This is a genomic window from Actinomadura keratinilytica (assembly GCF_039539665.1).
GTDB lineage: Bacteria > Actinomycetota > Actinomycetes > Streptosporangiales > Streptosporangiaceae > Spirillospora > Spirillospora keratinilytica.
Map to the genome: position 1 here is coordinate 1 of NZ_BAABDO010000034.1, position 55,873 is coordinate 55,873.

Genomic DNA, 55,873 nt, shown 5'->3' on the forward strand with positions numbered 1-55,873 from the left:
GGCGCCGCGACCGATGCCGCGGCCGCCGAGGTCGCGACCGCCGCCGGCACGCCGGGCGTGAGCGCCGCGGCGAGCGCGCCGCCGAGCGCCGCCGCCATGCCGAATCTGACGAACGAGTGAGCAGACAATTCCACTTCCAGCCGAGGACGCGGGAAACATGGGCGCCACACTCCGGCCATTCGGGTCGCCGGTCGCGGGGTGCGTTTCCACTAGCCTGAAACGGGTTGCCGGCTCGGACGCACCACCGGAATCCGGGCGGCCGGTGAACAATCGCCGGGTCTGTCGCCCGCGGTCATACCCACCTTCCACGCCGGGGCGGCCGTATTGGCATCTTGTTGGCCGACTGATTGCCGGGCCCGGAGGAGAGGATGACGCCGGGGACCGATTCCCGGCCGCGGCGCGGAGGGACGCGGAGTGGACGGCTTCGAACGCGATCGGCTGAGCCGCTTCGGCTGGGCGCGCAAACCGCCGAACCGAATGTCGATCGAAGAACTCGAACAAGCCCTGACATTCCTGGAATCCTGCGACATGATGGACGATCCGCTGGCCCATGCGCTCGCCGCCGAGCTGGCCGCGCGCATGGCCGCCCGCGTCCTGTGGAACGGCAACGGGCGCCCGACCGCCCTGAGCTGACGGCCCCGCGGGTGGAGCGGCCGGTCCCGGCCTGTGCGGATGAGTCCGGGTGTGCGCATGACCGACCCGTCGGCCGGATCGGCAGCGGGATGCGCGATTGCCGCGCCGGAATATCGGTGACGGCATAAGCCGGAATTGCAGGAGATCGGCGCGCCGCGCCCGCCGCGGTGCGGCGTTATGTCTGGTGCCGGAAGAGACGCCGTGCTCATCCGGCTTGCCGTCCCGGCGCCGGTTGCGGCAATTTCCGGGGGTTTTCGAAAAGGTGTGCCGCCGCGGTCCGCGCGGGGGGCGAAAAGGATGTGCCGGGCATTCGGCGCCTTGATCAAGGGAACGGTTGATCTTGTTAAAGAAATCAGGTGGCCAGGTGTACTTCGCCGCTCCGGTGTCATCCTGAGTCACGGGCCCGCCGAAACGAAACGGGCGCCGGCCGGGCGGTGTTCGCAACACCTTTTCCCCGGCCTCATTCGTTGTTCTCGGAAGTCACTCGCCGGTGAGTTCTTGTCTTTGAAGGGGTGCGCGAGATGGGAGCCCAGGGGCTGAGTGCGAAGACCGCTCCGCAGCGGACCGGGCGGACCGCCCCCGCGACGTCGGCGCTTTCCACCGAGGAAATCGAAGCCGATATCGCCGCCCTTCCGGCCGTTTCCCGATCCGCCCGGGGCGGACGGCGCGGAAGTGTCTTCTTCTCATTCTGCCTGCCCGCGGTGGACGGGGCCGCGATGACGCTCGCGGCCCTGGCCGCGGGGGCCGCGCGGCCCGTCGCGGTATTCGGTGCGGCCGCCCTGGCGATCGCGTCGTGCGGCCTTTCCGGCGCGCTCTACCAGTGCCGCCGGGCGCTTTCCCTGGTGGACGACCTGCGGGCGATGATGATCCCCGCGCTCGTCGCCGGGATGGTGGCCGCACTGGCTTTTCTCAGCAGCCCGTGGACGCCTTTTCCCGACACCTGCGCGCTCGGCCTGCGGGTCGCCTTCCTGTTCTGCGCGACGGCGCTGGCGGCCCGGGCCCTGTGCTACGCGGCGGTGCGGGCATGGCGCAAGAAGCGGATCACCGCGCCGTCCGCCCTCGTCATAGGAAGCGGCCCGTTCACCGGCCACGTGCTCGACGTGCTGCAGCGACACGCCGAGTTCGGCCTGCGGCCCGTGGGGCAGCTCGTGTGCTACGGATCGGTGCCGCAGGCGGACGGGCACCCCCGCGTCCTCGGCGGCCTGCTCGACCTGCGCCGCGTCATCGGGGCGCACGGTGTCACCACCGCGGTCATCGTCGCCGAGGAGGTGCCGCGCCGCCACATCGAGGTCGTGGCGAGGGTCTGCGGGGCGCTGGGCTGCGAGGTGCTCCTCGTGCCCTCGACCGTGGAACTCATCTCAGGTGCCGGGGCGCGCGCTGAGCATCTGCGCGGCATCCCCTGCGTGGCGATCCCGCACCGCCCCCACGGGCTCCCCTCGTGGTCGGCCAAGCGCGCCTTCGACGTCCTCGTCGCCGCCCTCGCCCTCGCCGCCGTCTGGCCGCTCATGGCCGCCTGCGCGATCGCGGTGCGCGTCGAGGGCGGCCCCGGGGTGCTGTTCCGGCAGCGCCGGGTCGGCGCCGGGGGCCGGACCTTCATGGTCCTGAAGTTCCGCACGCTCAAGCCCGCCGACGAGAAGGAGTCCGACACCCGCTGGAGCGTCGACGGCGACGACCGCATGGGGCCGGTCGGGCGGTTCCTGCGGCGCTCCTCCTTGGACGAGCTGCCGCAGCTGTGGAACGTGCTGCGGGGCGACATGAGCCTCGTCGGGCCGCGCCCCGAGCGCCCCCACTTCGTCAAGCGGTTCTCCGACGAGTACACCGGCTACGCCATGCGGCACAGGGTGCCCGCCGGCATCACCGGCTGGTCCCAGATCCACGGGCTCCGCGGCGACACCTCGATCGAACTGCGCGCCAGGTACGACAACCACTACATCGACAACTGGTCCTTCTGGGGCGACCTGAAGATCCTGCTGCTGACCCTGCAGGCCGTGGTGAAGGCGCCGTGATGAGGACGGCGCTCGTTCCGCCCGCGCTCATCGCCGCCACGGTGGTGTGCGTGTGCCTGCCCCGGGGGCCGGCCGACCTGGACGCGGCGGTGCAGGTGACACCGGCCGACGTGGCCAGCGCCGCGCTCGTCGCGGTGGCCGTCCTCGCGGTGGTGCTGGGACGGCGCAGGCTGCCCCCGCGCGCGCTCGTCGCCTTCGGTCCGCTGATCGCCGCGCTGGGCGTGACGACGGTCCTGTCCACCGACGTCGAGGTGAGCCTGGTGGGGGCGGCCCGGTTCCTGCAGGTCTTCGCGCTGGTCCCGCTGGCGGTGATGCTGGCCGTCCGGGAGCGCCGCCATCTGGTGCTGGTGTGCGGGGCCGTGCTGGCCGCCGGGCTGTTCGAGGCGGTGTACGGGATCGTCCAGGTGGCCACGGGCAACGGCGCCTCCTTCGGGGGGCGCGGCGTGCGGGCCGTCGGGACGTTCGGCGCGATGGACATCATGGCCCTGGCGACCATCGTCGGCTACGGGCTCGTCATCGCCCTGGCGTTCCTGCTGACGTCACCGTCCGCACGGCGGTCCGATGCGTCGTCCAGACGGAGGGCCGGGGCGCTCACCGCCTTCCTGTGGTGCGCGTTCGGCGTCCTGGCGGTGGCGCAGGCCCTGGCGCTGAGCCGGGGCCACTGGATCGCGGTGGGGGCCGCCCTGACGGTGATGGTGCTGCTCTACAGCCGCATGCTGGCGCTGCGCGTCGCGGTCTGCGCGGGCGCCGTCGCGGTCGTCATGGTCGGCGGACTGGGGATCGCGTCGGGCACGCTCGTGGAACGCGCCCGGTCCATCACCGAGACGACCAGCACCCCCGACCAGTCGGTGATCGACCGCTACAGCCTGTGGAGCACGGCCGCCGGCATCTGGCAGGACCACCCCGCGTCGGGGGTGGGGGTCAAGAACTTCGCCGCCTACCGCGACACCTACGCGCCGCTCCAGCTGTCGGCGGCCAGCGACACCGCCGACTCGGTCAACGGCTTCGTCCGCCAGCCGCTGCTGTCACCGCACAACGAGTACCTGCTCATCCTCAGCGAGCAGGGGCTGCTGGGGTTCGCCGGGTTCGCGGTGCTGGTGGCGACCCTGCTGTGGGGGCTGCTGCGTCCGCCGGGCGGCTCCCTCAAGCGCGCGCGCCGAGACCCGCTGTGGCTGGTCGCGGCCGGGTTCATGACGGCGCTGCTGGTCGATTTCCTGTACGGAGACCTGGGAGGGCCCACGTCCGTGCTGACTTCGGTGATGATCGGGCTGACCGCCGTGATCGCCCTCGGCCCGCCGTGGGCGGACGGCGCCGCCGGGCCCGGGGGAGCGGGAGCCGCACGTCCCGGCGGGCCGACGGCCGGGGCCGCGCCGCGAGACGGCCGCCGCGCGTCTGGAGGCGCCGATGACGGCCGTTGAAGCCGCACCCGTACGCAGGGTGTCCATTGGGCGCGCCACGGCCCTCTCCGGCCTTCTCATCGGCGCGGGGACGCTGCTGGGGTTCCTGCGCGACCTGACCCTGGCGCACCACTTCGGGGCCACCAGCGGCACCGACGCGTTCCTGGTCGGCTGGACGATCCCCGAGACGGTGTCGCCGCTGCTGATCGAGGACGCCATGGCGCTGGCGGTGACGCCCGCCATCAGCTACGCCCTGCACCGGCACGGCGGCGTGCGGCCGCTGGTGGCCTCCGCGCTGTCCCGCCTCGCCGCCCTGCTGGCCCTGACCGCCCTGCTGACCGCCGTGGCGGCGCCGTACCTGGTCGCCGTGCTCGCCCCCGGCCTGGATGACCCCACCGACGCGATCCGCTGCGTGCGGTTCACGTCGCTGACCATCCTGACGTTCGGCATCGCCGGGTTCATGGCCGCGACCCTGCGCGCCTACCACTGCTTCGGCCCGCCCGCGGCTATCTACGCCGCCTACAACGTGGGCATCCTGGCGATGATCGGGGCCTTCCACGGCCCGCTCGGCGTCACCAGCGCGGCCCTGGGCGTCGCGATCGGCAGCCTCCTCATGGTCGCGGTGGTGACGCCGACCTTCGCGCGCTGCCTGACGCCGGCCCGCACCTCCGCCCGGACGGGGCGGGGCGGGGCCGACGGCCAGGCGGCCATCGTGGGGCTGGCCGCTCTCGCGCCCATCGTCATCTGGAGCCTGACCCGCCAGGCGCAGACGCTGGTCGAGCGGTTCCTGGGGTCGTCCCTGGCCGAAGGCTCGATCTCCTACCTCAACTACGCCCAGAAGGTGGCGCAGGTGCCGGCGATGCTGGCGCTGCTGCTGGTGACGGTGACGTTCCCCCGGCTGGCACGGGCGTCGGCCGACGGCGACGTGGGGCAGGTCCGCCGGCGCATGGAGACCGACGTGGTCGGGGTGGGCGCCATGGTGCTGTGCTCGACGGCGTTCCTGGTGGCGTTCGCGCCGTCGGTCATCTCGATCCTGTTCCAGCACGGCCGCTTCACCGAGTCCGACACCGACACCACCGCGCTCGTCATGCGCGTCTACTCGCTGGGCCTGCTGGGGCAGGCGATGGTCGCCGTGGCCGGACGAGGGTTCTTCGCCCACCGCACGCCCCGCTGGTACCCGGTCCTGTGCGTCGCCGTCGGGCTGGTGGTCACCGCGGTCGTGGGCGTTGCGACCCTGGGCGTGTTCGGGGTGGCCGGCCTCGCGGCGGCCAACGCCCTGGGGATCAGCGTGGCGGCCGTGCTGCTGTTCGTGGGCATGCGAACGCGCGTGGTACCGCTGTCCCTGCGCCGCACCGGGAAGGACTTCGTCACGCTGCTGTTCGCGACCGCGCCCGCCACAGCCGTCGGGTACCTCCTGCAGGAGGGGCTCGCGGAGCGCATGCCCCCCGTCCTCCTGCTCGTGCTGGGGGGCGTCGTCCTGCTCGCGGTCTTCGGTACGGCGCTGCTGGTGGCGTGCGCGTACCGGGGGTTCACCAATTCGGCGCGGGGGGCGGCCACAGGAGAAGGAACGAGCCCGTTGGAGTTCTACTTCCCCTTCGTCGTTCGGGCCACCAGTCGTGTCGTCAGTCGTCTTGATCGAGGGGGAGTCCGGTGATCCAAGGGCAGCCGGTGGGGCGAGAGCAGCAGGTGGGACAGCAGCCGGTGCGGCCGCGCCGGTCCGGGGAGCAGCAGCCGCAGGAGCGGCAGCCGGCGGAGCGGCAGCCGGAGGAGCAACGGCGGCCGGCGGACGGACCGCGCACGCGAATGCCGTGGATTCTGATGTACCACTCGGTGGGCCGCACCGACGACGACCCGCACCTGATCACCGTGTCACCGGCGCAGTTCACGCGTCAGATGCGCTGGCTCAAGTCGCGGGGCCTGCGCGGGGTGAGCATGCGCGAGCTGCGGCGCGCCGAGAACGGCGGGAGACTGCGGGGCCTGGTGGGCCTGACGTTCGACGACGGCTACGCCGACTTCGCGGTACGGGCCGTCCCCACGTTGCTGCGGTTCGGGTTCACCGCGACCGTGTTCGTGGTCGCCGAACGCATCGGTTCCTACAACACCTGGGACGAGGGGCCGTGCAAGCCGTTGATGACAGCGGACCAGATCTGCCAGGTGCGCGCCATGGGCATGGAGGTCGCTTCACACGGGCTGCGGCACGTCTCCCTCCCGGACACCGACGACGACGAGCTGTGCACCGAGCTGCGCCGCAGCCGCGCACTCCTCGAAGAGGTCATCGAGGAACCGGTGACCGGATTCGCCTACCCCTACGGCCACGTCGGCCCCCGTGAGATCGACGCGGTACGCGCCGCCGGCTACGACTACGGGTGCGCCATCTGGTCCGACACCTACGACGTGCACGCCCTGGCCCGCACCTACATCGGCGAACGTGACGGCGGTCTGCGCATGCGGGTGAAGGTCGTGCGGCACCAGCTGCGGTGGAGGACGCGGATATGACCCGGGTCCTGCACATCATCACCGGGCTCGGACGCGGCGGCGCCGAGCGGCAGCTGCTGGACGTGGTGCGGCACACGGCCGGGCTGGTCGACCACGAGGTCGCGGTGCTGACGCCGCCCGGCCCCGTCGCCGCCGCACTGCGGGACCACGGCGTGCCCGTGCACGAGGTCGGCATGCGCGGCAACCGGGACCTGGCCGCCCTGCCCAGGCTCGTACGGCTCATCCGCGCCGGAGGCTACGACGTCGTCCACACCCACCTCTACCGGGCGTGCGTGTTCGGACGCATCGCCGCGCGCATGGCGGGAGTGCGGACGATCGTCGCCACAGAGCACTCCCTGGGGCACGGCCACATCGAGGGCCGCGCCACCACGGCCGCGGTGCGGATGCTGTACACCGCCACCGAACGCCTGGGCACGCTCACCGTCGCGGTGTCCCCGACCGTGGCCGAACGCCTGTGCGGCTGGGGCGTGCCCCCCGACCGCATCACGGTGATCCCGAACGGCCTCGACGCGGATGCGTTCGCGTTCCACGCCGAGCGGCGCGCACGCGTCCGCGCACGGCTCGGCCTCGACCCGGACGCCTTCGTCTTCGGCGCTGTGGGGCGGCTCGTCCCGACCAAACGCTTCGACCTGCTCATCCGGGCGTTCGCGTATCTGGACGATGGGCTGCTGCTGATCGTGGGGGACGGCCCGCAGCGCGCGGCGCTCCAACGCCTCGCCGACGGCTGCGGCGCGGCAGGGCGGACGATGTTCGCGGGGGACACGGGCCACGTGCCCGACATGCTCTCCGCCATGGACGTGCTGGCCGCGCCCTCCGAGCAGGAGACGTTCGGCCTCTCCGTCATCGAGGGCCTCGCCGCCGGACTCCCGGTCCTGTACACGGCCTGCCCCGCCCTGGACGACCTGCCGTCCGGGATGGTCCCGCCCCAGGCCAGGCACGTGCCCACCGGGCTGGGGGCCTGGCGGGCGGCACTGGCCCTGTGCCTGAGCCAAGGCCCCACGCGATGGCCCCCACCCGAAGCCGTGCAGCACTACGACATCCGCGTCCACGCGAAGGCGCTTGCCGAACTGTATGAGACCCACCGCCACCGCCCGGGCAACAGGGCCCAGGCGGCGGGGGCGCCGCGACAGTACGAAAGGGCGGAGAATGCCGGACTCTAAGTCCATCGACCGCGAACGGCCCGAACCCAAGCCGTCCCGGCTGAAGGCGCCCCTGGCGCTGGTGGCGCGGAGGAGGACACCGCGCCCGGACGGCGAACGCTCGCGGCGGCCCTGGCCGAAGCGGTCCGGGCAGCGGTCGGGCGTATGGCGGTTCGCCCGCCACCTGGTGTCGCGGGCGGCGCTGTTCGTGCTCGTCGTGCTGCTGGGAACCCTGGGCGGCCTCGTCCACGCGCTGGTCAAGACCCCGGTCTACAAGGCGACCTCCCACGTCATCGTGGTGACCGAGCAGAAGGGCTCCGACCAGCTCGCCGTCAACTTCGCCCAGGCGTACGGCAGGCTCGCCGTCCAGCGGCAGACCCTCGCGTGGGCCGTCAGCCCCGCGGTCCCCCGGGGGGCGAACCCGACCAAGCACGTCCAGGCGTCCACCTCGCCCGACACGCCCCTCATCCAGCTCACCGGCTCGGCGCACACCGCCGACGCCGCCGTCGCCTACGCCAACGCAGCCGCCGACGCCCTGGTCCGCTACAGCGCGGTCCGCTCCCAGGAGACCGGCGTCCACGCCGCCCTCATGGGCGCGGCGGACCGCCCCACCGCGCCCGCCTCGCCCAACCTCCTGCTGAGCCTGGCGATCGGAACGGCCACCGGCATCCTCCTGGCCGGGCTGCTGGGCACCGTCGCCTCCGGCATACGGGGGCAGTTCCGCGAGTACCGGCGCCTGCACCCCGAGCAGTTCCGGCAGCCCGCCGAACCGGCCGAGACGCGTACCGAGCCCGCCCGGCAACGCGCCCACCCGCGACGACGCAATGGGCGGGCCCAGGGCAAAGGGGCCGTGCCCAAGAAACTGGCCGCGCGCTGACACGCGCCATCACGCCGAATTCCACTGTGCTTCGGGGGCAGCCACATGACCAGCCAGCAAGAACCGATCCGCGTTCTGCACGTGTCCCAGCCGACGGACGGCGGCGTCGCCGGCTACGTCACGCAGGCGTGCCGTGACCAGACGCGCCGCGGCTGGGAGGTCGCCGTGGCATGCCCCGTAGAGGGGACGCTGCCGGGCAACCTGCGCGCCCACGGCGTCCCGCACATCCCGTGGAACGCCGGGCGCGCACCGGGCCCGAAGACCCTGGCCGAGTCCCGGCAGCTGCACGCCATCATCGGACGCTACCGCCCGCACATCGTGCACCTGCACTCGTCCAAAGCCGGACTGGCCGGCCGCATGCACACGACGCACGGCACCCCCCTCATCTTCCAGCCGCACGGGTGGTCGTGGCTGGCGGCGCGCGGTGCGCAGCGCACGGCCAGCATCAGATGGGAACGGTTCGCGGCCCGACGCGCCAAGGCGGTCGTGTGCGTGGGCGAGGGCGAACTGCAGCAGGGACGCCAAGCCGGGGTGGACGCGCCCTACGCGCTCGTGCGCAACGGCGTCGACCTGCGCCGCTTCCAGCAGGCCGACGCGTCCGCACGGGGCGCGGCACGCCGCCTCCTGGACGTCCCCACGGACAGGCCGCTGGCGGTCTGCATAGGCCGCATCACCCGGCAGAAGGGCCAGGACGTCCTGACCGCCGCGTGGCCCCGCGTCAGGCAACGCTGCCCCGACGCACAGCTGGTGATGGTCGGCGACGGCGACATGCTGCGCCGCGTGCGCGCCTACGCCATCCACGGCATACGGTTCGTCCCACCGGTCGCCGACCCCCGCCCCTGGCTGGTCGCCGCCGACGTGGTGACGATGCCGTCGCGCTGGGAGGGACTGCCGCTCGCCGCGCTGGAGGCACTGGCCGTCGGCCGCCCCCTGGTCGGCACGGACATCCCAGGGCTCACCGAGGTCGTCACCCCCGACGTGGGGGCGCTCGTGCCCCCCGAAGACCCGGCGGCGCTGGCCGCGGAGGTCGCGCGCAGGCTGCTGTCCCCGGAACTGGCCGAGATCGAGGGGAAGGCGGCCGCCCGGCGCGCCGCCGACTTCGACGCCGCGCGGACCTTCGCCCAGCTGGCCGCCATCACCCAGGACCTCGCCACCGCCGCGTACCCGGTGGCAGGCGCGCCCGGGACCGCCTGCGGGCACGGACCCGTCGCTCAGCCGGTGGCCCGCCCCGCCTCCGCCAGTCCTCTGGCGGAGGCGGGGCCGGGCGTGGGTGCGGACTGATGGGTGCGTGCTGATGGATGCGGGACGGACGACCTCAGGGCGACCGCGGCACGTTCGGCGACGCGGTCGGCGATGCCGCCCGGAACGAGCCCAGCAGGTCGGAGGCGCGGCCGAACAGCGAACGGTAGACCTCCGACGACCGCGGGTTGTCGGCGCAGCGCCACACCCCGTGCGGGCAGTAGTCGGAGATCGTCTGGTACTCCGCCCCGTGCCGGGTCATCCAGTCGAACATGTCCCGGATGTAGTCCGGGTTATCGGAATTGCGGAACAGTCCCCATTCGGGGAAGGAGATCTTCTTGCCGTGCGCGCGGGCGAAGTCGACATGGGCCTGCAGGCCGTAGGGCTCCTTGACGAACTCGTCGAAGTCCTTGCCGACGGGCTGGTCGTAGACGTCCATGCCGATGATGTCCACCACGTCGTCACCCGGATAGCACTCGGGCCACGCGATCGCGTCCATGCCCCGGCTGGGCGTGAAGTCGAACTGGAAACGCGCCCCCTTCACCGAGCGCATGGCCGCGACGATGCGCCGCCAGTAGATCTTCCACATCTCCGGGTTCGGCGCGCACCGGCCGGTGTAGGTGATGCCGTTCATCTCCCACCCCAGCACGATGATGGTGTCCGGCGCCCCGGCGTCGACGAGCCGTTCGGCGAGCCGGATGAAATGCATGTCGAACGCGCCCGTCGCCCCGCCCCGCAGCAGCGCCGAGACGACGTCGTCGGGCAGCGGCAGCTCGTTGGGCGCCAGCATGGGGACGTTCACCACGAGCTTGCGCCGCGGATCGGCCGCGCGCCATTCCCCCCACGACCTGACCAGATTTCCGGGTCCCTCGATTCCCTTCCAGGTTTCCCCGGGCAGATACGTGTGCCCCACGGTGACCGGTGCGTTGAGCCATTGCTCGAATTCGGCGAGCCGTTCCACCCCGGCGGCGCCCGATCCGACGAACGCGCCCAGGGGAACGGCATGGCCCCGCGCGGCGGGCGTGCCTCCCGGAGCGGCCGGGTTCGCCGGACGGGGCGAACTGCTCGCGACGGTCGAGGCCCGCGCGGAATGCGGGCCCTTCGGTACGGCCGAACTCCCCGGAGCGGCCGGATCCAGCGCCACCGAAGCCCCGGTGCGAACGGCCGAATCGCCTATCTGACAACGCATCCCCACCATCGTCACGGCCCACACCGCGGCGGCCATCGCCGCGGCCAGCAGGCCCCGGCCGAGCCGCCGCCGGAAGCGGCGGTCGCGGGAACGCGGGAAAGGGCCGTCGTCATGGCGGGCTGTCCCGAAACTCATAGCTGGGTTATGCCCTTTGTCTCCCCGCCACGGGCAATGAGATCACCAAGCCTTCGTCGGACGGCTTTTCTGGGAGTGAATATGGGGCTGAATGTCAACTGTCCGGTTCCCGGCATTATGGGGCGGTATTTTGGGGGGCGGTGCCGATGAGCCGCCGCGAACCCGTCGCCGCCGAGTTCGACACCGGATTGCCCGTCCTGGTGCTGCGCACCGACGCCAACATCTTCCACCACGGCACCATGGGCGTGATCCGCTCGCTCGGCCGCGCCGGCGTGCCGGTGCACGCCGTCCTGGAGAGCGGTGCCGCACCCGCCGCCGCCTCCCGCCACCTGCGGCAACGGCACCGCTTCGGCCCGTCCGCACCCGACGGCGCCCCGGCCGCGCTGGTCGCCCACCTGAACCGGATCGGGCGGCGGATCGGCCGGCCCGCGCTGCTGGTCCCCATGGACGACGGCGGCGCGATATTCATCGCCGAGAACTCCGCCGCGCTCGCCGAACGGTTCGTCTTCCCCCGGCAGGAACCGCGGCTGCCCCGGACGCTGGCGAACAAGTCCGCGGTGGCCGCAAGATGCGCCGAGGCCGGCGTCGCCTACCCGGAGATCCGCCTTCCGCTGTCCGGTCAGGACGTCGACGAGGCGATCAAACAATGGGGCCTGCCGGTCATCGCGAAATGGGCGAAACCCTGGCGGCTCGGTCCGGGGCAGCGCAGCACCACCGTTCTCCGCACGCCCGAAGACGCGCACGCGCTCTTCGCCGAGGCCGCGGCCCGGCCCGCCGCCGGACCGCTGATCCTGCAGCGCGCGATCGTCTCGCCGCGGGCGGTCGACTGGTTCTTCCACGGATACTTCGACGACGCCTCCCGGTGCCTTTTCGCGGGAACCGGACGCAAACGGCTTTCGTGCCCGCCGGAGGCCGGGCACACCGTGGTCGGGGAATGGCTGCCCAACCCCGAACTGGAGGAGATCGGGCGCACCCTGGGACGCGTCCTCGGCTACCGCGGCGTGCTCGACCTGGATTTCCGCCTGGTGCCCGAGTCCGGCACCTATTACCTGCTCGACTTCAACCCGCGGCTCGGCGCCCAGTTCCGGCTGTTCACCGACCGGCGCGGCCTGGACCTGGTGCGCGTCATGCACCTGGACCTGTCCGGCCGCCCGGTCCCGTCCGTCCAGCCCGCCTACGGCCGCACCATGCTGGTCGAGAACCACTACCTGCGGCCGTCGGTGCTGCTGGCCGCGGCCGGAATGCCCAGAATGCGGCTGCTGCGCACGGCGGAGGAATACGCCTGGCTCGCCGCAGATGATCTCAAGCCGTTCCTTCTCATGGGGGCGCAAAGCGTCATCCGGGCGGCGGAAAAATTCGCCGCGCCGAGGCTTTCCGGGGCACGGCGGGGTAGGAGCGCGGCGTCCGAGGGAACGCAACGGACGGTCAGCGCCTGACCCGCCGGCAGTAGGCAAGGAAAACGGGGGAACACATGTACGACTCGGTCATCGACGTGCTCGTCGTCGGCGCCGGTCCCTATGGCCTGTCCGTGGGAGCCTACGCGCGTCATGCGGGGCTGCGAGTGCGCGTCATCGGCACGCCCATGGACTTCTGGCGCAACCACATGCCGGCGGGGATGTATCTGAAGTCCGAACCGTTCGCCTCCAGCCTGGGCAGTCCCGTCCCCGGCCTGACTTTCCGCGAGTACAACGGCGGCTGGCCGGAGGGGCTCCCCATCCCCCTCCACACCTTCGTCAGCTACGGCCAGTGGTTCGCCGAGCAGGCCGCCCCCGATCCCGAGCCGTCGCAGGTGCTCCGCGTCGAGGGAGACCCCGGCCGCGTCTACACGGTCACGCTGTCCACCGGAGAGGAGGTCCGCACCCGCGCCGTGGTGATGGCCGTGGGCGTCGGCCCGTTCGCCCACGTGCCCCGCCGGCTGGCGCCGCTGCCCACCACCCTGGTCACGCACAGCGTCGTCCACCGCGAGTTCGACCGGTTCGCGGGGAAGGAGGTCGTCGTCGTGGGGGCGGGGCAGTCCGCCCTGGAGACGGCCGTGCTGCTCGCCGACTGCGGCGCCCGCCCCGTCGTGCTGGCGCGCACGCCGCAACTGGCGTGGAACTCCCTGCCCGGCAGGACCGGCAGCCCCCTGCAGACACTGCTGCGCGGCCCGCAGTCGGGCCTGGGACGCGGCTGGCGCACCTGGGTGTGGTCGGAGCGCCCGCAGACCGTCCGGTACCTGCCCGCGCGCGCCCGGCAGCACATCGTCAAGAACACCCTGGGCCCGGCCGGGGCCTGGTGGCTGCGCGACCGCCTGGACAGCCGCGTGGGGCGGATGCTGGGTCGCCACGTGGTGGACGCGGCCCCGCACGGCGACCGGGTGCGCCTGATCGTCGAGGACCGGCGCGGCGACCGCACCGATGTGCGCGCCGACCACGTCATCGCCGCCACCGGCTATGTGCCCGACGTCGACCGGATCTCCGCCCTGCCCCCGGAGCTGCGGCGCAGGCTGCGGCGCACCCTCGCGTCCCCGGCCCTGGACGCCCACTTCCAGTCGTCGCTGCCCGGCCTGTACTTCGCGGGCCTGACCGCCGCCGCCACGTTCGGCCCGGTCATGCGGTTCGTCCACGGCGCCGACTTCGCCGCCCGCCGCATCGTCGGCCACCTGGCCGAGACGATCGGCGCGGGCACCGTCCGGCCGGACATGGCCGCCGCTCCCCGCGACGCCACCATGCTCCGCTGACCGCCGCGCCGGGGCCCGGGCTCCTGCGCGGCGGCCCCGGCGCGCCTCGCCGGTACGAAATACCTGTCGTACTCTCCACAATTTTGTGGACCGTCATGCCGGTGTCGGATAACCGCGGCGGTCGAACGTGGACCGCGTCTGCAGAATCGTGCGGAGCAATGCCCGGACGGGGTTGTAGTGTCGAGGCATGCGAGCCAGTCGAGACCAGCTTCGGCAGACATGGGAGCGAGCACGTGACGATCTTCATAAGAGGCTCCGGCTGACACCGATGCAATCGGCCGACCGCAGGGCCCTGGCGCGCGCCTTCGACGTCTACCACGCCACCCTGGTGGCCTGGCTGACCTGCGAGTATCCCACGCTGCGAGATATGTCGGACATTTCTGGTCTGACGCATGCGGAGTGGAAACCCTCACCGGGCGGCGTCGCGTCGTGACCAACCTTACCCCACACCGCACCGCGTTCTCGTCCACTCGACGCAATCACCCGCCGAGCCCCTTCTCGAAAACCACGTCCGCCGCGACGGGCGTGCCGCTCCCGGCTTCTCCGGCGCCATAAGAATATGGCGCCCGCCGCCACAGCGAATTGCGCGTCACCCACCGCGCCCGACGGGGATCCGGGCACCCCGGCCCCACCCTCAGCCGGCCGACCGGCCCCACAAGGGCCCCGGCACCCCCCACCCGCCAAGCCCCCCGACGGCAGTGAACCTCCGAGGCGATCCCGGTCGAAGCCACCGCTTCGAGACGGGGGATCAAACCGGACCGGCCGCCCAGGACGCACCTCCTCCCAGGCCCACTCGCCCCCGCCGCCGGATGGCCGTGCCGTCCGCTTCGACCTTCACTCGGGCGGAAGGTCTCCCCCGCGCAGCCAGCGCGCCCGGATGGCATACGGGGCCGCGACCGGCGGGGGCGCCCTCCGCGACCAACGCACCCCCAGGACCGTCGCCCTCGGCACGCGCCCACGCCCCGGTCTCGGGGCCGTGCTACTGCCCCGCGAGTTCCTTCAACGCGTCCAGGCTGGGGGCCTCCTGCTCCTGAGCGTCGGCCTTGATGGCACCGCCGCGCGGGTCTTCTGGCGCGCCCTTCCACTTGCGCAGCGCCTGAAGCGGGGTCAGCCCCTCGTCGGCCGCCTCCCGCAGCCGGGGAACCCAGATACCACCGGCGTTGAAGCCGTCACTGCCGGCATCCGCACGCTTCATGTAGTAGGCGGCATCGTCGGCGACCGAGGCCCACAGGTACCCCAGCACCACATCGCCCCGCGTCACCGGCAGATACCTGACCGCCGCCACGGTCACCGCCGGGAAGTCGGTGTCGGGCAACTTCCACGGCGTCAGCGGCCCCCACCCCCTCGACCGGTCGATGGGCGTCCCATCCGTCCAAGTGGTCATTTCGTGCTGGTCGGAAAAGTCCTTGAGCGGATCGACATAACCGGGGTTGACCCGCCGTTCCGAACTCTCCAGACTCGGCGCCTCCTGCTCGGGGGCATCGGCCGCGATCCGACCCCCCTCCGGATCCTCCGGCGCACCCTTCCACCTGCATAGCGCCTCCACGGGGGTAATCCCCTCTCTCGCTGCCGCCCTCAGGCGCCTCGACCAGACGAGACGGGCGCGAAAAGCCGCCTCAGGACCGTCCAACCGACGGACGAAACTCGCGGCGTTATCGTGCACGGCGCCCCACAGGCAACCAATCTCCTCCCCCTGGAGAGGGACCACGAAATAGCGCACAGACCCCGAAGGTCGGATCCGATAGCCGGTCAAACACCGGCCAACCGGCCATCAGCTCTCACCCTTTCACTTGGTGCATTGCCGAGTGGACTGGTCTGCACCTTATGTATCCTCCTCGTCGCCCCTGTTCAGCAGCATGCCACCGGGGGGCGGCAGCAACCGGCTCAGACGGCGCCGTGGCGAGGCCGCGCGGTATGGCATCTACGGCACTTCGCGATAGGCGTCCCTAGTCGCGCGAGGCGCCTTCCGGCCAGATGACCTGCACGGGCAGGTTCCGGTCACGTGCGGCTTGGACCACGTCGGCGGTTCCGCCGAAACCCCTCGCGGGCTTCCCGTCCCACACGGCCCAGAGGCGATCCGCCAAGCCCAGCATGAACTCGCTGGCCGCCATGTGGGCCTCGCTCGTCGACTCGACATAGGGCAGCCGGTGAACCTCATCCGCGGCGGCCAGCAGTCGGTCATAGACCGGATAGTGCTCTTGGGGAAGGCCGTCCCGGTACTCGGACGCGGGGACGACGGCGATGAGCGCGCCCCCGTGGTCGAGGACGGCCTGGGCGAAAAGCGCGTCGGCGCCATCGGCCAGGCAGGAGATTCCGATCACTGCCCCGAGTTGCTCGTCCAGCGCCTCGTGCAGCGCACGTGAGACGAGGGCCTCGGTCTCGGGTGGCAGCAGGCGATGCCCGGTGATGGCGATGCGCATGGGGTCCTCACGCAAGGGTCGTCCTAAGCCGATCATCGAAGCGGACGATGGCCGGGCTGAGCGCTCCGCCGTATCGGTAGCGGAATCGGCGGGCCTGCTGGAGGACGCGCTCGGACTGGTAGCTGATCCCGATGTCCAGCGCTCCAAGAGCAAGAGAGAACGCCTGCTCTACTTCACCGCGCTGACACATCGCGGTTGCAACCTCCAAGCTCGTCAGAGCGGCCTGCTTCGGTGCGGGCTGATTTGTCGGCAAGGAGTCGGCGAACGCCTGCATCGCCTCCTTGCCGTGCCCGAGCCGTACGGCGACCGAAGCGCGCGTTCTCGCCAACTTCGCCGAGTCGAACGGGTACACCCAAGGCCACGGGGGCGGCCCGTCTGCTTCGGCGATGGCACGCTCGGCCCGTCGAAGAGCCTGGGTCGCTTCTTCTTCGTCCGGGCGCGGGCCGGAGGCGTGGGCCAGAGCCTCCAGCGATGCCAACCAGGCCGTGGGAGTCCCTCTGCCGGGCGTCTTGTCGAGGTATCCGCGCGCTTCATTGATCATCGCCAGGCCGAGGAGCGGATCGGACGCGGCCTCGATCTCGAAGGCAGCCAGGCTGCCCGTCATGTAGGCGGCGAGCAGGTCGTTGTCGGCAGCCCGCGCGGCGGCGATCGCCTGTCGGTAGTAGGAGCGGGCGCTGCCGAGATCCAACATGTCCATGGACAGCCACGCGGCGAATCCGGCCGCCTCGCTGACGGCGGCGGCAACAGGGGCGGAGTGCGGGCCAGCGCCCTGATACGCCTTCACCGCCATCTCCAGGTGCGCTCGCACGCCGTCGATGAGGTCGCGCGATCGGAAGGTCGCATCAAGACGACGCTGCTGCCCGGTGATCGTGGTCAGCGTCTGGGCCGTGCTCTCGTTGGTGACCTTGGTGGTGTTCGGAAGCGGCAGGACGGCAAGGAAGGCCATCGCGCCGAACTGTCTGCGATTCGTGGGAATGCCCTCCTTCTTTCCTTCGTCGGGATCGCCGAGTCGAAGAAGTTCTACGGGGATGCCGAGGCGCCGCACGATGACGCGAACCTGTTGGAGGGTCAGGGACGTTTCCCCGCGGATCACCTTCGACGCCCAACTCTGGGTGTAACCGACTGCCTCCGCGAGGTCGGTTTGACTCCATCCCCGGGCCTTCCGGATCTCCTCCATGAGGGTCGGTATGTCGCAGACGGCGAGCGCCTGGGCGACAACCGGATGAGACCAGAACTCAGGTGGCTCCACCGAATCTACGTTAAGCCAATGCGGCCCGAGTGTGGCCTAGTCCGAGCCGGAATGGCGGTGCAGGAATCCCAGTAGCGACCGTCATACGACCTTCCTGCGCAGTCGGCGACGCGTGACGATCGGTGACACTCCGTGTTGGCCTGCGCTTATGGAGCCGTCGTGATCGTTATCGCTCGGTCCGCTCTTGCCGTCTCGGACCTCGTAGTCCGGTCGGCTCCCAACCACCCTGCGTCCGGTCGGTGAACCGTGGGACGCCACGAGCAGCGACCTGGAGGGCGCGTGCCCGCACCGCCTCCGCCTGAGCTGGTACAGCAGTGCACCCCGGACACGGTGATCCCGCAGCGAGAGCGGGTGACGTATCTGTCGCACCTGGCGACCCGGCTCGGCATGTCAATGGGGCTGACGACGGGCATCGGGGTCATCGACCACGAGCCCGTGCTGAACGTGATCCCGCTCGTGTGGCAGGGGCAGCCGCGCCGGAAGGCCATGACGGTCGGGTGCCGCTACGACAGGCGGACGGGCGCGTGGTGGTTCTACCGATACGACACCGGTGAAGCCATCGCCCCCGCGAACGAACTGGTCATCGCAGCGCACACGATCACCGCGACCATTGAGGAGACACCGACATGACCCCCCGTGAGTTCAAACCGACGCCCGGCTACCCGCGCAGGCACCTCGGCCAGGTGGCCCGAGTGAACGGCATCGACGGCGGCTCGTGGATCACGGCGCGAGCGGCCAGGCTGATCACCGGACTCGACATCAAGACCCTGGCGCACTGGGAAACGCTGCGCGTGATCTCGGTGACCCAGGACGGCCCCGGTTCGCCGCGGCTCTACCTGCGCCCCGAGATGGACGTGCTCGCCGGCCTGCGCTCCGGCGGTGTCCCGCCCACCCTGCGACAGGTGCGCCAGTACCTGTCCCAGCGCGAGGAGCAGCACATGCGAGGAGGTTCCCAGTGACACAGCCCCCGACGCACCCGGGACCGATGGGTTATGAGGCCCGCCCGGCCACCATGGCGGCACTGGTCACCGCCCTCGTGCAAGACCGGCTGTTCGAGCACGGTGTCAAGTACGCCCGCATCGGGCTGATGGCCGCACAGGTAGAGGAGATGGTCGCCCCCGAGCTGGAGGACACGAACCCACGTCCCGCCGACGAGGCCCTACGCCTCGCACTCGATGTCGTGGAAAAGGCATGGGACACCGCCATGGACTTCCACGGCATGTACCGCGCGTCGATCGACCAGTGCCTCCGCAAGGTCCGCGACGAGGTGGAGGAGGCCATGCGCGAACACATCCGCATCAGACGGCAGGCACCCGAGGGTGTGCGTGGTCCGCTGCCTCTCAGAGGCTGCCGACCGGCTTACGCCCGAATGCGCGTGTCGGGCGCCGACCCCATCCCACGCCGCGAGGACTCGCCCTGATGCATGTCCGATGGATCGCGGTAGATCCGCGGCAGCGCGCTGACCACGGCGATCCTTGCCCGCCGGTGACATCCGCAGCCTGTGGGTGCGGCGGCGTCTCATGCGCCGTGCGAGGGGGCGCGTGCGTGGGCTGATCGCTCTTCCGCTGAGCGGCGCTTGTCGGGGAGAGGTGGAGCGGCTGCTGCGGGCTGGGGGAGTGGGCGCGGGGGTGGCGGGTGCTCGTCTTTATCAGTCATGTGCGTGATGGGTGGATATCTGCGCGGGGATTTTTTCGCTGGGGGAGTGTCACTTTGCGTTGGTAGAAACTTCGTGTCGGCAGGCTGGGTCGTGCTGGCGCCCCCAAGGCGACGGGAGCGTTGTCCGTTGCGACGCTCGGCGCCTTTCCCGACAGACGGAGGAGAAGCAAGATGTTCAAGAAGACCTTCGCGGCCGCGAGCCTGGTCGCTAGCGCGGTCGGCGGGGCTCTGCTCCTGTCTTCACCCGCCGACGCCGACGGGCGGGACAAGGGGCCGCGGAACGTCGTCAACGTGTACAACTACAACATGAACTCGAACACGAACACCAACAACAACAATCTGGCCACGCTGAACATCCCCGACCCGCTGGCGTTGTTGCTGGGCTGACGACTCCTGGCGTAGCGCGGAGTTGCGATTCTGACGGCCCTGGCCGGCGGTTGAGCCAAGGTCAGCGAGAGCCGGTCGACTGCCTGACCCAGGGATGCCGGAACGCCTAGCGTTCCGGCATCCCTTGTTTTGTGTCCGTGCGCGATCAGGGGGGGGCGGAATGAGCGGCCGGCTGCCGCCGTCGCGCTTTCGTCGTGCGGCCTGCCGACAGTTCAGGACCGGGTTGTTTCTCCCGGTGGCCGCCGGGAGATGCGGGTCGGTCGGGCCGTGGGAGGCGGACGGGGGACGACCATATTGGAGAACGGCGCCTTTTTCCGAGTTGTTTCGGCGGCTCGATGCGGCCGGGCTGCTCCCGCGGACGGGGTGATAACGGGGATTGGCCGGAGTATGTCCAGTTTGCTGGGGATCGAGGTGATCTCCGCAGGCTTCATGTCCTCAATTTATGATTCACTCTGACCGGTTTTTCGTGCTCTTGCTTCGCACTTTGCATTGCGGGCCATACTCTTGATCGCGACGGTGGACATCGGTGCTCTCCAAATCGTGAGTCCACGAAAGAAGAGAGCGTCCCCATCAAACAACTTGTCCACGACAGGTGAAGGAGAAGCGCGATGCTGAAGAAGGCGGCTGCTACGGCTGGCCTGGCGATCGGTGCGGCGGCGGGGGCCCTGCTCCTGAGCTCGCCCGCTCACGCTGGTGTTCGGGGCGAGGACCCGGACGTCAACGCTCAGCAGCAGAAGCAGGCGGTGAGCGTCACCGCCAACAACGTCAACAAGAACACCCTGGCCAACACCAACACCATCCGGAACAAGGCCAGCCTCCTGGACCTGCTCACCGGGTTCTGAGAATAGGCGAGACGTTCTGATCCGTCCGGCCGCGACGACGCGCGGCCCGGATGAGATCGACGGGCCTGGCGGGGTGCTGGGGCGTTCGCCGCCCCAGCACCCCTTCGCTGTGCGGGGATGACAGTCCGCCGGCGGGGCGAAGCTCGTCCCCGAGCCGGCGGGCTTTTTCGTGCGGACATCGTGCTGTGCGGGTCGCGGTTTGGGCAGGTGGGTTTCGGAGTGCTGCTCGATTCTCGTGCGGGCGGGGCGCCGGGCGGAATCGTTTGTGTCCCGTGATGGGGGCATGCCCGTTCCTTCGCTCCGGTCGGTTCCTTGTGCGCCGAGCCGTCCGGTTGCGTGTCGAGTGGGCCTCGGGTCCCGGTCCGTTGTTCGGTGGCGTGATGTGGGGTTGACGTGCCGTTCGCCGCCGCGGCGTCCTGGCCCGTCGGGTTCCTGTGTGAATTGCGGACGTTGCCGGCGGTCTCTTCGATCCTGGTTTTTCCGGGTGGCGGATGGGGTGTTCCGCCGTTTTTCCTGCGGCACTCCGGTTTGCTGCGGAGGGATTCTGTTCGCCGGAGTATCCGACGTCGTGATCGTAAAGCGGCCGGACGCATCCAGTAAACGATGGATGCGATCGACATATATGTCGGAGATCGGCCGGTGGAACAATGTTAGCTTCGGGACGGCGGACTCACCGGTCTCGCTCGGCGGCCGTTCGGCGGCCAAGCGGGATGCCGGTCGGCCCGCCGTGGCTCCCGGCATTTCCGGGGCCGTCCCGCCGCGCCTTTCCGGAACGGTGCGCGGGACGGGGCGATAGTGAACGACCGACCAGCCGTGCGGCGGTCCCCCAAGGGACCCCGCCGACACCAAATCGATATCGACGTCCATGGTGCGGGCGGTGGACGACTTCACGTGCCGCGCCGGCCGTTGCGGCGGCTCGGCACCGCCCGGAGGCGGCGGCCGTCCGGCAGCGGTGAGACGGCGTCCGGGACGGCGCCGGTGAATCGTCAGTGAGGAGTCAGGGGCATGTGGCCGGAAACGATCCAGCGCGGGGCGCGGTGCCCCGGGGATCGCATCCGCCCTGCCCGGCTGCCGTTCGCGGCGCGCATCGCGATCGTCGGCGGTCTGGCCCTGGCGAGCTGGATCGCCGCCGCGCTGCTGGCGCACGCCGCCGACGCCGCCGCCACCGGCACCGACGAGCTCGCGCGTACCGCGGCGGGCGGCGGGCGCACGGCGGTCGAGCCGCGTGACCCGCGCATCGTGGCCGAGACGCTGCGTCACGCCTCGCGCCTGCTGGCGGCCGCGGACGAGCCCGGGTCGGGCGAAGCGGACGTGCGCGAACCGGAGGCGGCGCGGGCGGGCGATGTCCGGCGGCACCGGGTGCGGCGCATCGCCGAGCCGCTCCCCAGTGGACGGCGGGCCGAGCGCGGCGACTGCCGGATGTGCGCCCTGACGGGGCGCCGCGGTCCGCTGGGCGACGCGTCGTTCTTCCGCGCCCTCGACCAGGTCACGACGAGCGCGGGCTCGTCGGCCGGACAATCCTCCGCCCGGGCGCAGGGCCTGCTGCGCGAGGCCAGAAGGACGCTCGCCCGCGTCATGGCGGGCGTCCCGGGCCTCGGCACGGATACGCTTCGCGGCGGGCTGCGGCCGGTGCTGGACCCCGCGGGCGGCGTCCGGGGAGCGGACGAGCAGCTCCCGCCGAACGCCGCCGGTGTGCAGCCGCTGTCGTTCGGGCCGCCGATCCCCGTGATGACGCCGACCGACGCGGCCGCGCCGAATTCCGACGTCCCCGAGTTCGTCGAGAAGGCCGCCTCGACCCCCGACTACAGGGCGGTTCCCTCCGCCGGCGTGCGCGTTGCGGACGACACCACCTGGGCGGGCCCCACCGTGCGGCCCGCCGCCGTCGATCGCTGCCGGTCCTGCACGGCCGAGGGCGAGCCCGCCCCGCCCCGCCGGCCCTCCCCGTTCACCCACCACGTCCCCGCCGACATGACGTACGTGTCCGCGGCGCATCCCCAGCTGGCCCTCGCCGGAATGCTGCAGGCCCACTCGCTGCGCGTCCACCGCGACAGCAGTGCCGCAGCCGTCCCCTACGTGGCCCTGGACGACATGATCGCGGCCGAGGAGCCCGGGGCCGTCCCCGACTGACGCCGTCCATGGGCTGGGCTGTCCCGGGGACGAACCCGTCTCACCGCGCCGCCCGCACGGCCGCATCGTGGCCCGCCCGCAGCGGGCGGAAACGGCGCCACCGCCCGGACCAGCCGAAGACCAGTCTCCCACCGGGGCGATCGGTGCCCTGCCGCACCGTCGCCGGGCGAGCGCACCACATGCGCCGCCGCGTAAGTGCATCGATCACGAACACACAAGACAGGAGTACACAGATGCGCAACTGGAACAAGAACCTGAGCCGCGCGGCCGTGGTGGCCGCGGGCGCCGTGCTGTTCGGCTCCGGCGGCTTCGTCGGGGTCGCCGCCGCCGACGCCGCCGAGCCGCGCACGCGGCTGGACGGCCTCGTCGAGAGAGAGACGTCGGGCGACGTGCGCACCTCCACCTCCAAGCGCACGTCGATCGACGTCGACCAGAGCCAGTCCCAGCCGGGCGGCGTCTCGTTCCGCTGGGACGACGAGGACGACGATGACGATGGCGACGACGGCTTCTTCGGCCTGTGGGGCGGCTCGTCCGGGCCGATCAGCGCCTTCGGCGGGGCGCTGGCGGCGGTGAACATCACCAAGTCCTTCAGCTTCGGCGGCGGGGGCTACTGCTCGCGCTGCGAGAGCGACGCCTACGACTCCTACGCGCACAAGGCCAAGCCCAAGAAGAAGAAGGTCAAGAAGTACAAGGCCAAGCCGCGCAAGGTGAAGTCCTACAAGGCCAAGGCCAAGCCGCGCAAGCGCTCCCACAAGGTGCGGAGCCACCGCGCCAAGGCGCACTGGTCGCGTCCGGTCAAGCTGTACAGCTACGGCGGAACCAGCTTCAACCGTCCGCTGCCGTCGACCGAGCGTCAGGCCCTGGCCCGGCCCCGTCCGGCCAAGTCCGGCGGGGGACGGCTCGGCGGGTTCGTGGGCGGGCTGCTGAAGCCGGCCGCCAAGCTGCGGGGCACCGCCAAGCGCACCGACCAGGGCCAGCAGCAGGACGTGGCGGTCCGGTCCCTGTCCGACGAGAACTTCAACCCGTACGCCGCCAAGGGGCTGCAGTGACCGAGACCCGTCCGGTCGGCTGAGCGGTGCACAGCGGGTTCGGGCCGGGCCCGCCCGCCCGCGGATGACCGCCGAATTCGGCTCCCTCTCGGAATCCATCCGGGACGGGAGCCGTTTTCTATTGCCTCGGCGGGATTCGCTACCGTCGTTATGCCGGCGATCTACGAAACGTTTTCGTCCGGTGCGGCCCCCGGTGTTCCGGCAAGAAACGCCGCGCGGTCTTGCGAGGTGCGCCGCCCGTCCCCGGAATATCATCGGGACGTGCATTGGTGGATTCAGCAGGCCCGCGATTCCGCGGCGGAGGCGCAGGCCGCCGACCCGTCGCCGGAGAATCTGATGGCGGCCGCCCAGGTCGAGGCGCTGGCGTCCATGGCCGAGGCATTGCACCGCATCGCCTCCGCCCTTGAGAAGCAGGACGGACGGGAACGCGCCCGGCTCCGCGGAGTGGACGTCGGCTGACCGCCCGTCCGGGCGATTGCGAAATCACGAAAGCCGGTGTGTTCCGGGGAACTCCGGGACACACCGGCTTTCTGGTCCGTCGGGTGGGATCGGGGCTCAGACGTCGCTGAGGGCCTTGCGGTCCAGCCTGCTGCCGTTGGAGCCCGGGGCGAGCCGCGAGGGCTTGGGGACCGCCGACCGCGGCGGCAGCGGCGGCTCCGCGACGGCCTCGTGCTCCATGGTCACGGGGGCGATCCGGTCGTCCTCGACCACCTGGTGCTGGGCCGGGTGGAGCCCGTGGTCGGGACGGTCCCGCAGCCGCGCCGCGGCCTGCCGCAGCGCGCGCTCGCCGACCAGCCGGGACAGTTCGAGCCCGAAGCAGTCGAGCTTGTCGGCGTCGGTCAGGTCATCGCGGTGGCTGAGATCGGCGGCCACCCCGCCCAGCCGCTGCGCCTCGGCCAGGTCGAACTCGCGCAGCAGATGGCAGCACAGCTCGGTCAGCGCCGCGTGGTCGCGCTCGAACGACAGCCCCGCCAGGTCGTCGTGCGACAGCCGGCTCAGCGCCCGCTTGCGCTCCAGCTCGCCGTCCAGGACGCGCAGGATGCCGTTGAGGACGGCGATGGGGCCGATCCCGGGCCCCCGGTCGTGGGCGAGCGTGAACGACACGCGCAGCAGCGCGGCCGAGCCGAGACCCGCCGTCAGCACCCGCACGATCAGCAGGCTCACCGGGGGCATGGTCTCCGGCAGACCGAACGTCCAGCCCGCCGCCGTGAGCGCGATCAGGGCGATGACCGACGCGCCGATGTTGACGAACACGTACAGCAGACCGGCCGGGGACAGGAACGCCGCCAGGGGCCTGTCACGGTAGCGGACGATCAGTTCGGCACCGCCGAACCCGCTGCCGATCAGGGCGGCGAACAGCATCTCGATGATCATTTTCTCCGTCCCGTCACGCCGTCCGGGCGTTCAGCCGGCCGAACGCGTACTCCTCGCTCTTGCTCCGCCGCGACAGCACCGACGGGCGCTGCCGGGCCGCCGTTTCGGTGCGTTCGGCCTCCAGGAACACCAGCAGCCATTCCGCCGGTCCGCCGGCGCGGCCGGTGCGGGCTCGTCTCGACTTCTCCCGGGCGCGCAGGAAGGCCAGCAGCCATTCGGCCGGACCGGACGCCGCGGCGCCTCGAATTCGGTAATCCATGAGGGAAACCATTCCGTATCCGCGCCCCCCGCGTCGACTTCTTCGCCAGCGCGTCAGGTAATCGCCCGGTCAGGGCCTGCGGCCGCCACTTCTCCGGAGATTCCGCGGCACAATGCGGCGGACCGGGCGATCCGCCCCGCACGGCGCCGGAATGATCTTTGGAAAAGGTCGGCGACACGGTTTTACGATTACCCGCGCCGACCCCGGTGCCCGGGTAGCGTGGCACGGTGTCTCAACACCGAGTCGGCGCGGCCGGGGGCGAAATCCTCGCCCTGGCGGAAATGTTCCGGTTGGGCGCGGTGGAGAACGCGGAGATGATCTCCGAGGGGATGATGAACCGCAACTGGCGGGTCGTCACCGCGCGCGGCGTGTTCTGCCTGCGCCGGATCCTGGACATCGACCTTCCCACCGCTCGCCGCAACCTCGCCGTGCTCGCCGCCCTGGCCGAGGACGGCCTGCCCGTCCGCCCGGCGCTGCCCGCCCCCGGCGGCGCTCTGGTCGCGGAGGCCGCGGGGCGCGGCTACTGCGTGTTCCCGTGGGTCGACGGCGTCCACATCCCCGGAGTGGAGCTGACGGATCGGCAGGCCGGTGCCCTGGGGGCTCTCCTCGCCCGCTTGCACTACGCCCTCCTCCGTGCCACGGCGCCCCCTCAGGTTTCCGGTCCGACGCCCGGCTCGCGCGTCTCGCCGTCCGCTATGCCGACGCCGCGCTTCTCGGTGTCGCCGCCCTCCGCCACACCGTCCGGCCCCACGTCGCCCGGCCCCACGTCGTCCGGCCCTTCGTCGGCCGCCTTTGCGTCGGCGTCGTCTGGCCCCGTATCTGCGTCGTCCGCCTCTACGTCCGGAACGGACGGCCCTGCGGCGGCCGCTTCCGGGGACGTGTCGGATGCCTCTGGTGCAACTGCTTCCGGGCTCGCGCCGTCCGACTCTGCGGCGGCTGCCCCTGAGTCCGGTGCGTCCGCGCCTACGTCAGCCGCCCCCACGCCTGCCTCGTCCGGCCCCGCGTCCGCCTCGTCTGGTCCTGAGTCCGGTGCGGCTGCATCTGTGCCCGGCGCCGTCGGCTCTGGGACGGCTGCTTCTGGGGCTGCGTCGGCCTCCTCCGAGTCGGCCGCGCCTGCGCCTGCTGCCCCTGGGGCTGCGTCGTCTGGTCCCGCGTTCGAGGCGGCTGCCCCTGAGTCCGAGTCGGTCGGCTCTGGGGCGACCGCCTCTGAGGGTGCGTCGACCCCCTCCGAAAGGGCTGCCTCTGCGTCTGAGTCGGCTGCGTCTGCGTCCGCCGCCTCCGGGGCTGTGTCGTCTGGTCCCGCGTCCGGGTCGGCTGCCTCTGTATCCGGGTCGGTTGGCTCTGGCGCGGCTGCTTCCAAGCCCGCATCGACCGCTCCTGGGGCGGCTGCCTCTGTATCCGGGGCGGCCACCCCCGGGGCGGCGTCGTCCGCTCCCGGGGCGGCGGCTTCTGCGTCCCGGCCGGTCGGTCGTGCGTCGGCTGCGTCCGCCTCCGGCCCTGCCTGGCCGCTGGCTGCCGGCAGGTTCGCGTCGGCCGGCCCCCTGCTGCCTTGGCCGACGGCCGTGTCCCGCTCGCGTCCGCGTGTGGTGGCGGTTGAGCCCCCCGAGCGGGCGTTGGCCCGCGCCGGTCGCCTGCTCGACCAGATCTCCTCCCTCCGCTCCCCGCAGACGGTCGATCTGACCTTCGTCGTCCACCTGCGGCGGCGCATCCATCTGCTGCGGCGGTACGGCGCGTTGCGGCCCGCCCATGACCGCCCCCTCGGCCCATACGGCTGGACGCATGGCGACCTGCGTCCGGACAACCTCCTGTGGCAGGGGGACGCGATCGCCGCCGTCATCGACTGGGACCGGCTGGCCGTGCGCCCCCTGATGGAGGAGCTCGCCCGCGCAGCCCTCGCCCTGTTCACCCACGAGGACGGCGCCATCGACCTGTCCCGCGTCGCCGCCTTCACCAACGGGTACCGCTCGATCGCCCCGGTGGACGAGCGCGCCCTGGTCGACGCGGTGCGCCGCATGTGGTGGACCACCATGTGCGACAACTGGCACCTGGAGTACTACTACGGCCACTGCTGCGGCCACCCGCACCGCTCCGGTCCCGGCGTCCTGGACTGGTGGCTCAACGCCTGCGGCCGGGCGTTCGTCCGCGACTCCCGCATGCTCGACTGGTGGACCCGCCACTGGCAGGACGTCCGTGACGCGTTCGCGGGGCACCGCCCCTCCGCCCGCGCCCTGGCCGCCTGAGGTCCCGCGGGGACGGCCAGGACGGACACGGGCGTATTCCTAGGGCCGAGGTGGTGATTTGTGGTTTCCGGCATAGGAGCTCTTTAAGCGGGCTTGGCGCAGGCGAGTCCGAAGCCGTCAGCGCCTATGACGCGGTCCCTCGTACCGTGGGATGAGAAGGGGGGCCCGATGACCGAGGTATCCGGGTACGCGCCTGGGGCGCCGTGCTGGGTCGAACTGGTCAGCCCGCGGGTCACGGCGTCCAAGGAGTTCTACGGGGAACTGTTCAACTGGTACTCCCACGCGTTCGGTTACGAGTTCGGCGATTACTACACATGGTCGCTGGGCGGTCGCCTGGGGCCCATGGTGTGCGGCATGCAGCCGCTCGCCGACGACGGGCAGCGGCCGTACTGGACGTGCCACTTCGCCGTGGACGAGATCGGGCCCGTCACGGAGCGGGTGCGTGCGGCGGGCGGCCAGGTGCTCGTGGACGGCGTCGAGCTGGACAGCCTCGGGCGGCTCGCCCTCGCGGTCGACCCCGAGGGGGCGGGCTTCGCGTTGTGGCAGGGGCAGTCCTTCCGCGGCGCCGGCGTGGTCGACGAGCCCGGGGCGCTGTGCTGGATGGAGCTGGCCTGCCGCGACCTGGCGGCCGTCCAGCGCTTCTACGGCGAGGTTCTGGGCTGGACGTTCGTGCGGCGGGACCACGACGGCCTCACCTACTCCTACTGGCGGGTCGCCGACCGCTCCGTGGGCGGCATGGTCGTGCTGGACGGCCCGCTGAGGCCGCTGGAGCGCCCCCAATGGATCCCCTACTTCGCCGTTGAGGACTGCGACGCCTCCGTCACCAAGGCCACCAAGCTGGGCGCCCGCGTGGAGGTGCCCCCGCACGACATCCGGCCCGGCCGCTACGCGTTCCTGCGCGACCCTGTGGGGGCGCCCCTGGCCATGATCCAGCCGGCCCGGTGAGTCACCAGTCGCCGGCGAGACGGCGTTTGGCCTCGGCGATGCGGGCCTCGTCGCGCTGGTAGAAGACCCACTGCTTGATCTTCTTGCTGCGGACCAGGCCCGCCCTGGCCAGGATCTTCAGGTGTTCGCCGCAGGTGGGCTGGCTGACGCCCAGCTTCTCGGCGATGAACAGGGAGCAGACGCCGTCGCGGACCAGGTCGCCGTCGCGCTGCGGGGGGAAATGGCGTTCCGGGTCGCGCAGCCATGCCAGGATCTGCTGCCTCCGGTCGTTGGCCAACGCTTTGAGGAGGTCCACGTCCAGCACGCACGCATCATGGCAACGGCCCCGGAAGCTGTCCACACGGCCGCGACGCCGTCGAGGGCGCGGGGGCTCAGCACCAGTAGAGGGCGGAGTTCTCGCGGGTGACGTTGCGCAGGACGATGTTGGTCCCCGTGCAGGGGCTCCAGCGGATGGCGGTGTTGCGGACGGTCAGGTTCTGCAGCGTGATGTCGCGCGACGGGGCGAACTCGGTGCGCGCGGCGATGCGGACCTCGCCGCCGCCGTCGACCACGCCGGACCGCCCGGCGATCGTCATGTTGTAGCAGTTCTCCAGCAGGATGGCGTTGTTGCCGGTGTAGGCGATGTCCACCTCGTCGATCACGGCGCCGCCGCTCTCGGAGACGCAGAAGATGCCGCGTCCGCCGCCGCGGGCCTTGACGCTGCCGACCCGGATGTTGGTCGGGTAGGAGTCGCCGATGCGGCCGTTGCGGTTGGCGAAGCGCAGGGCGGCGTACCCGGTGCCGGTGCCCGTGCCGTCCGCGTCCACCCGGGTGACGGTCGCGTTGATCGTGTCGTTCAGCAGCAGCCCGGACTCGCCGGTGTTGCGGGCGGTGACGCGGTTGACGGTCAGCCCGTCCACGCCGTAGGTCTCCACGCCGTGCGAGGACGTCCCCGACACGTACACCTGGTCGATGGAGATGTTGCGGGACCGGACGCTGCGGTCGCCGTGGTTGTCGATGCGGATCCCCAGGCCGCTGGAGACGCGCAGCTGGATGTCGCCGAGGGTGACGTTCTCGACGTTCCGCATGAAGATCCCGTACAGCGGGGAGCCGGTGACGTTCAGGTGGCGCACCTCGATGTCGCTCACGCCGCGGGCGTAGATCGGGGCCTGGTCGCCGGAACCGGAACCGGTGACGTTGACGGTGCCGCACACGTCGATCCCGGTGTGGGAGCGCAGGGAGATCCGCGATCCGGCGCTGAGCGAGCCGTCGCCGCGCACCACCACCCACTCCTTGGAGGTGCGGCCGGACGTCAGGCTGTCGATCGCCGCCTGCACGGCCGCCCGCATGTCGGTACCGGTGTAGACGGTGCGGGAACCGTTGCGGGCGGTCCAGGTGTCACCGCTGCGCACCGCCTCGGCGTTGTAGTACGAAAGGTCGCCGCAGGCGGCGGACGCGGGCGGCGCCGCCGCCAGGGCCGTCAGGCCCGAGGCGACGAGTGAGAGCGCGGCGAGGACGGTGACGCGGGCGCGTCGGCGGATGCGCCCGCCGGCCGGGATGCTCATGGAACCTCCTGGGCATGCGATATGGAAAGCGGTTTCCTGTTCTCCGCTTCGTAGCCCGGCGGCGTCCGGCGGTCAATCCCGCCTTCCACCGCTTTCCGTGCGGACGCCTCGTCGCGCTGGGGAGCGGAGGGGGCGTGGCCTCCCCTGGCGGGGCCGCCGGGCAGCGGCACGCCGCCGCGGGTGGTCCGGCGGGGGCGCGGTGAAGCCGGAGGGGAGCCCGGACGGGATGCGGCCGTCGACTGGTTGCGGTAGGCGGCCGTGCCCGCCATGCCGATCACCGCCACGCCCATCGCGATGCCGAACTCGGCGGCGGTCTCGTTCACCGCCGCGGCGCTGCCGGACTTCTCCACCGGATGCGCGCCCATGGCCAGGGCGGCGCTCAGGCCCGCCGTCGGAGCACGCGGAGGCGGCTACAGCCCGCTCGGCGACGGCACCTTCGACCTGCTGGACCTGGAGGTGTTCGCCGGGCGGGACGTCGCCTGGTGCCACGCCATGATCGCGATCGTCGATCTGCGCTGCCGGCTGCCCCTGGGCCTGCGCCGGGTGGACGGGCAGTGGATGATCGCCCACGAGCACCACTCGTTCCCCGGCGAGGCCCCGGCGGGCTGAGACGCCGCCCGCGCGGTAGCGACCGGGCTTTCCGGGGAGGCCGCCCTCATGGACACCGGCGCCATGCGGCCTCCGCCCGTCATCGGCAGCATCCCGCTGGCCGGCACCGACCCCGCCCGGCTGCGCGCCTGGTACGAACGGGCGTTCGGGGTCGTCCCCGACGGCGACGGCTTCTACCGGCTCGGCGGCGTCGACCTGCTCATCGACGGGCGCGACGACATCGCCGCCCGGGCCGCCGAACCGGCCCGCGTGATCATCAACCTGAACGTGCCGGACGCCCGCGCCGCCGCCCGGCACCTGGACGCGATGGGGGTGACGTGGCTGGCCGAGCTGGAGTACCGGGAGCGGCACGGGCCGTGGTTCGGCACCGTCATCGACCCCGACGGCAACTACGTGCAGATCATCCAGATCACCCCGGCGTACTGGACGGCCCGCCGCGAGCGCCTGGGGCGGGGCGGCGGCCCGCTCGTCGCGGCGCGCGTCGCGACCCGTCTGCCCGCGCAGGACCTCGGCCGCGCCCGGCGGTGGCACGCCGAGAAGCTGGGGCGGGAACCCGCCGAGACCCGTCCGAGCGGCCTGCGCTGCGAGTGCGGCGGCGGGGAGTTCGCGCTGTTCCAGTCCGCGGGACGGCCGCCGGGGGAGCACACCCGGATGTCGTGGCAGGTCGCGGACCTCGACGCCGCGGTGGCCGAACTGCGGGCCCGGGGCGTGGCGTTCGAGGAGTACGACGTCCGGGGCCGCGGACGGTGGGCGCGATCGCCGAGGTGCCCGGGAACTACCCGTCGCCGGGCGGGCGGGGCGAGCGCACCGCCTGGTTCTACGACAGCGAGGGCAACCTGCACGGCATCGGCCGGCCCGTCGCCCCGGACACCGCGCGGTGACACCCACTTCTCCATACTGGAACGTTTCTCCCGGGCATGCCCGCGGTGGCGTCCGGGTGAATTCGACCAAGCGTTTCGAGGTCGAATACGCGTGCGCCGGATCGCGGGGCAGCCGTCCCGGGACCGGCGCATTTCGCGTGGTGGTGCGGGGCATCCGGCCGGTGGGCGATGCGGCGAAAGAGCCGGTGGCGAAAGGGTTTCGGACGCCTGGCCCAGCGGCCGCGTCGGAACATGCCGCCGTGGCCGGGACGGCGCCGCGGCCGCGCCGAGGGCGCGACCATGATCCTCTCCGGCGGCGTCCGTCCGCAGCGCCATGAGGTGAGCGGCGCGCCCGTGACCACGGCATACGCGGGTGACCGGACGGCCGGTCTCCGGTCCGGCGAGGGCAGAGTCGTGGTCAAAAGGTGCGGACGCCCGGGGGAGACCCAGCGGGCCGGCTGGGCGTTGGAGACACCTCCTTCCGCCGGAAAACGCCGCGTCCTGCCGCGATCAATGTCACGGAGGCCGCCTTATTTTGCGTTTCCTTTGTGTTGTGCGGATCGCCCGCCGCACAGGGCGGGAAGGGGGTGCGGACCCCTTGCGATCCGCCGGAAATGACGTCACGGGCGCCGCGCCGCCGCCCGCCGTACGCGATTTGCCGGTCCGCTGTTCACCGTCCGCCGGAGATGGCACGCTGGAAGGGCGGACTTCGGTGCAGGGGGGAGCGCGACAGGTGAGCTTCACTGCGAACGAGCAGGCCGTCGGCCTTCGCCGGGCCGGGCCGACGGTGCTGCGGATGGTGGTCGGCACGCGGCTGCGCAGGCTGCGCGAGTCCCGCGGGATATCGGCCGACAAGGCCGGGTACGAGATCCGCGGCTCCGCATCCAAGATCAGCCGGATGGAGCTGGGCCGGGTCGGCTTCAAGGAGCGCGACGTGGCCGACCTGCTGACCCTCTACGGCGTGTCCGACCCCGCCGAACGCGAACCGCTGCTGGAGATGGCGCGGATGGCCTCGGTGCCGGGCTGGTGGCAGCGCTACCACGACGTCGTCCCGCCCTGGTTCGAGCCGTACCTGGGGCTGGAGCAGGGCGCCGGCGTCATCCGCTGCTACGAGGTGCAGGTCGTCCCGGCGCTGCTGCAGACCAGGAGCTACGCCCGCGCCGTGCTCCGGCACGTCCACCCGGAGGCGTCCGCCGAGGAGATCGAGCGGCGGGTCGAGCTGCGCCGGGAGCGGCAGCGCATCCTCACCCGCGACGAGCCCGCCCGGCTGTGGGCGGTGGTGGACGAGGCCGCGCTGCGCCGCCCGTTCGGCGGCCGCGAGGTCATGCGGGCCCAGCTGCGGCACCTGATCGACGTGTGCGCGCTGCGCAACGTCACCGTGCAGGTGCTGCCGTTCGGCACGGGCGGGCACGGCGCCGTCGGCGGGCCGATCACCCTGCTGCGGTTCGAGGAGGCCGACCTGCCCGACGTGGTGTACCTCGAACAGCTCACCAACGCCCACTACCCGGACCGCCCCGCCGAGGTGGACCGCTACACCGACGTCATGAACCGCCTGGTGGTGGATGCCGACCCGCCCATCCGGACGCCGGACACGCTGCGCCGCCTGCTGGACGACCTCTGAGCGGGCCGGGCGGTCGCGGAGGGGCACGGCGGACGGCGTGCCGTCACTTTGGCCGTGCCGCCGTGCCCCCGCTCTTCGTGAAGCGCCCCCGGCGTCAGGGGCGGCCGTCACCGGGACTGCCGCCCCGCCCCCCAGCGCGCCGGACGGGCCGCTCCGTCGGTGCGACGAAACTAGTCGTATCGGCGGGTGCGGACTCCCCGGACCGGGGTGGCAGTCGACCAGCGGTCGACCGGCTGCGACGAACGGACGGGCCCTTGACCGTTCCGCCGGGAATGTCGGGTATGGACGGCAGAAAGGCGGGGCGAGGTATGACGGGCTTCTTCACCGGCCGGACGCTGGCGGACCTCGGAGACGACCTGCGGGCGGGCCGGACGAGCGCCGCCGCGCTCCTGGACCGGGCGCTGGAGTCGATCGACCCGGGCCTGAACGCGTTCGTCACCGTCGACGCCGAGGGCGCCGCCGCGGCGGCCCGGCGCGCGGACGAGGAGCTGGCGGCGGGCGCCGACCGCGGCCCCCTGCACGGCGTCCCGGTCGCGGTCAAGGACATCATCGATGTCGCGGGCCTGCCCACCGGCATGGGCTCGGCCCTGTTCGACGGGTACGTGGCCGCCGGGGACGCGGCGTGCGTGCGGCGCCTGCGGGAGGCGGGCGCGGTGATCGTCGGCAAGACCACCACGCACGAGTTCGCCTACGGCGCGAGCGGTGACGTCTCCGTGACCGGACCGTCACGCAACCCGCACGATCCGGCGCGCATCTCCGGCGGGTCCAGCGGCGGCAGCGCGGTCGCCGTGGCGGCGGGCATGGTGCCGCTGGCGCTGGGCACCGACACCGGCGGCTCGGTGCGCATACCGGCCGCGCTGTGCGGGATCGCCGGGTTCAAGCCCGCCTTCGGGTCGATCCCCGTCGACGGCGTGTTCCCGCTGGCCGAGTCCCTGGACCACGTGGGCGTGCTCGCCGCCACCCCCGCCGACTGCCGCACGGCCTACCGGGTGCTGACCGCCTCCGACGACCGGCCCGCCCCCGGCGAGATCCGCATGGCCTGGATCGACGGCATGGCCCCGGTGGACGCGCCGGTCGAACGCGCCGTCCGGGATGCCCTCGCCGACCTGCCCGCCGACCTGCCCGCCGAACGCCTCGACCTGCCCGCGGCGCGCCGCGTCTTCGCCGCCATCCAGGACTGCGAGACCTACGATCTGCACGCCGACCGGGTCGAACGCGCACCGGACCGGTTCCAGCCCGCCACCCTCGACCGCCTCCGGCGCGCCGCGCGCACCCCCGGCTGGCGCTACGTGCGCGCCCTGCGCGAACGCGACGCCTTCGCCGACGCGGTCGCCGGCCTGCTCGCCCGGTACGACGTGCTGGTGCTGCCCACGGTCCCGCTCACCGCGCCGCCCATCGGGGAGCGCGACAGCGCCCTCGGCCCGCTGCAGCCCACGCTGGTGTCCCTGACCTGCCCGTGGAACGTGGCGCGGGTGCCCGCGCTGAGCGTCCCGGCGGGGTCCGTGGACGGCCTGCCCGTCGGCGCCCAGTTCATCGGACGGCCCGGCGCCGAGCACGTGCTGTTCGCCGCGGCGGAGCGGTTCCGGGCGCCCCGCGGCCGGGCGGGCGCGCTTCACAGGTAGAGGCCGAACAGCTCCTCGGGATGGTCGAAGATCTCCGGCAGGTCCTCGGCGGTGAGGGTGACCAGCTGCCGCTTGCCCGGCGCCTTCCCCTTGGCGGGCGCCTTGCCGTTGACGGGCGCCTTCCCGTTCGCGGACCGCCCGTTCGCCGCGGGGGCGACGTGCGCCGCCAGCCGCTGCGCCTGGTTGGCGACGGCCAGGTCGAGCAGGTTGCGCATCAGGCGGCCGTTGCCGAACGACGGGCCGCGCGGAGCGCGCCGCAGCATGGCCCGCAGCCGGTCGGGCACCCCCGGGGCGAGCCGGAACCCGTCGGCGGCCGCGAGCTGCTCGAAGACCGCGACCAGCTCGTCGTCGGAGTAGTCGGGGAAGTGCAGCTGCTTGGGGAAGCGCGAGTCCAGCCCCGGGTTGGCGGCCAGGAACTCGGCCATCTCCCGCTCGTACCCGGCGACGATCACGATCAGGTCGTCGCGGTGGTCCTCCATCAGCTTGACCAGCTCGGCGATGGCCTCGTGGCCGTAGTCGCCGCGCAGCGGCGACTGGGTGAGCGTGTACGCCTCGTCGATGAACAGCACCCCGCCGAGGGCGCGCTCCACCAGGCGGCGGGTGCGCGGCGCGGTCTGCCCGATGTACTCGCCGACCAGGTGGGCGCGCGAGGCCTCCACCAGGTGCCCCGACGACAGCACGCCCAGCTGCTTGTAGATGCGGCCGAGCAGCCGCGCCACCATCGTCTTGCCGGTGCCGGGGTTGCCGGTGAACACCATGTGCCGGGTCGGCGCGGTCAGCGACAGCCCCGACTCGCTGCGCAGCTGCTCGGCGCGGGTGCTCGCGACCAGCAGCGCGATCTCGTTCTTGACGGTCTCCAGCCCGATCAGGCCGTTCAGCTCGGCCAGCGCGTCCCCGGCGCCCGGCGCGGTCTCCAGGGTGGCCGGGATGTCCCGCTGCCGCACCACCAGCTCGGCGCCGGGCTCGGTGCGCTCCCGCACCGCCGCGACGACCAGGTCCGCCAGGTGCGGGGCCAGGCGGGCGTTGCGCAGCGTCTGCGCGGGCGGCGCGGCCTCCTGCAGCCGGGCCGCCGCGGCCAGCGCCTGCCGCGTGGCGCGCGCGCCGTGCCGCCGCAGGGCGCGGCGGAACAGCTCGGCGTGCCCCTCGGCCGTGAACGGGCGGGTGCGGGCGATGCGCAGGCGCTGCAGCAGCGCCGGGTTGACCTGCCGGATCCGCTCGTCGCCGCCCTCGTCGCACAGCGCGACCAGGTTCAGGTCGGGGTGGACGGCCAGCAGCCGGTGCAGCTCCTCGGTCAGCGCCTCGCCGTTGCCGGGGTCGGTGGCGATGTCGTCCAGGCCCTCGATCACCAGCAGCCGCTCGTGGGCGCAGTCGCGCGCGTCGGCGTGCAGCTTGGCGACCGCGTCCGACAGCCGCTGCCCGGCGAACAGGTTGTCGGTGAGCCACAGCGGGTCGCGGCCCATCCGCAGCACCTTGGAGACCTCCTGGGCGGCGTCGCGCTTGCCGGTGCCGTCCGGCCCGGCCAGCAGCAGCCGCACGGGCTCGCGCTGCTCGCCGATCTCCGCCAGGACGGCCGACACCTCGGGCTGCCCGACCAGGGTGCTGACCAGCTCGCCGCCGCCCGCGGCCGCCCCGGGCTCCTCGGCGGCGGGCTCGGCGGCGGTCTTGAGCCGGGCGGTGAGCGGGTTGACGACGCGGCGGCGCGGCGCGAACAGCCGCCGCAGGTCGGTCTGGAACTGCCCGACCGGGATCCACTCGGGCTTGGGGAACCACGGGTCGCCGGGCAGGCCCTGCAGGATCGCCACGAACCGCATCGCCATGTCCAGCCAGGCCCGGCAGGCGTCGGCGGCGCCGGCGACCAGGGCCCGCACCAGCCACGCGCGGGTCTGCTCCTGCCACGGGCCCGGCTTGAAGCCGCGCCGCTCCACGGGGAAGCGGGCGTTGAGCTCCCCGTACATGTCCGGGCCGAGGGCGGCCGCCAGCTCGCCGGGGACCTGCTCGATGCTGCCCTGCAGCATCAGGTGGATCAGGTGCACCTCGACGGGCTCCTCGCGCGGCGCCACCGCGGTCAGCGCCTCGTGCGCGGCCAGCAGCCCCGAGCACACCCACTCCAGGTAGCCGACGGGGCCGAGGAGCTCGGGGACGGCCGCCAGGATCTCGTCGTCGGCGTGCGCGTGCCAGTTCTCCCGCAGCTCCATCTTCGGCAGGTTGACCTCGCACGCGGGCGGGTCGTCGTACAGGCGCAGCAGCGCGGTGCGCCGCTGCTCCAGCGGCTCGATGCCCTCCAGCACGGCCAGGCAGTCGCGGGCCAGCTCGATCGCCAGTTCGCGGTCGGGCGCCTCGACCAGCCAGTCCACCGGGGGCCGCCAGCGGCCGCCGGGGGCGTCCCAGCGCGTCATCCGGGTGCTGAGCGGCCCGGGGTTGACCATGTGGCGGCGCAGCAGCCGCTCGGGGAGCTGCGACCAGGACCCGCCCTTGATCGCGCCGCCGCCGGGCAGAAAGGCCAGGATGCCGAAGATCTCGGCGACCACCAGCGGCGCGGGCAGGGTGAGCAGCTTGTGCTCGTCGGTGGTCAGCTCCGCGCAGCGCGGGTCGCCCGCCAGCGCGTCGATCCGCGCGCCGATCTCCTCGAACAGCCCGTCGGGCACCCGCCACGGGCCGTACGAGTAGACGTCGAGGACCGGCTCGTCGGTGAGCAGTAGCTCCAGGTGCTCCGGCAGCCGCAACGCACACTCCCAAATAGTGATCAAACCGGGTAACAGCCTACGTTTTCCGGAAGTGTGCGGTGTCGTTCACCGCCGACCTTCACCCCTGGCGTTTCAGCGCCGCCTCCACCCACCGGGCCGCCTGGAGCGCGTTCTCCCGTAGCGAACCGATCGCCCGGCCCTCCGCCTGGTACTCGATCTCGGCGGTGAGGTTGCCGAGGCGGAAGACCACCGCGGCCTCGGCCTCGTCGGACAGCCGGTCCGAGCCGTACGCCTCGTCGCCCAGCCCGGAGATGTCGCGGAACGGCCGCTCGGGGTCCGGGGTGCGCAGCGGCGCCGCCGTCCGGCGGTCCTCCTGGAACCGGGCCCGCGCCGCGGCGGTGGACCGGTCGGCGATCAGGGTGACGCTCAGTGCCGGTCCGCCGCGCGTGCCCGGATCCGCGACGCTCCACCAGCACTCCGACTTGGGCAGGCCGGTCGAGTGGTCGTCCGCGGCGTCGGCGCGGGAGGCGAAGGAGGGCACCAGCCGTTCGGCCTGGTCGGCGGTGATGAGGCCGCAGGCGGACGGCGGCTCGGCGAACCGGACGGGCTCGGACGCGGCGGCGCTGCCGGTGCGGCTCGGGGAGGCGGCGGACCTCGTCGGCGCCTCCTCGTCCCCCCGGCTGCTCAGCACGATCGCGACCGCGGTCGCCACGCAGACGAGCAGCGCGGCCGCCCCGGCCGCCAGCGGCACCAGGACGTTCTGGCCGTGCCCGGGCGGCCGCCCCGCAGGCGCGGGCGGCGCGGGGGCCGGGCTCGGCGCGACCGGCGGCGGGACCGGCGGCGGGACCGGCGGGGGTGCCTTCTCTCCCGACGCGATCGCCTGCAGCGCGTTCTCGGCGTCCTCCGCCGACAGCCGCGCGGCCGGCTCCTTGACCAGCAGCCCCATGATCACCGGGGTGAGCGGCCCGGCGGCGCCGGGCGGGGCCGGCTCCTCGGTCAGCACCGCGCTCAGCGTGCCCATCAGCGTGGACCGGGCGAACGGCGGCCGCCCTTCCACCAGCGTGTACAGCGTGGCGCCGAGCGACCACAGGTCGGACTCGGGTCCGCCGCGCTCGTGCCGCACCCGCTCGGGCGCCATGTACGTGGGCGACCCGATCAGCGACCCCTCCTGCGTCAGCGTGGCGTCGCCCTCCAGCGCGGCGATGCCGAAGTCGGTCAGCACGGCGCGGCCGTCGTCGCGCAGGAAGATGTTGGCGGGCTTGACGTCCCGGTGCTGCACGCCCCGCGCGTGCGCCGCGCGCAGCGCCCGGAGCACGTCCAGGCCCACCCGGGCGGCCTGGACGGGCGGCAGCGCGCCCCGGTCGGCCAGCACGGCGTCCAGGGACCGGCCGGGCAGCAGGTCCATGACGATGCACGGCCGGTCGCCGTCCATGACCACGTCGTGCACCGTGACGATCGACTCGTGGTCGAGCGCCGCGGCCGCGCGGGCCTCGCGGAAGGCGCGCCGCGCGGCGTGCTCGCGGTCGGCGGCGTCCAGATGCGCGGGCAGCAGCAGCTCCTTGACCGCGACCTCCCGGCCGAGCTCCTCGTCGCGGCCCCGCCACACCACGCCCATGGCGCCCTGGCCCAGCCGCTCCAGCAGCCGGTACCGCCCGGCCAGCACCCGCGCCGTCATACGCGGCCCTCCAGGGACGCGGCGACCCAGCGCGCGGCCCGCACCGCGTCGTCCATCCCGCCGGTGCCCCGCCGGTAGGTGAACTCGACCTCCACCACGGCCCTGCCCTTCCGGAACACGACGAACGCCTTGTCAATGGGGGCGCTGGTGCCCCGGTAAGTGTAGGAGAACGCCTCGTCGCCGACCCCGCCGAGCGCGGCGGCGGCCGACCGCTGCGCCCGCACGACGCGCACCCCGATCTCGTCCCAGCCCCAGATGATCAGATCCGAGCCCTTGGCGCGCTGGTTGCGGTAGCCGACGAACTTGGTGTGCGCCTCGTCGGCCGACGACGGCCACGGCTCGTCCGGCAGCCGGTTGGCGTCCTCCACGGTCAGGCCCCGGTTCTTGATCCACCACGAGCAGCCGTTGTCCTCGGCCCGCTCGTGCTCGGGCGCCGCCCCGGGCAGCAGTTGGCGCGCCTGCCGGTCGGTGAGCGTCGTGCAGAAGTCGACGGGCGCGGCGATCGCCGAGGGGGACGCCGAAGCCCGCGGGGTGCTCCGCGTCGCCCGCGGGGTGGGGCTTTCGGCCACCGGTTCGGCCTTCTTGCCGGACTTTCCGTCGGACGAGGCCGCCACCGCCACCCCCACGACGACCAGCGCGGCGACGACCACGCCCGTGACCCCCACGACGATGGCGGGCCATACGCGGCCGCGTTTCGGCGGCATGCCCGGGTACGGCGCCCCCGGGTGGGCCGCGCCCGGATACGTGCCGGCGGCGAGCTGCGGATGCGTCACCGCGGGTTCCTGCGCCGGGGCCGGAACCGGGTCGGGCAGCCCGGACGGCTTGCCGTCGGCCACGTCGCGCAGCACCCGCCGCACCACGTCCGCCGGGAGCCGGTCGTCGGGGTTCTTGCGCAGCAGGTGCCACAGCAGGGGCCCCAGCGAACCGGCCCGGCGCGGCGGCGCGGGCTCCTCCGACAGCACCGCGCCCAGCGCCGCCATCGGGCTGTCGCGCTCGAACGGGCCGCGCCCCTCCACGGCCGCGTAGAGCGTGGCGCCCAGCGACCACAGGTCGGACTCGGGCCCCGCGGGCTCCTCGCGCAGTCGCTCGGGCGCCACGTAGCCGGGGGAGCCGACGAACGTGCCGGTGCTGGTCAGCCCCGGGTCGCCGTCCAGGGCGGCGATGCCGAAGTCGGTCAGCACCGCCCGCTGCCCGTCCCGGTCGAGCAGCACGTTGCCGGGCTTGACGTCGCGGTGCAGCACACCCCGGGCGTGCGCGGCCTCCAGCGCGTCCAGCACCTGCAACCCGATCCGGGCGACCTGCTGCGGCGTCAGCCCCCGGCGCGCCGCCTGCGCCAGCGACTCGCCCCGGATCAGCTCCATGACGATCCACGGCCGCCCGTCCTCCACCAGCACGTCGTGCACGGTGATGACGTTGGGGTGGTCGATCAGCGCGGCGGCGCGGGCCTCGCGCCGCGCGCGCTCGCAGGCCACCCGGTGCTGTTCGGCGCCGAGACCCGCGGGCAGCACGATCTCCTTGACCGCCACCTCGCGCCGCAGCATCTCGTCCGACGCCGTCCACACCGACCCCGCGCCGCCGGCGCCGAGGCGGGAGATCAGGCGATACCGCCCGCCGAGCACACGATCAGGCATAGGCCGACCGTATCGGGTTGGCCCGCTGCTTTCGTCCCGGTCCGCGCGGTGCGCCGGGCGAGTCCGCCCGTCACCCCCGGTTCTCGCGCTCCCCGCCGCCGTGCAGGTGGACGAAGAGCCGGGCGAGCATGTCGTGCAGCTGCCGGCGTTCGGCGGCGTCGAGCGGGGCGAGCAGGTCGTCCTGGACCGCCCGCGCCTGGGCGTCGAGGCGCCGCAGCGCCGCGGCGCCCTCGTCGTTGAGCGTGACGACCCGGCGCCGGCGGTCGCCGGGGTCGGGGGCGCGGTCGATCCGGCCGAGCGCCGCCAGCTCGTCCAGCACCTTGGTCACGTCGCTCGGGTCGATGTTCAGGCGCGCGGACAGCTCGCGCTGGGAGTGCGGTCCGAAGTCGGCGAGCGCCGCCAGGACCGCCATGTGCCACATCCGCATGCCCTCCGAGGCCAGGCGGGCGGTGACGCGCTCGCGCGCGGCCTTGCCGGTGCGGGACAGCAGGTAGGCCGTCAGGGCGGTCAGCGTGGGCGGTGTCTCGGTCATGGGGATATCGTAGGGCTTGACCTAATGTTGGTGCGAACCCAGGAATGAGGTGCGCGATGGATGCTCTCTACCCACGCCTGCTGGTGGACGACTTCGGCCCCATGTTCCGCTTCTACCGGGCCGTCCTGCCGGAACTGCTCGGCGCGCAACTGGTCAAGGGCACCGAGGACGGCCCCTATGCCAACTGGGACCTCGACGGGGAGGCCGTGCTGGTGCTGTTCGACCGCGCCGCGATGGCCGCGGTCGCCGGAACGTCCGGCCTGCCCGCGCAGGCCCCCGCCGCGCAGGACCGGGTCATGTTCGCCGGCCGCGTCGACGACGTGGACAAGGCGTACGAGGTGTGCCTGCGGCACGGCGCCGCGCCCGTCGCGCCGCCCGCCGACCGGCCGGAGTGGGGGCCGACGCTGCGCACGGCCCACGTCCGCGACCCCGAGGGCAACCTGCTGGAACTGCAGTCCTACGAAGGCTGACCGGCCGGGCGGGGCGCCGCTAGCCCCGCGCCTGCGGCCGCCGGGGCAGCGGACGGCGCAGCGCCTCCACGGCCAGCCGCGCGGACGTGCCGATGACCGCGTCGGCCTGCGGCAGCACGGCGGTCGGCAGCAGCGACCGGGTGAACACCGCCACGGCGTAGCGGCCGCCGTCGGGGTACTCCACGACGCCGATCTCGTTGCGGATCGTGGGCAGCGTCCCCGTCTTGCCGCTCACCCGCACGTCGTCGTAGGGGAACCCGGACGACAGCCGGTGCGGCCACACCTGCAGGCCGAAGATCCGCCGCATCTGCGCGCACTCGGCGGGCGGCGCCGCCTCGTCCCGCCAGATCATCGCCATCAGCCGGGCCATCTCGCGGGGCGTGCTGCGGCTGGTGCTCAGCGGGTCCAGGGCGCGCAGCCGCTGCAGCACCCCCGGCTCGCCCAGCCGGGCCCACAGCTCGCCGAGGTCGTCCACGCCGCCGTCGGCCAGCATCATGGCGTGCAGGTCGCGGCCGGAGCCCACCACCCGGGTGGCGTGCAGCCCCAGCTCGGCGACGGTGGCGTCCACCGCCTCCGGGCCGACGGCGGCGAACACCGCGTCGGCGGCGGCGTTGTCGCTGATCGTGATCATCAGGCAGGCCAGGTCGCGCAGCGACATGCGCACCTCGTCCAGCAGCGTGGACACGCCCGTGGGGCCGGCGCAGCGGTCCTCGGGACGCAGCGTGACCTGCGCGGCCGGGTCGAGCCGCCCGGCGGCGGCGTGCCGGAAGAACGCCACCAGCAGCGGCACCTTGAACACCGACGCCAGCACCACCGGCTCGTCGGCGCGCAGCCCGACCTCCCGCCCCGAGTCCACATCGACGGCGTGCAGGTACCCGGTGACGCCGGCGTCGCGGAACGCCGCCTCGATCCGGTCCACTTGGGTGTCCATATGCCCCTTCATGCCAGGAATCCCGAGGCCGGGCGGGGGACGACGCGGCGCGGCGGCGCGGACGGCAGCGGCGACATCCCCGCCTGGTCGCACAGCACGCCGGTGGCGGCGGCGGTGAACTCGGCCACCGCGTGCTCGTGCCCGGTGTCGCGGCGCCAGGCGCACGACACGCGCAGCAGCAGCGGCTCGCCGACGAGCGGCAGCCACGTGACGCCGGGCGTCTCGGGGGTGCGGGGCGTCAGCGCCACCGCCGACCCCGCCAGCACCAGCCCCACGGCGAACTGCGGCTGCTGCGCCTCGTGCACGGCGGCCGGGTCGTACCCGTGCCGGCGGCACGCCGCCAGCAGCTCGTCGTAGGGGCCGGGCGCCTCGTCACGCGCGAACAGCGCCAGGTCGCGCCCGGCGAGGTCGGCCAGGTGCACCTCGGGCGCGGCGGCCAGCGGGTCGCCGGACGGCACCAGCACCCCCACCGGCTGCCCGAGCATCGGCCCGAGGCCCAGGTCGCGCACCTCGCAGGGATGGCGCAGCACGCCGACGTCCAGCGCCCCCTCGGCCAGCGCGCGCACCTGCTCGGCCGTGCCGATCTCGCGCAGCTCCAGGCGCACCTCCGGGCAGCGGGCGCGGAACTCGGCGATCAGCGCGGCGACGACGGCGCCGGTCAGGTCGGCGGGCACGCCCGCGCGCAGCGCGCCCAGCTCGCCGCGGCGGGCGCGTTCGGCCAGGGAGTGGATGCGGTCCACCCGGGCGAGGAGCTCACGGGCCTCCTCCAGCAGCAGCCGCCCGGGCACGGTCAGCTCCACACGGCGGCTGGACCGCTCGAACAACCGCACGCCGAGCTCGCGCTCCAGCCGCTTGATGCGCTGGCTGAGCGGCGGCTGCGCCATGCCCAGCCGGTCCGCGGCCCGCCCGAAATGCAGCTCCTCGGCCACCGCGACGAAGCAGTGGAGATGACCGACCAGGTTCACGAGCAGCGATCATATCCGTTCGCCTATCGCTGCGACACTCATATCTATCTTGGACTTTTCGCTGGTCAACTGGTGTGCTGTCCGGGGTAGCGGAGGAAAGGGAGGAGCGATGCGCCGATCTCGGGGGATGCTGGTCGCCGCGCTGGTCGCGGCCGCGGCCCTGGTCGCCGGCGTGGCGGCGTGGGTGCTGCGCGCCGACGACGACCCGCGCGACACCGCCGAACGCTTCCTGGCCGCGTGGGAGCGCGGCGACGCCGACACCATGCGGACGCTGACCGCCGACCCGCCCGCCGACCTCCGGCAGCGCCTCACCCGGATGCGCGACGACCTGGGCGTCGTCCGGCAGCGGTACCGGGTGACGGCGGTCGGCGACCCCGACGGCGACAAGGCGGACGGCTCCTACCGCGCGGAGCTGACGCTGGCGGGCGGCCGCGTCTGGGCCTACACCGGAACACTCCCGTTCACCAGGCGCGACGGCACATGGCTGGTGGACTGGTCGCCGCGGGTCGTCCACCCGACGCTGCGGGAGGGGCAGCGGCTGCGCGCCGCCCGCACCTGGCCCGACCGGGCCGTCGTGCAGGCCGCCGACGGCAGCGACCTGGACGGCGTGCAGTCCGGCTCGGTGCAGCAGCTCGTCGGCTCGGTCGGCAAGATCGACGCCAAGACCGCCCGCGAACTGGGCGCCCCCTACCGGGAAGGCGACCTGGCGGGCGTCGAGGGGCTGCAGCGCCAGTACGAGCGGCGACTGGCCGGGACCCCGGCGCTGGCCGTGCAGATCGTCGACGCCGACGACCGGGTCGTCCGGACGCTGCACCGGTTCGGCGGCACCGCCGGCACGCCGCTGCGCACCACCGTCGACCCCAAGGTCCAGCGCGCCGCCAGCCAGGCCCTCGCCGACGTCGGCAAACCCGCCTCGCTGGTGGCGCTGCGCGCCTCGACCGGAGAGATCCTGGCCGTGGCCAACAAGCCCGGCGGCTACAACCGGGCGCTGATGGGCCGCTACCCGCCCGGCTCGACGTTCAAGGTCGTCACGGCGGCGGCGCTGGTGGCCGACGGGGTGGACGTCACCAGCCGGGTCGGCTGCCCCGCCACCACCGACGTCGGCGGCCGCACCTTCAAGAACTACAAGAACGAAGACTTCGGCACGGTGGCGTTCCGCGAGGCGTTCGCGCACTCCTGCAACACCACGTTCGCGCGGCTGGCCGTCGACCGGCTCGGCCGGCAGCGGCTGGCGCGGGTCGCCGAGCAGTTCGGGTTCAACGCGCCGATCATCGGCGGGCTGCCGGCGGTGCGCGCGTCCTACCCGCCGGTCAAGGACGACACCGCGTTCGCGGCCGCCTCGTTCGGGCAGGGCGAGGTGCTGACCAGCCCGCTCAACATGGCGAGCGTGGCGGCGGCCGCGGCCACCGGCACGTGGCGCTCGCCCCGACTGGTGGACGCGGCGCTGGCCGCGCAGGCGCTGGACGCGGGCGGCCGCACCCCCGAGCCCCCGCGCAAGCTGGAGCCGGGCGTGCGGTCCGCGCTGCGCACGCTGATGCCCGCCGTGGTCAGCGAGGGCACGGCCGCCGAGGTCGGCTTCCCGGCCGGGACGGCGGGCAAGACCGGCACCGCCGAGTACGGCTCCGGCGACGATCCGCCGACCCACGCCTGGTTCATCGGCTACCGGGGCGACCTGGCGTTCGCGGTCGTCGTCGAGGGCGGCGGGACGGGCGCCGGGGCCGCCGCGCCGATCGCGGCGGAGTTCCTGCGCGCCGCGGCTTGACGGGCTGCGGTTCCACGGGACACGGCCCTTCGGACGTGACCGGCCGCGGGCCCGGCGGCGGTGGCGAGCGCCAGCACTCCCAGCCCGGCGAGCGCCGCCGCCGCTCCCGCGGGCCCCAGGTCGAACAGGCGGCCGACGGCCAGGCCGCCCGCGAACGCGACGACCCCGCCCACGAACGCCATCACCCCGTAGTACGCGCCGACCTGCGCGGGCGGCGCGTGCCGGGCGACGTTCTGGAACACCGCCGGCTCCAGCAGCCCGGCGGAGAGCCCGTGCAGCACCGCCACCCCCGCCAGCGCGGCGACGGACGCCGCGCCGCGTCCGTCCAGCGGGATCAGCAGCAGGTAGCCGGTGCCCGACAGCGCCAGGCTGACGGGCATGAGCCACGCGCGCCCGGCCCGCACCCCGCCGCCCCTGCGGCCGGTGCCGGCGCACCAGGGCTGGACGACCGCCGCCACCGCCGCCGACACGCACAGGTACAGCGTCGTGACGGCCGGGTCGAGGCCCTTCAGCGGCACGACCACCGCCGTCTGGGTGGGCAGGAGCGTCGTGGGCGCCGCCAGCAGGATGAACCGGGTGTACGGGCGGTCCTGGAGCACCGCCAGCACCGAGCGACCCGGCCCGGGCGCGGCGCCGGGCCGCGCCCGCCCCGGCCGCCGCAGCGACGCGAACAGCACGGCCGCCATCGTCCCCGCGACCGCCGCGACGCCCGACAGCAGGCCGAAACCGCCGTCCAGCACGCCGAACACCTCGTCCGACAGCAGCGCCAGCCCGACCGTGGGGCCGGCGACCGCCGCGAGCTGACCGGCGGCGGCGTACGCGCCGAACCCCCGGGCGCGGTGCCGCGCGTCCAGCCCGGCCAGCAGCGAACGCGTCGCGGGATGGAACAGCGCACCGCCCACCCCCAGCAGCACCGCCGCCGCGAACAGCCCCGGCAGGCCGTCCGCGGCGCCCAGCGCGGCGAACCCGGCCGCCCGCAGCACGCAGGCGGCCGCCGCGGCGCGCACCGCGCCGATCCGGTCCGCGACCGGCCCGACCGGCAGGTACAGCGCGTACTGGACGCCGACGCGCGTGCCCAGCACCAGCCCGATCGTCCCCGCCAGCAGGCCCACGTCGTCGCGCAGGTGCACCACCACGTGCGCCATCACCGCGTAGAAGCCGAGCGCCGCGGGCAAATTCGCGGCCGCCACGACGATGGCCACCCGCCGCTCACCCCGGGCGGGCGGCGGGTGGCCGTACGACGCGACGGTCAAGACGTCTTGCCCAGACCGCGCGCCAGCACGGACGCGGTCTGCGCGATGACGCTGTCGTCGACCTCGGGGTGCCGGCCGTCGCGGTTGGTGTACACCGCGATGACCAGCGGTGCCCCGGACGGCGGCCGGGCGATCGCGATGTCGCCGGCCGGCGCGTACTCGCCCCCGCCGGTCCCCGTCTTGTCACCGACGGTCCAGTCCGCGGGCAGCCCGGCCCGGATGCGCCGGGAGCCGGTGGTGTTGGCGTTCAGCCAGGCGACCAGCCGCCGCCGGTCCTCGGGCGCCAGCGCGTCGCCGACGGTGAGCGCGGCCAGGCTCCGGGCCATGAACGCGGGCATGACCGTGTCGCGCTTCTGGCCCGGCGCCCACTCGTTGAGGTCGGGCTCGTACCGGTCCAGCCGCCCGGTCGGGTCGCCGAGCCGCCGGTAGTACCGGGTCAGGCCCTGCGGCCCGCCGACCTGCTTGAGCAGCACGTTGGCGGCCGCGTTGTCGCTGGTGGTGATGGTCGCGTGGCACAGCTGCGCGCCGGTCAGCCCGTTCTCGATGTTCTCGGGCAGGCTGGTGACCGGGGCGTGCCCGGCCTTCTCCGCCTCCTCCGCCGTCCAGTGGAACCTGCGCTCCAGCAGGCCCGGGTCGGTCGTGCGCGCCTTGTGGAGGACCAGGCCGCACAGGACGGCCTTGAAGGTGGAGTTGCCGGCGAAGCGCTCGTGCGCCCGGTGGCCGACGGTCTTGCCGGAGCCGGTGTCGATGGCGAACGCGCCGATGCGTCCGTTGTACGACGCCTCCAGTTCGCGCAGCCGCTTGGTGACCTCGGCCTGGCCGGACGCCGCCCCGGGCGTCTGCGCGGAGGCGGCGCCGCGGGCGGCCGCGGTGGTCTCGGGCGTCGCGCCGCAGGCGGTGCCGCCGAACAGCAGGGACGCCGCCAGCGCCGCCGCGCCCAGCCTCCGCCGCGGCCACCGGCGGCGTTCGTTGTCTCGCTCGATCATCTGGTCCTCGTCGCTCGGTGATCTCCGGACGGAGGAAGCAGACCAGACCCCGCACGCCCATGTCCAATATGGATATGGCCTGCCGGGCGATACCTTTTCGACTATCAATGCAGTTCAGCGGCGGGGTGGGGCGGTGGAGGCGCGGACGACGAGTTCGGCGGGGAGGGAGCGGGGCTCGGGGGTGCGGCCGTCCAGGAGCTCCAGAAGCGCCGTCATGCCCTCGGCGCCGAGGCGGCGGGCGGGCAGCCGGACGGTGGTCAGCTCCGGCTCCAGCGCGGTGGCCAGCACGTCGTCGTCGAACCCGGTGACCGACAGGTCGCGCGGGATCTCCAGGCCCCGCGCCCGCGCGGCCTTGTAGGCGCCCGCCGCCATGAGGTCGTCGTCGCAGACCAGGACCGTGGGGCGGTCCGGGCGGTCCAGCAGCCGCCCCGCCGCCTCCTTGGCCGCGGCAACGTCGATCGCCGACGTGGCGCGGACCAGCCCGCCCCCCGGCAGCGCGGCCACGGCCGCCGCCAGCGCGCCGCCGCGCTCGTGGAACGTCCACTGGTCGACCGCGGCGGCCACGTGCCCGAACCGGCGGTGCCCCAGGGCGCCCAGGTGCGCGGCCAGCGCCCGCATGCCGTCGGCCACGGCGAAGGCGACGGTGGGCGTCGCGCCCGCCGGGTCGTTGTCGAGCATCACCGCCGGGGTGTCGCGGAACTCCTTGAGCACCTCCACGGCCAGCGACGAGGCCAGCACCCCGTCGATGGCCTCCCGGGGCGACGCGAACGGGCCGCCCTGCGCCGAGGCGTCGCCGGGGCCCGTGTCGTCCGGCCACGGGTACACCACGACGCCGAACCCGTGCCGCGCGGCGACCTCGGCGGCGCCCGTGTAGACGGAGCCGAAGAACGTGCTGCTCGGCGTCGGCACCACCAGCAGCACCGTGCGGGTCGTGCCGAGCCGCAGATTGCGCGCGGCCAGGTTGGGCCGGTAGCCGAGCCGCTCGGCGGCCCGCCGCACCGTGCGCGCGGTGGCGGGGGAGACGCGGCCGGGCCACTTGCCGCCCAGCACCAGGGAAACGGTCGACTGCGAGACGCCGGCCGCCTGCGCGACGTCCCTGCTGGTGGGGCGCCTGGTCATGGGCACAGCGCCTCCTCGCCGTCGGCTTTCGGTCGGCCCGATCGGCCAGCCGCACCGGACCGCAGTGAAAACAGGCTAGAACGCGGGGACCGGGGAGTGGTACGTATGACGGGAAGTAATACGTATGACGAACCCCGGGAGTGGAATGCGCGCCTACCTCGGCCTCCTGCAGACGCGGTACGCCGCCCGCCTGCTCGGCGGCACGCTGCTCGGCCGCCTGCCGAACGGCATGGGCGTGCTGGCGGTGGTGCTGCACGTGCGCGCCGAGGGCGGCGGCTACCCGCTGGCGGGCACCCTGGCGGCGGTGTTCGGCCTGTCCATGGCCGCCGGGCAGCCCGTGCTCGGCCGCGCCATGGACCGCTACAGCCAGCCCCGCGTGCTGGTGCCCGCCGCCGTGCTGGCCGCCGCCGGGTTCGCCCTCTTGGCCGCCGTCGGCGCCGAGCCGCTGCCGGTCGCGGCCGGCGCGGTGGTCCTCGCGGGATTCGCCACCCCGCCGCTGGAGGCCGGGCTGCGCGCGCTGTGGGCGTTCGTGCTGCCCGGGCCCGCGCAGGTCCAGGCCGCCTACGCGCTGGACGCGGCCGCCCAGCAGATCCTGTTCACGACCGGGCCGCTGCTCGTGGTGGCCGCCGCCGCGGTCTCCACCGAGACCGCGCTGCTGCTGACCGGCGCGCTCGGCATCGCCGGGACCCTCGTGGTCACGCTGTCGGAGCCGTCGCGCCGCTGGCGCGCCGAGACGCGCGCCGCCGACTGGGCGGGCCCGCTGCGCTCCGGCGGCCTGCGCGTGCTGCTGCTCGCCCTGTCCTGCGCGGGCGTCGCCCTCGGCGTGTACGCGGTGGCCGTCGTCGCCTACGCCGAACGCGAGGGCGACGACGCCGTGTCCGGGCTGCTGCTGGCCGCGATGTCCGCCGGGGCGCTCGGCGGCGGCCTGGTGTACGGGGCCAGGCGGTGGCGGGGCGAGCCGCACGTCCGCCTGCCGTGGCTGATGGGCGGGCTGGCGGCGGGCTACGTGCCGCTGATGTGGGCGCCCTCGCCGCCGCTCATGACCGCGCTGGCGGCCCTCAGCGGCGTCTTCCTGGCGCCGATGCTGGCGTGCGCGTTCTCGGTCGTGGACCGGCTCGCCCCCGCCGGCACCGTGACCGAGGCGTTCGCCTGGGTGGTGGCGGCCTTCGGCGTCGGCAACTCGGCGGGCTCGGCCGTCGCCGGGCTCGGGCAGGACCTCGCCGGAGTGCCCGGCGCGTTCGCCGGAGCGGTCGCCGGCGGGGCGCTCGCGCTCGCCTGCTGCCTGCTGGGCCGCCGGACGTTCGCGCGCAGGCCGCCCGACTCCGTCCGCCCGCAGACCGCCGGGGTCTGACGGTCGCCGAGCGTGACGGAGAGCACACGCATTAGAGTGGGGCGCCGTGAGGGGATCGGGGCCGTCGCCGCGCGGCGTCCTGCTGACGCTGCTGGGCCTGGGGCTGCTCGCCGGGCTGTTCATGATGCACGGCGTCACGGCCTCCCCGTCCCCCGTGCACGTCTCCGCGCCGCTGTCCATGCCGGCGGCGCACCCGCCGCCGCAGGCGACGCTCCACGCCGCGGGCGACCACCATGGCACCGCCGGGCCGGTGCACGACGCCGGGCACCCGGCGGGCTGCTCGGCGGGCACCGTGTGCTTCGCCCTCCTGACGGTCGCGCTGCTGCTGTTCGCCGTGGCGGCGCGTCCGGTCGCCCTGCTGCCGCTGCGGGCGGCGCGCGGACGCGCGGCGCCGCCGCGCCGGGGGCCGCCCCGGGCGCGGCCGCCCGACGTCTACCGACTCTCCGTGCTGAGGCTGTGACAGGCCGCACGCCGGCGCCGGGTCCTCCCCGGGGCCGAGCGCGCTTTCCGCATGCCCTGTGACAGCTCGTCCAGCGAGGAGAGACACGACATGACCACCAAGTTCGCGATGGTCGCCGCGGTCGTCCTGATCGGCACGGCCGCCTGCGGCGGGGACGGCGGCGGCGCGGACGGTGCGGCCGCCCCGGCGACCGCGTCGGCCACGGCGTCGGCCGCGGCGCCGGCCACGGCGCGGCACAACGCGCAGGACGTCACGTTCGCGCAGATGATGATCCCGCACCACCGCCAGGCCGTGGAGATGACCCGGATCGTCCTCGGCAAGACCCGGGACCCGGAGATCGAACGGCTCGCCCGGCAGATCGAGAAGGCCCAGTCGCCCGAGATCGAGACCATGACCCGATGGCTCCGCGCCTGGGGCGCCGAGGTGCCGGCCGAGGACGACGGCGCGGGCACCGGCGGCCACGGCGGCCACGAGGCGCACGGCGGTCACGACGCGCACGGCGGTGCCATGCCCGGCATGATGACCGCCGAGCAGATGCGGCGGCTCGGCGGGCTGACCGGCGAACGCCTCGACCGCGAGTTCCTCACCATGATGATCGAGCACCATGAGGGCGCGGTCACCATGGCCCGGCAGGAGCAGGCCAAGGGCGCCGACCCGGCCGCCAGGAACCTCGCCGCGTCGATCATCAAGACCCAGCAGGCCGAGATCGACCGGATGAAGACCCTGCTCAAGCAGTAGTGCCGAGGCGGGACGGCACGCCCGGACGCGGTCCGGGCCGTTAGATCCAGTCCCTGAACCAGATCCGGGCGTGCCACTCGTCGTAGGAGATCACCTTCGCCGCCAGCACCGGGTAGAAGTAGGCGAAGTTCGCCAGCACCACCAGCACGAACGCGCCCGCGATGGCCGCCCCCACCATGCGGCGCGTCTCCATCCGGGCCAGCACGCCGCCGATCTTGGCCGCGGTCTCCGCCGGGGCGGCCGCGGCCGCCCCGTACAACCGGGGCAGGTGGGTCAGCGCGGCGGCCCGCGTCGGCTGCGGCCCGATGAGCACGCCCAGCGTCAGCACCACCGCCAGCACCATGAACGGGATCACCGGGGTCGTGTAGAACAGGAACATCGTGCGGTCGCCGAACGCGTTGGGGAACCAGGTCAGCCAGCCCGCCAGATAGCCCAGCAGGATGGCGCCCGCCCGCCAGTCCCGCGCGGCCAGCCACAGCCCCACGGCCACCACCAGGGCGATGAGCCCGCCCCACCACAGCGCGGGCGTGCCGATGCCGAGGATCTCCCGCGAGCAGCGGACGGCCTCGCCGCAGGCCCCCTTGGGCTCGGTGTAGAAGAACGCCACGGGACGGCGCAGGATCGGCCAGTCCCACGGCCACGACTGGTACGGGTGCTTGGCGTCCAGCCCGTTGTGGAAGTTCCACATCTCGGTGTGGTAGTGCCACAGGTCCGGCAGCGCCTCGAACGGGCGCAGCAGCAGGTTGCCGGCGACCTCGCCGCGCCCCCAGCCGCCCGGCCGGAAGATCCAGCCCCACCAGGACGCCAGGTAGGTGACCGCCGCCACGACCACCAGCTGCACGAAGGCCGGGCCGGCCGTCAGCAGCATCGTGCCGGCCAGCGGCCGGGGCACGCCCGCCGCGCGGCGGGCGCCGAAGTCCCAGAACAGCACCATGAGCCCGAACGCGGCGACGTAGAAGACGCCGGTCCACTTGGTGGCGCACGCCATGCCCAGGCACAACCCGGCGGCGATCCGCCACCCGTGCACCAGGAACGGTCCGAAAGGAGACCCGGCGTCCGGGCCGCCCTGCGCGGCGATCCGGTCGGCCAGCCGGGCGCGGGACCGGAACCGGTCGTTCACCAGGCACGCGAACGCGGCGATGATCCAGAACTGCACGAAGATGTCCAGCAGCGCGGCCCGGCTGGTGACGAACTGCAGCCCGTCCAGCGCCAGCAGCAGCCCAGCGGCGCAGCCCAGCAGGGTCGAGCCGGTCATCCGGCGGGCCACCCGGCACAGCACCAGCACCGCCAGCGTGCCGAACAGCGCGGGCATGAACCGCCACCCGAACGGCGTGGCGCCGAACAGCCACTCGCCGATGGCGATCATCCACTTGCCGCCCGGGGGATGGGCGACGAACGACGGGCCCTCCGCCCAGATGTCGGCGTTCGGGTCCTGGATGAGGAGCTTGTCGGCGTCCTTGACGGTGCTGTGCTCCCAGCCGAACTTCAGCAGCGACAGCGCGTCCTTGGCGTAGTAGGTCTCGTCGAAGACCACCGCCTTCGGCACGGCCAGCCGGTCGAAGCGCAGGAAGGCGGCGAACGCGGTCACCAGCAGCGGACCCAGCCAGCCCAGCAGGGCACTGCCCGGAACCGGCGGGGACAGCCGGTCGCGCAGCGAGGGTGTCCTCCGCGGCTCGTCGGAGGCCCGGGCCGGTGCCACATCCGTCATCGCCATTCCGCCATGGTACGGGCGGGACGGTAACCCGATGGTTGCATGGCGAACCCTTCGTGGTCAGGTCGGCGTCCCGGCGGCGGGACGGCGGACGGGACAATGGAGGGGTGACGGGGAACCAGACGGGCGGCGCGACCGGCACCCTGCGGCTGGCCGCGGCGCCCATCGGACGGGCCGACGACGCGTCGCCGCGGCTGCGCGCCGCACTGGCCGACGCGCAGATCATCGCGGCCGAGGACACCCGGCGGCTGCGTCGGCTGGCCGCCGACCTCGGCGTCGAGACGCGCGCGCGGGTGGTGTCCTACTACGACCAGAACGAGCGCGCCCGCGCCGCCGAGCTGCTCGCCGAGCTGCTGGCGGGGCGGGACGTGCTGGTGGTCACCGACGCGGGCCTGCCCGGCGTGTCCGACCCCGGCTACCGGCTGGTCCGCGCCGCCGTGGCCGAGGGCGTGCCGGTCACCGTGCTGCCCGGCCCGTCCGCGGTGACCACGGCCCTGGTGGTGTCGGGGCTGCCGACCGACCGGTTCTGCTTCGAGGGGTTCCCGCCGCGCCGCCCCGGGGAGCGGGCGCGGCGCCTGGCGGCGCTGGCCGCCGAGCCGCGCACCATGGTGTTCTTCGAGGCCCCGCACCGGCTGGCCGCCACCCTGGCGGCGATGGCCGAGGCGTTCGGCGCCGAGCGGCCCGCCGCCGTCTGCCGCGAGCTGACCAAGACCTTCGAGGAGGTGCGGCGCGGCACGCTCGGCGAGCTGGCGGCCTGGGCGCAGGACGGGGTGCGCGGCGAGATCACCCTGGTCGTCGGCGGCGCGCCCGAGCCGGACGGCACCGCCGACCCGGCCGACCTGGCCGCCCGGGTCGCCGCCCGCGAGGCCGCCGGAACGCCCCGCAAGCAGGCCATCGGCGAGGTCGCCAAGGCCGCCGGGGTGCCCCGGCGGGAGGTGTACGACGCGGTCGTCGCGGCCAAGCGGGGCGGCGCGTGACACCAGCACCGACATAAGCGCCGACGCGCGCATTGACGCCGCCCGGCACGGTCCAAACGCCGTCAAGGGGGAATATTCGTTCATGCACCGCGTCGCCCGACACACCGGGTGTCCCGGACGCGATGTGGCGTTCACCGGGGAGGTGGGGGCCTGTGCACGACACATGGTCCAGCCACGAGAGTTGGGTCTACGAATGCCTCAACTGCCTGACCACCTGGCGTGAGGAGTTCGAGGTGGTCCACACCGCCGACGGCCACGGCGGCGAGGTGGTGGTGTACGCCCACGAAGGGCATCCCTGCACCACGCCCTGGCTCGACCACGTCTGCCCGCGGTGCCGCTGCCAGAGCGTCAAGACCTTCCCCGGGGCGCGGCGGCGGGCACGGGCCGAGCCCCGCACCGCCGCCAGGAACGACCTGGAGATCGTGTTCCGCCTCCGCCGCCTGCACGCCTACTAGCCGCGCTCGCGTCCCGGGCGCCGGCGCCGGGCCGCGCCCCGCCGTCACTTGGCGGCGACCTCGGGGACCTTCTCCTCGATCAGCTCGGCCTCGGTCCGCTCGGCGGGCTCGGCGGCGCGCCGCCGCACCAGGCCCGCCAGCCGCGCCCGCGTCTCGGGCGCGAACGCCAGGCCGGCCGCCAGGCACGCCAGCGGCACCGACGGCAGGACGTACCGGTAGTCGAACTCGGCCGTCGCGGCGGGCGCCAGCAGCAGCCCGGTCGCCAGCGTCCACGGCAGGAACGCCGCGCCGCCCACCCGGCGCCACATCGCGGCCAGCCCGGCCAGGCCGACCAGCAGGATGGCGCCGACCATGGTGCCGCGCAGGTAGAACACGTCCTGGTAGCCGCGGATCACCCCGGCGAACGGCTCGACCACCCGGGGCCGGGCGCGGCCGCGCTCGTAGGCGACCGCCTCGTCGGCGGCCGTGGTGTCGTTGTCCATCCGCCAGTTCGGCAGCGCCGTGGACGTCTCGCCGAACTCGTACTGCTGGTAGGTGGCCCGGTCCGGGAAGACCGTGCGCTTCCACCGGAAGACGCGGAAGAAGTCGTGGGCCACCACGCCGAGGTAGTCCAGCGGCTGGGACAGGATCGCCCGCTTGGAGTAGTCGTTGGCGGTGGCGTTCTGCTCGGGACTGAACCGCTGGCCCGGGTAGCGGTTGAGCGGGGACGCGGCGTTCCAGATGCCGTCCTGGGAGTTGGGCAGCCGGTTCTCCGGCTCGGTGCACAGCGGGATCTCCTGCACCGGCGGGTTCATCTTGTGGCAGTCGGCGAACTTGTAGACCCGCGCGTACAGGAAGATGCCGTTGCTCTCGGTGATGGCGAACTTGCCGTGCTCGGCCTTGAACCAGCCCATGTAGGCCACCACCGGCAGCATGCACGCGGCCAGCATCGCCGCCAGCAGCCGCCAGCCGGTGCGCCGGATCAGCAGGAACACCAGCACGCCGAGCAGCACCGGCAGGCCCACCGAGCGGGTCAGCCAGGCCAGGCCGATCAGCAGCCCCACCGCCGCGGCCGTCTTCGGGGTGTGCCGGTCCCGCCGCAGCAGCAGCGTCACCGCGCACATCACCAGGAAGGTGAACAGCGTGTCCGACAGCACCAGGTGCTCGAGCTGGATGGTGTAGGCGTCCAGCAGCGGGGGAGCGGCGGCCAGCGCGGCGCCCCAGCCGGGCAGCCGGAACCGGTTGCGCAGCAGGGCGTAGATCATCACGCCCGTCGCCAGCCCCATCAGATGCTGGACGGCAGCCACCAGCGCGAAGCTGTGCAGCGGCTTGAGCGCGAGCAGCATGAAGGAGTACCCGTCCGGCCGCAGCGGGTGCGGGTACGGCTTCATCGCCACGTGCAGGTAGTCGAAGCTGTCGTTGAAGAACATGACCGGCTGGTAGCCGATCATCGTCACGACGCGCAGCAGCCCCGCGACGGCCAGCAGCACGGCGAAGGCCGGGTGGCGGCGCGCCGACGCCCACACGGCCGAGGGGCGCAGCGCGCGCCCGGCCCGGACC

General features: G+C 73.3%; 52 protein-coding genes and 1 pseudogene. 33 read left to right on the forward strand and 20 right to left on the reverse strand.

Annotated features, from left to right (window positions below; genetic code table 11):
• The first annotated feature begins 414 nt into the window (after positions 1-414).
• From ABD879_RS13805 to ABD879_RS13840, 8 genes are all read left to right on the forward strand, one after another.
• Positions 415-633 (forward strand): hypothetical protein, encoded by a 219-nt coding sequence (locus tag ABD879_RS13805; protein WP_345021312.1) that lies wholly within the window; start codon positions 415-417, stop codon positions 631-633.
• Between the two features lie 716 nt (positions 634-1,349).
• Complete coding sequence (locus ABD879_RS13810; protein ID WP_345021314.1) at positions 1,350-2,639, forward strand: sugar transferase; 1,290 nt, start codon at positions 1,350-1,352, stop codon at positions 2,637-2,639.
• A complete protein-coding gene (locus tag ABD879_RS13815) occupies positions 2,639-4,057 on the forward strand; it encodes an O-antigen ligase family protein (protein WP_345021316.1) in 1,419 nt (472 codons plus the stop codon). The genes ABD879_RS13810 and ABD879_RS13815 overlap by 1 nt, the downstream gene beginning before the upstream one ends.
• Entirely contained in the window at positions 4,044-5,690 is a 1,647-nt protein-coding gene (gene murJ / locus ABD879_RS13820) for a murein biosynthesis integral membrane protein MurJ (protein ID WP_345021318.1), read from the forward strand. Before ABD879_RS13815 ends, murJ begins: the two co-directional genes overlap by 14 nt.
• The gene (locus ABD879_RS13825; RefSeq protein ID WP_345021321.1) at positions 5,687-6,532 is read left to right on the forward strand and encodes a polysaccharide deacetylase family protein; all 846 of its coding nucleotides are present in this window, start codon (positions 5,687-5,689) and stop codon (positions 6,530-6,532) included. Before murJ ends, ABD879_RS13825 begins: the two co-directional genes overlap by 4 nt.
• Positions 6,529-7,692, forward strand: coding sequence for a glycosyltransferase (locus ABD879_RS13830; RefSeq protein ID WP_345021323.1), 1,164 nt, complete (start codon positions 6,529-6,531; stop codon positions 7,690-7,692). The genes ABD879_RS13825 and ABD879_RS13830 overlap by 4 nt, the downstream gene beginning before the upstream one ends.
• Entirely contained in the window at positions 7,679-8,548 is an 870-nt protein-coding gene (locus tag ABD879_RS13835; RefSeq protein ID WP_345021325.1) for a YveK family protein, read from the forward strand. Before ABD879_RS13830 ends, ABD879_RS13835 begins: the two co-directional genes overlap by 14 nt.
• Positions 8,549-8,593: 45 nt before the next feature.
• A complete protein-coding gene (locus ABD879_RS13840) occupies positions 8,594-9,829 on the forward strand; it encodes a glycosyltransferase (RefSeq protein WP_345021327.1) in 1,236 nt (411 codons plus the stop codon).
• Between the two features lie 34 nt (positions 9,830-9,863).
• On the opposite strand, the gene ABD879_RS13845 is transcribed toward ABD879_RS13840, so the two are convergent.
• The gene (locus ABD879_RS13845; RefSeq protein ID WP_345021329.1) at positions 9,864-11,012 is read right to left on the reverse strand and encodes a glycoside hydrolase family 26 protein; all 1,149 of its coding nucleotides are present in this window, start codon (positions 11,010-11,012) and stop codon (positions 9,864-9,866) included.
• A 245-nt stretch (positions 11,013-11,257) separates the two neighbouring features.
• Here ABD879_RS13845 and ABD879_RS13850 point away from each other — a divergent pair, with 245 nt between their 5' ends.
• From ABD879_RS13850 to ABD879_RS13860, 3 genes are all read left to right on the forward strand, one after another.
• Positions 11,258-12,547 carry a carboxylate--amine ligase gene (locus ABD879_RS13850; RefSeq protein WP_345021333.1) on the forward strand — a complete coding sequence of 430 codons (1,290 nt, stop codon included), beginning with the start codon at positions 11,258-11,260 and terminating at the stop codon, positions 12,545-12,547.
• Positions 12,548-12,582: 35 nt separating this feature from the next.
• Positions 12,583-13,830 carry an NAD(P)-binding domain-containing protein gene (locus ABD879_RS13855; protein ID WP_345021335.1) on the forward strand — a complete coding sequence of 416 codons (1,248 nt, stop codon included), beginning with the start codon at positions 12,583-12,585 and terminating at the stop codon, positions 13,828-13,830.
• Between the two features lie 268 nt (positions 13,831-14,098).
• Positions 14,099-14,263 (forward strand): hypothetical protein, encoded by a 165-nt coding sequence (locus tag ABD879_RS13860; protein WP_345021337.1) that lies wholly within the window; start codon positions 14,099-14,101, stop codon positions 14,261-14,263.
• Positions 14,264-14,809: 546 nt separating this feature from the next.
• On the opposite strand, the gene ABD879_RS13865 is transcribed toward ABD879_RS13860, so the two are convergent.
• From ABD879_RS13865 to ABD879_RS13875, 3 genes are all read right to left on the reverse strand, one after another.
• Positions 14,810-15,376, reverse strand: a complete 567-nt coding sequence (locus ABD879_RS13865) for a hypothetical protein (protein ID WP_345021339.1) — start codon at positions 15,374-15,376, stop codon at positions 14,810-14,812.
• A 400-nt stretch (positions 15,377-15,776) separates the two neighbouring features.
• Positions 15,777-16,250: a hypothetical protein gene (locus ABD879_RS13870; protein ID WP_345021341.1), complete on the reverse strand. Its 474-nt coding sequence runs from the start codon at positions 16,248-16,250 to the stop codon at positions 15,777-15,779.
• A gap of 7 nt (positions 16,251-16,257) precedes the next feature.
• On the reverse strand, positions 16,258-17,499 hold the full coding sequence (locus ABD879_RS13875) for a helix-turn-helix domain-containing protein (protein WP_345021343.1): 1,242 nt from the start codon (positions 17,497-17,499) through the stop codon (positions 16,258-16,260).
• Between the two features lie 330 nt (positions 17,500-17,829).
• On the opposite strand from ABD879_RS13875, the gene ABD879_RS13880 reads away from it, so the two are divergent.
• The 8 genes from ABD879_RS13880 to ABD879_RS13915 all read left to right on the forward strand — a co-directional run bounded on the left by ABD879_RS13880 (position 17,830) and on the right by ABD879_RS13915 (position 24,019).
• Positions 17,830-18,129 (forward strand): hypothetical protein, encoded by a 300-nt coding sequence (locus ABD879_RS13880; RefSeq protein WP_345021346.1) that lies wholly within the window; start codon positions 17,830-17,832, stop codon positions 18,127-18,129.
• The gene (locus ABD879_RS13885; protein ID WP_345021348.1) at positions 18,126-18,458 is read left to right on the forward strand and encodes a hypothetical protein; all 333 of its coding nucleotides are present in this window, start codon (positions 18,126-18,128) and stop codon (positions 18,456-18,458) included. The genes ABD879_RS13880 and ABD879_RS13885 overlap by 4 nt, the downstream gene beginning before the upstream one ends.
• A gap of 26 nt (positions 18,459-18,484) precedes the next feature.
• Entirely contained in the window at positions 18,485-18,919 is a 435-nt protein-coding gene (locus tag ABD879_RS13890; RefSeq protein ID WP_345021349.1) for a hypothetical protein, read from the forward strand.
• 407 nt (positions 18,920-19,326) lie between these two features.
• Positions 19,327-19,542 (forward strand): hypothetical protein, encoded by a 216-nt coding sequence (locus tag ABD879_RS13895; protein WP_345021351.1) that lies wholly within the window; start codon positions 19,327-19,329, stop codon positions 19,540-19,542.
• Between the two features lie 608 nt (positions 19,543-20,150).
• Entirely contained in the window at positions 20,151-20,384 is a 234-nt protein-coding gene (locus ABD879_RS13900; RefSeq protein WP_345021353.1) for a hypothetical protein, read from the forward strand.
• A gap of 1,005 nt (positions 20,385-21,389) precedes the next feature.
• Positions 21,390-22,511, forward strand: a complete 1,122-nt coding sequence (locus tag ABD879_RS13905; protein ID WP_345021355.1) for a hypothetical protein — start codon at positions 21,390-21,392, stop codon at positions 22,509-22,511.
• Between the two features lie 233 nt (positions 22,512-22,744).
• Positions 22,745-23,560 carry a hypothetical protein gene (locus tag ABD879_RS13910; RefSeq protein WP_345021357.1) on the forward strand — a complete coding sequence of 272 codons (816 nt, stop codon included), beginning with the start codon at positions 22,745-22,747 and terminating at the stop codon, positions 23,558-23,560.
• 261 nt (positions 23,561-23,821) lie between these two features.
• Positions 23,822-24,019 (forward strand): hypothetical protein, encoded by a 198-nt coding sequence (locus ABD879_RS13915; protein WP_345021358.1) that lies wholly within the window; start codon positions 23,822-23,824, stop codon positions 24,017-24,019.
• Positions 24,020-24,115: 96 nt separating this feature from the next.
• Here the strand turns inward: ABD879_RS13915 and ABD879_RS13920 are convergent, their stop codons facing one another.
• Entirely contained in the window at positions 24,116-24,934 is an 819-nt protein-coding gene (locus ABD879_RS13920) for a hypothetical protein (protein WP_345021359.1), read from the reverse strand.
• 13 nt (positions 24,935-24,947) lie between these two features.
• Complete coding sequence (locus tag ABD879_RS13925; protein ID WP_345021361.1) at positions 24,948-25,193, reverse strand: hypothetical protein; 246 nt, start codon at positions 25,191-25,193, stop codon at positions 24,948-24,950.
• Between the two features lie 329 nt (positions 25,194-25,522).
• Between ABD879_RS13925 and ABD879_RS32960 the strand changes: the two are divergent.
• Positions 25,523-25,831, forward strand: a pseudogene (locus ABD879_RS32960) (phosphotransferase); the annotation flags it as partial.
• An 11-nt stretch (positions 25,832-25,842) separates the two neighbouring features.
• Here ABD879_RS32960 and ABD879_RS13930 read toward each other — a convergent pair.
• Positions 25,843-26,175 (reverse strand): hypothetical protein, encoded by a 333-nt coding sequence (locus ABD879_RS13930; protein ID WP_345021364.1) that lies wholly within the window; start codon positions 26,173-26,175, stop codon positions 25,843-25,845.
• Positions 26,176-26,779: 604 nt separating this feature from the next.
• On the opposite strand from ABD879_RS13930, the gene ABD879_RS13935 reads away from it, so the two are divergent.
• Positions 26,780-27,433 carry a phosphotransferase gene (locus ABD879_RS13935; RefSeq protein ID WP_345021366.1) on the forward strand — a complete coding sequence of 218 codons (654 nt, stop codon included), beginning with the start codon at positions 26,780-26,782 and terminating at the stop codon, positions 27,431-27,433.
• Between the two features lie 168 nt (positions 27,434-27,601).
• A complete protein-coding gene (locus ABD879_RS13940; protein WP_345021369.1) occupies positions 27,602-28,378 on the forward strand; it encodes a VOC family protein in 777 nt (258 codons plus the stop codon).
• A 1-nt stretch (position 28,379) separates the two neighbouring features.
• Here ABD879_RS13940 and ABD879_RS13945 read toward each other — a convergent pair whose 3' ends face one another.
• Together ABD879_RS13945 and ABD879_RS13950 are read right to left on the reverse strand one after the other, a co-directional pair.
• Positions 28,380-28,682, reverse strand: a complete 303-nt coding sequence (locus ABD879_RS13945) for an ArsR/SmtB family transcription factor (protein ID WP_345021371.1) — start codon at positions 28,680-28,682, stop codon at positions 28,380-28,382.
• A gap of 67 nt (positions 28,683-28,749) precedes the next feature.
• Positions 28,750-29,922, reverse strand: a complete 1,173-nt coding sequence (locus ABD879_RS13950) for a right-handed parallel beta-helix repeat-containing protein (RefSeq protein WP_345021373.1) — start codon at positions 29,920-29,922, stop codon at positions 28,750-28,752.
• A gap of 267 nt (positions 29,923-30,189) precedes the next feature.
• Here ABD879_RS13950 and ABD879_RS13955 point away from each other — a divergent pair, with 267 nt between their 5' ends.
• The 4 genes from ABD879_RS13955 to ABD879_RS13970 all read left to right on the forward strand — a co-directional run bounded on the left by ABD879_RS13955 (position 30,190) and on the right by ABD879_RS13970 (position 34,634).
• A complete protein-coding gene (locus ABD879_RS13955; protein WP_345021375.1) occupies positions 30,190-30,531 on the forward strand; it encodes a nuclear transport factor 2 family protein in 342 nt (113 codons plus the stop codon).
• 48 nt (positions 30,532-30,579) lie between these two features.
• Positions 30,580-31,695 carry a VOC family protein gene (locus ABD879_RS13960; protein WP_345021377.1) on the forward strand — a complete coding sequence of 372 codons (1,116 nt, stop codon included), beginning with the start codon at positions 30,580-30,582 and terminating at the stop codon, positions 31,693-31,695.
• Between the two features lie 429 nt (positions 31,696-32,124).
• Complete coding sequence (locus ABD879_RS13965; protein ID WP_345021380.1) at positions 32,125-33,012, forward strand: helix-turn-helix domain-containing protein; 888 nt, start codon at positions 32,125-32,127, stop codon at positions 33,010-33,012.
• A gap of 308 nt (positions 33,013-33,320) precedes the next feature.
• Positions 33,321-34,634 carry an amidase gene (locus ABD879_RS13970; RefSeq protein WP_345021382.1) on the forward strand — a complete coding sequence of 438 codons (1,314 nt, stop codon included), beginning with the start codon at positions 33,321-33,323 and terminating at the stop codon, positions 34,632-34,634.
• Here the strand turns inward: ABD879_RS13970 and ABD879_RS13975 are convergent.
• The 4 genes from ABD879_RS13975 to ABD879_RS13990 form a co-directional block, all read right to left on the reverse strand.
• A complete protein-coding gene (locus ABD879_RS13975; RefSeq protein WP_345021387.1) occupies positions 34,625-37,357 on the reverse strand; it encodes an AAA family ATPase in 2,733 nt (910 codons plus the stop codon). The two genes, ABD879_RS13970 and ABD879_RS13975, sit on opposite strands and share 10 nt — an antisense overlap.
• Before the next feature lie 79 nt (positions 37,358-37,436).
• Positions 37,437-38,993: a serine/threonine-protein kinase gene (locus ABD879_RS13980; RefSeq protein WP_345021389.1), complete on the reverse strand. Its 1,557-nt coding sequence runs from the start codon at positions 38,991-38,993 to the stop codon at positions 37,437-37,439.
• Positions 38,990-40,624: a serine/threonine-protein kinase gene (locus ABD879_RS13985; protein WP_345021391.1), complete on the reverse strand. Its 1,635-nt coding sequence runs from the start codon at positions 40,622-40,624 to the stop codon at positions 38,990-38,992. Before ABD879_RS13985 ends, ABD879_RS13980 begins: the two co-directional genes overlap by 4 nt.
• Before the next feature lie 70 nt (positions 40,625-40,694).
• Positions 40,695-41,156, reverse strand: a complete 462-nt coding sequence (locus ABD879_RS13990; RefSeq protein WP_345021394.1) for a MarR family winged helix-turn-helix transcriptional regulator — start codon at positions 41,154-41,156, stop codon at positions 40,695-40,697.
• 56 nt (positions 41,157-41,212) lie between these two features.
• On the opposite strand from ABD879_RS13990, the gene ABD879_RS13995 reads away from it, so the two are divergent.
• Positions 41,213-41,626: a VOC family protein gene (locus ABD879_RS13995; RefSeq protein ID WP_345021396.1), complete on the forward strand. Its 414-nt coding sequence runs from the start codon at positions 41,213-41,215 to the stop codon at positions 41,624-41,626.
• A 19-nt stretch (positions 41,627-41,645) separates the two neighbouring features.
• Here ABD879_RS13995 and ABD879_RS14000 read toward each other — a convergent pair whose 3' ends face one another.
• Positions 41,646-42,557, reverse strand: coding sequence for a serine hydrolase (locus tag ABD879_RS14000; RefSeq protein ID WP_345021399.1), 912 nt, complete (start codon positions 42,555-42,557; stop codon positions 41,646-41,648).
• Between the two features lie 8 nt (positions 42,558-42,565).
• On the reverse strand, positions 42,566-43,522 hold the full coding sequence (locus ABD879_RS14005; RefSeq protein ID WP_345021402.1) for a LysR family transcriptional regulator: 957 nt from the start codon (positions 43,520-43,522) through the stop codon (positions 42,566-42,568).
• Positions 43,523-43,631: 109 nt separating this feature from the next.
• Here ABD879_RS14005 and ABD879_RS14010 point away from each other — a divergent pair, with 109 nt between their 5' ends.
• On the forward strand, positions 43,632-45,284 hold the full coding sequence (locus ABD879_RS14010) for a penicillin-binding transpeptidase domain-containing protein (protein WP_345021403.1): 1,653 nt from the start codon (positions 43,632-43,634) through the stop codon (positions 45,282-45,284).
• Here the strand turns inward: ABD879_RS14010 and ABD879_RS14015 are convergent.
• The 3 genes from ABD879_RS14015 to ABD879_RS14025 form a co-directional block, all read right to left on the reverse strand.
• On the reverse strand, positions 45,182-46,537 hold the full coding sequence (locus tag ABD879_RS14015; RefSeq protein ID WP_345021405.1) for an MFS transporter: 1,356 nt from the start codon (positions 46,535-46,537) through the stop codon (positions 45,182-45,184). The genes ABD879_RS14010 and ABD879_RS14015 overlap by 103 nt on opposite strands.
• Positions 46,534-47,523, reverse strand: coding sequence for a class A beta-lactamase (bla, locus tag ABD879_RS14020; protein WP_345021407.1), 990 nt, complete (start codon positions 47,521-47,523; stop codon positions 46,534-46,536). Before bla ends, ABD879_RS14015 begins: the two co-directional genes overlap by 4 nt.
• 114 nt (positions 47,524-47,637) lie before the next feature.
• Complete coding sequence (locus tag ABD879_RS14025; RefSeq protein WP_345021410.1) at positions 47,638-48,642, reverse strand: LacI family DNA-binding transcriptional regulator; 1,005 nt, start codon at positions 48,640-48,642, stop codon at positions 47,638-47,640.
• 145 nt (positions 48,643-48,787) lie between these two features.
• On the opposite strand from ABD879_RS14025, the gene ABD879_RS14030 reads away from it, so the two are divergent.
• The 3 genes from ABD879_RS14030 to ABD879_RS14040 all read left to right on the forward strand — a co-directional run bounded on the left by ABD879_RS14030 (position 48,788) and on the right by ABD879_RS14040 (position 51,191).
• Positions 48,788-49,993: an MFS transporter gene (locus tag ABD879_RS14030; RefSeq protein ID WP_345021412.1), complete on the forward strand. Its 1,206-nt coding sequence runs from the start codon at positions 48,788-48,790 to the stop codon at positions 49,991-49,993.
• 46 nt (positions 49,994-50,039) lie between these two features.
• Positions 50,040-50,453: a DUF6153 family protein gene (locus ABD879_RS14035; RefSeq protein ID WP_345021414.1), complete on the forward strand. Its 414-nt coding sequence runs from the start codon at positions 50,040-50,042 to the stop codon at positions 50,451-50,453.
• A gap of 90 nt (positions 50,454-50,543) precedes the next feature.
• A complete protein-coding gene (locus ABD879_RS14040; protein WP_345021416.1) occupies positions 50,544-51,191 on the forward strand; it encodes a DUF305 domain-containing protein in 648 nt (215 codons plus the stop codon).
• 40 nt (positions 51,192-51,231) lie between these two features.
• Here ABD879_RS14040 and ABD879_RS14045 read toward each other — a convergent pair whose 3' ends face one another.
• Positions 51,232-52,905, reverse strand: a complete 1,674-nt coding sequence (locus ABD879_RS14045; RefSeq protein WP_345021418.1) for a dolichyl-phosphate-mannose--protein mannosyltransferase — start codon at positions 52,903-52,905, stop codon at positions 51,232-51,234.
• Between the two features lie 104 nt (positions 52,906-53,009).
• Between ABD879_RS14045 and rsmI the strand changes: the two genes are divergently transcribed.
• Both rsmI and ABD879_RS14055 read left to right on the forward strand, forming a co-directional pair.
• Positions 53,010-53,879 carry a 16S rRNA (cytidine(1402)-2'-O)-methyltransferase gene (gene rsmI / locus ABD879_RS14050; RefSeq protein WP_345021421.1) on the forward strand — a complete coding sequence of 290 codons (870 nt, stop codon included), beginning with the start codon at positions 53,010-53,012 and terminating at the stop codon, positions 53,877-53,879.
• Positions 53,880-54,031: 152 nt separating this feature from the next.
• Complete coding sequence (locus tag ABD879_RS14055; RefSeq protein WP_345021423.1) at positions 54,032-54,334, forward strand: hypothetical protein; 303 nt, start codon at positions 54,032-54,034, stop codon at positions 54,332-54,334.
• Between the two features lie 44 nt (positions 54,335-54,378).
• Here the strand turns inward: ABD879_RS14055 and ABD879_RS14060 are convergent.
• Positions 54,379-55,873: hypothetical protein (locus ABD879_RS14060; protein ID WP_345021426.1), on the reverse strand; the 1,495-nt coding region annotated here is incomplete at its 5' end.

Coding starts and splice junctions, on each gene's coding strand:
- ABD879_RS13810 (WP_345021314.1), top strand. CDS start 1,350: ATGACGCTCGCGGCCCTGGCCGCGGGGGCCGCGCGGCCCGTCGCGGTA.
- ABD879_RS13815 (WP_345021316.1), top strand. CDS start 2,639: ATGAGGACGGCGCTCGTTCCGCCCGCGCTCATCGCCGCCACGGTGGTG.
- murJ (WP_345021318.1), top strand. CDS start 4,044: ATGACGGCCGTTGAAGCCGCACCCGTACGCAGGGTGTCCATTGGGCGC.
- ABD879_RS13830 (WP_345021323.1), top strand. CDS start 6,529: ATGACCCGGGTCCTGCACATCATCACCGGGCTCGGACGCGGCGGCGCC.
- ABD879_RS13835 (WP_345021325.1), top strand. CDS start 7,679: ATGCCGGACTCTAAGTCCATCGACCGCGAACGGCCCGAACCCAAGCCG.
- ABD879_RS13840 (WP_345021327.1), top strand. CDS start 8,594: ATGACCAGCCAGCAAGAACCGATCCGCGTTCTGCACGTGTCCCAGCCG.
- ABD879_RS13845 (WP_345021329.1), bottom strand. CDS start 11,012: ATGGCCGCCGCGGTGTGGGCCGTGACGATGGTGGGGATGCGTTGTCAG.
- ABD879_RS13850 (WP_345021333.1), top strand. CDS start 11,258: ATGAGCCGCCGCGAACCCGTCGCCGCCGAGTTCGACACCGGATTGCCC.
- ABD879_RS13855 (WP_345021335.1), top strand. CDS start 12,583: ATGTACGACTCGGTCATCGACGTGCTCGTCGTCGGCGCCGGTCCCTAT.
- ABD879_RS13860 (WP_345021337.1), top strand. CDS start 14,099: ATGCAATCGGCCGACCGCAGGGCCCTGGCGCGCGCCTTCGACGTCTAC.
- ABD879_RS13870 (WP_345021341.1), bottom strand. CDS start 16,250: ATGCGCATCGCCATCACCGGGCATCGCCTGCTGCCACCCGAGACCGAG.
- ABD879_RS13885 (WP_345021348.1), top strand. CDS start 18,126: ATGACCCCCCGTGAGTTCAAACCGACGCCCGGCTACCCGCGCAGGCAC.
- ABD879_RS13890 (WP_345021349.1), top strand. CDS start 18,485: ATGGGTTATGAGGCCCGCCCGGCCACCATGGCGGCACTGGTCACCGCC.
- ABD879_RS13895 (WP_345021351.1), top strand. CDS start 19,327: ATGTTCAAGAAGACCTTCGCGGCCGCGAGCCTGGTCGCTAGCGCGGTC.
- ABD879_RS13900 (WP_345021353.1), top strand. CDS start 20,151: ATGCTGAAGAAGGCGGCTGCTACGGCTGGCCTGGCGATCGGTGCGGCG.
- ABD879_RS13905 (WP_345021355.1), top strand. CDS start 21,390: ATGTGGCCGGAAACGATCCAGCGCGGGGCGCGGTGCCCCGGGGATCGC.
- ABD879_RS13910 (WP_345021357.1), top strand. CDS start 22,745: ATGCGCAACTGGAACAAGAACCTGAGCCGCGCGGCCGTGGTGGCCGCG.
- ABD879_RS13920 (WP_345021359.1), bottom strand. CDS start 24,934: ATGATCATCGAGATGCTGTTCGCCGCCCTGATCGGCAGCGGGTTCGGC.
- ABD879_RS13925 (WP_345021361.1), bottom strand. CDS start 25,193: ATGGATTACCGAATTCGAGGCGCCGCGGCGTCCGGTCCGGCCGAATGG.
- ABD879_RS13940 (WP_345021369.1), top strand. CDS start 27,602: ATGACCGAGGTATCCGGGTACGCGCCTGGGGCGCCGTGCTGGGTCGAA.
- ABD879_RS13950 (WP_345021373.1), bottom strand. CDS start 29,922: ATGAGCATCCCGGCCGGCGGGCGCATCCGCCGACGCGCCCGCGTCACC.
- ABD879_RS13955 (WP_345021375.1), top strand. CDS start 30,190: ATGCCGATCACCGCCACGCCCATCGCGATGCCGAACTCGGCGGCGGTC.
- ABD879_RS13960 (WP_345021377.1), top strand. CDS start 30,580: ATGGACACCGGCGCCATGCGGCCTCCGCCCGTCATCGGCAGCATCCCG.
- ABD879_RS13970 (WP_345021382.1), top strand. CDS start 33,321: ATGACGGGCTTCTTCACCGGCCGGACGCTGGCGGACCTCGGAGACGAC.
- ABD879_RS13980 (WP_345021389.1), bottom strand. CDS start 38,993: ATGACGGCGCGGGTGCTGGCCGGGCGGTACCGGCTGCTGGAGCGGCTG.
- ABD879_RS13985 (WP_345021391.1), bottom strand. CDS start 40,624: ATGCCTGATCGTGTGCTCGGCGGGCGGTATCGCCTGATCTCCCGCCTC.
- ABD879_RS13990 (WP_345021394.1), bottom strand. CDS start 41,156: ATGACCGAGACACCGCCCACGCTGACCGCCCTGACGGCCTACCTGCTG.
- ABD879_RS13995 (WP_345021396.1), top strand. CDS start 41,213: ATGGATGCTCTCTACCCACGCCTGCTGGTGGACGACTTCGGCCCCATG.
- ABD879_RS14000 (WP_345021399.1), bottom strand. CDS start 42,557: ATGGACACCCAAGTGGACCGGATCGAGGCGGCGTTCCGCGACGCCGGC.
- ABD879_RS14010 (WP_345021403.1), top strand. CDS start 43,632: ATGCGCCGATCTCGGGGGATGCTGGTCGCCGCGCTGGTCGCGGCCGCG.
- bla (WP_345021407.1), bottom strand. CDS start 47,523: ATGATCGAGCGAGACAACGAACGCCGCCGGTGGCCGCGGCGGAGGCTG.
- ABD879_RS14025 (WP_345021410.1), bottom strand. CDS start 48,642: ATGACCAGGCGCCCCACCAGCAGGGACGTCGCGCAGGCGGCCGGCGTC.
- ABD879_RS14030 (WP_345021412.1), top strand. CDS start 48,788: ATGCGCGCCTACCTCGGCCTCCTGCAGACGCGGTACGCCGCCCGCCTG.
- ABD879_RS14040 (WP_345021416.1), top strand. CDS start 50,544: ATGACCACCAAGTTCGCGATGGTCGCCGCGGTCGTCCTGATCGGCACG.
- ABD879_RS14045 (WP_345021418.1), bottom strand. CDS start 52,905: ATGGCGATGACGGATGTGGCACCGGCCCGGGCCTCCGACGAGCCGCGG.